Source organism: Neisseria subflava (genome assembly GCF_003044645.1).
In the GTDB taxonomy this organism is placed as follows: domain Bacteria; phylum Pseudomonadota; class Gammaproteobacteria; order Burkholderiales; family Neisseriaceae; genus Neisseria; species Neisseria subflava_B.
Map to the genome: position 1 here is coordinate 115,343 of NZ_POXL01000002.1, position 57,671 is coordinate 173,013.

Annotated in this window: 48 protein-coding genes and 1 tRNA gene (2 of these 49 running past the window's edge); 30 read left to right on the forward strand and 19 right to left on the reverse strand. The window is 48.3% G+C overall.

Annotated elements, in window-relative coordinates; genetic code table 11:
• The 4 genes from DBY97_RS02425 to ubiT all read left to right on the forward strand — a co-directional run.
• A protein-coding gene (locus tag DBY97_RS02425) for a DUF2238 domain-containing protein (RefSeq protein WP_107857463.1) crosses the window boundary here: on the forward strand, window positions 1–208 show its 3' portion. The gene continues 413 nt to the left of window position 1, outside the view; the window shows 208 of its 621 coding nt (coding positions 414–621); its start codon lies beyond the left edge, outside the window; it ends in the stop codon at window positions 206–208.
• Between the two features lie 334 nt (window positions 209–542).
• Window positions 543–1,550: a ubiquinone anaerobic biosynthesis protein UbiU gene (ubiU, locus tag DBY97_RS02430; protein WP_003748766.1), complete on the forward strand. Its 1,008-nt coding sequence runs from the start codon at window positions 543–545 to the stop codon at window positions 1,548–1,550.
• Between the two features lie 10 nt (window positions 1,551–1,560).
• Complete coding sequence (ubiV, locus tag DBY97_RS02435) at window positions 1,561–2,478, forward strand: ubiquinone anaerobic biosynthesis protein UbiV (protein ID WP_107857309.1); 918 nt, start codon at window positions 1,561–1,563, stop codon at window positions 2,476–2,478.
• Window positions 2,465–2,911, forward strand: coding sequence for a ubiquinone anaerobic biosynthesis accessory factor UbiT (ubiT, locus tag DBY97_RS02440; RefSeq protein WP_107857310.1), 447 nt, complete (start codon window positions 2,465–2,467; stop codon window positions 2,909–2,911). Before ubiV ends, ubiT begins: the two co-directional genes overlap by 14 nt.
• Before the next feature lie 151 nt (window positions 2,912–3,062).
• Here the strand turns inward: ubiT and ccoP are convergent, their stop codons facing one another.
• Genes ccoP through ccoN form a run of 4 tightly spaced genes read right to left on the reverse strand, consistent with a single transcriptional unit; the run spans window position 3,063 to window position 6,680 of the window.
• Window positions 3,063–4,409 carry a cytochrome-c oxidase, cbb3-type subunit III gene (ccoP, locus tag DBY97_RS02445; RefSeq protein ID WP_107857311.1) on the reverse strand — a complete coding sequence of 449 codons (1,347 nt, stop codon included), beginning with the start codon at window positions 4,407–4,409 and terminating at the stop codon, window positions 3,063–3,065.
• A complete protein-coding gene (locus DBY97_RS02450; protein ID WP_107857312.1) occupies window positions 4,409–4,606 on the reverse strand; it encodes a cbb3-type cytochrome oxidase subunit 3 in 198 nt (65 codons plus the stop codon). The genes ccoP and DBY97_RS02450 overlap by 1 nt, the downstream gene beginning before the upstream one ends.
• A 4-nt stretch (window positions 4,607–4,610) precedes the next feature.
• Window positions 4,611–5,222 (reverse strand): cytochrome-c oxidase, cbb3-type subunit II, encoded by a 612-nt coding sequence (gene ccoO, locus DBY97_RS02455; protein ID WP_063075589.1) that lies wholly within the window; start codon window positions 5,220–5,222, stop codon window positions 4,611–4,613.
• A 24-nt stretch (window positions 5,223–5,246) separates the two neighbouring features.
• The gene (ccoN, locus tag DBY97_RS02460; RefSeq protein WP_003748780.1) at window positions 5,247–6,680 is read right to left on the reverse strand and encodes a cytochrome-c oxidase, cbb3-type subunit I; all 1,434 of its coding nucleotides are present in this window, start codon (window positions 6,678–6,680) and stop codon (window positions 5,247–5,249) included.
• 332 nt (window positions 6,681–7,012) lie between these two features.
• On the opposite strand from ccoN, the gene DBY97_RS02465 reads away from it, so the two are divergent.
• From DBY97_RS02465 to DBY97_RS02490, 6 genes are all read left to right on the forward strand, one after another.
• The gene (locus DBY97_RS02465) at window positions 7,013–8,764 is read left to right on the forward strand and encodes a M61 family metallopeptidase (RefSeq protein ID WP_107857313.1); all 1,752 of its coding nucleotides are present in this window, start codon (window positions 7,013–7,015) and stop codon (window positions 8,762–8,764) included.
• A 78-nt stretch (window positions 8,765–8,842) separates the two neighbouring features.
• Window positions 8,843–9,283 carry a TIGR01244 family sulfur transferase gene (locus tag DBY97_RS02470; protein ID WP_107857314.1) on the forward strand — a complete coding sequence of 147 codons (441 nt, stop codon included), beginning with the start codon at window positions 8,843–8,845 and terminating at the stop codon, window positions 9,281–9,283.
• 437 nt (window positions 9,284–9,720) lie between these two features.
• Window positions 9,721–10,017 carry a helix-turn-helix domain-containing protein gene (locus tag DBY97_RS02475; protein WP_003680870.1) on the forward strand — a complete coding sequence of 99 codons (297 nt, stop codon included), beginning with the start codon at window positions 9,721–9,723 and terminating at the stop codon, window positions 10,015–10,017.
• 19 nt (window positions 10,018–10,036) lie between these two features.
• Window positions 10,037–12,595, forward strand: a complete 2,559-nt coding sequence (gene glnD / locus DBY97_RS02480) for a [protein-PII] uridylyltransferase (protein ID WP_107857315.1) — start codon at window positions 10,037–10,039, stop codon at window positions 12,593–12,595.
• Between the two features lie 792 nt (window positions 12,596–13,387).
• Complete coding sequence (locus DBY97_RS02485; protein WP_107857316.1) at window positions 13,388–13,837, forward strand: pilin; 450 nt, start codon at window positions 13,388–13,390, stop codon at window positions 13,835–13,837.
• 104 nt (window positions 13,838–13,941) lie between these two features.
• Window positions 13,942–14,400 carry a pilin gene (locus DBY97_RS02490; RefSeq protein ID WP_107857317.1) on the forward strand — a complete coding sequence of 153 codons (459 nt, stop codon included), beginning with the start codon at window positions 13,942–13,944 and terminating at the stop codon, window positions 14,398–14,400.
• 426 nt (window positions 14,401–14,826) lie between these two features.
• Here DBY97_RS02490 and DBY97_RS02495 read toward each other — a convergent pair whose 3' ends face one another.
• The 4 genes from DBY97_RS02495 to DBY97_RS02510 form a co-directional block, all read right to left on the reverse strand.
• A complete protein-coding gene (locus DBY97_RS02495) occupies window positions 14,827–16,353 on the reverse strand; it encodes a DHA2 family efflux MFS transporter permease subunit (RefSeq protein ID WP_107857318.1) in 1,527 nt (508 codons plus the stop codon).
• 101 nt (window positions 16,354–16,454) lie between these two features.
• Window positions 16,455–17,645, reverse strand: coding sequence for an efflux RND transporter periplasmic adaptor subunit (locus DBY97_RS02500; protein ID WP_107857319.1), 1,191 nt, complete (start codon window positions 17,643–17,645; stop codon window positions 16,455–16,457).
• A gap of 223 nt (window positions 17,646–17,868) precedes the next feature.
• Window positions 17,869–19,275 carry an efflux transporter outer membrane subunit gene (locus DBY97_RS02505; protein WP_107857320.1) on the reverse strand — a complete coding sequence of 469 codons (1,407 nt, stop codon included), beginning with the start codon at window positions 19,273–19,275 and terminating at the stop codon, window positions 17,869–17,871.
• A gap of 49 nt (window positions 19,276–19,324) precedes the next feature.
• Entirely contained in the window at window positions 19,325–19,819 is a 495-nt protein-coding gene (locus DBY97_RS02510) for a MarR family transcriptional regulator (protein ID WP_004521040.1), read from the reverse strand.
• Window positions 19,820–20,115: 296 nt separating this feature from the next.
• Between DBY97_RS02510 and DBY97_RS02515 the strand changes: the two genes are divergently transcribed.
• Window positions 20,116–20,997 (forward strand): prephenate dehydrogenase, encoded by an 882-nt coding sequence (locus tag DBY97_RS02515; RefSeq protein WP_070825921.1) that lies wholly within the window; start codon window positions 20,116–20,118, stop codon window positions 20,995–20,997.
• Between the two features lie 107 nt (window positions 20,998–21,104).
• Here the strand turns inward: DBY97_RS02515 and hisD are convergent, their stop codons facing one another.
• The 4 genes from hisD to DBY97_RS02535 all read right to left on the reverse strand — a co-directional run bounded on the left by hisD (window position 21,105) and on the right by DBY97_RS02535 (window position 24,640).
• On the reverse strand, window positions 21,105–22,397 hold the full coding sequence (gene hisD, locus DBY97_RS02520) for a histidinol dehydrogenase (protein WP_070825920.1): 1,293 nt from the start codon (window positions 22,395–22,397) through the stop codon (window positions 21,105–21,107).
• A gap of 71 nt (window positions 22,398–22,468) precedes the next feature.
• Complete coding sequence (gene nfsA / locus DBY97_RS02525) at window positions 22,469–23,194, reverse strand: oxygen-insensitive NADPH nitroreductase (protein WP_107857321.1); 726 nt, start codon at window positions 23,192–23,194, stop codon at window positions 22,469–22,471.
• Between the two features lie 48 nt (window positions 23,195–23,242).
• Window positions 23,243–23,896, reverse strand: a complete 654-nt coding sequence (gene hisG, locus DBY97_RS02530; protein ID WP_101755857.1) for an ATP phosphoribosyltransferase — start codon at window positions 23,894–23,896, stop codon at window positions 23,243–23,245.
• 81 nt (window positions 23,897–23,977) lie between these two features.
• Window positions 23,978–24,640: an SCO family protein gene (locus DBY97_RS02535; protein ID WP_003680035.1), complete on the reverse strand. Its 663-nt coding sequence runs from the start codon at window positions 24,638–24,640 to the stop codon at window positions 23,978–23,980.
• A gap of 284 nt (window positions 24,641–24,924) precedes the next feature.
• Between DBY97_RS02535 and DBY97_RS02540 the strand changes: the two genes are divergently transcribed.
• From DBY97_RS02540 to porB, 6 genes are all read left to right on the forward strand, one after another.
• Window positions 24,925–25,009: transfer RNA gene (locus DBY97_RS02540), tRNA-Leu, on the forward strand.
• Window positions 25,010–25,398: 389 nt separating this feature from the next.
• Window positions 25,399–27,126: a biosynthetic-type acetolactate synthase large subunit gene (ilvB, locus tag DBY97_RS02545; protein WP_107857322.1), complete on the forward strand. Its 1,728-nt coding sequence runs from the start codon at window positions 25,399–25,401 to the stop codon at window positions 27,124–27,126.
• Window positions 27,127–27,136: 10 nt separating this feature from the next.
• Window positions 27,137–27,628, forward strand: coding sequence for an acetolactate synthase small subunit (ilvN, locus tag DBY97_RS02550; RefSeq protein ID WP_003748480.1), 492 nt, complete (start codon window positions 27,137–27,139; stop codon window positions 27,626–27,628).
• Window positions 27,629–27,694: 66 nt separating this feature from the next.
• A complete protein-coding gene (locus DBY97_RS02555) occupies window positions 27,695–27,988 on the forward strand; it encodes a putative quinol monooxygenase (RefSeq protein WP_107857323.1) in 294 nt (97 codons plus the stop codon).
• A gap of 60 nt (window positions 27,989–28,048) precedes the next feature.
• A complete protein-coding gene (ilvC, locus tag DBY97_RS02560) occupies window positions 28,049–29,062 on the forward strand; it encodes a ketol-acid reductoisomerase (protein ID WP_049330739.1) in 1,014 nt (337 codons plus the stop codon).
• Between the two features lie 388 nt (window positions 29,063–29,450).
• Window positions 29,451–30,620: a trimeric porin PorB gene (porB, locus tag DBY97_RS02565; RefSeq protein WP_107857324.1), complete on the forward strand. Its 1,170-nt coding sequence runs from the start codon at window positions 29,451–29,453 to the stop codon at window positions 30,618–30,620.
• Between the two features lie 186 nt (window positions 30,621–30,806).
• Here porB and pepN read toward each other — a convergent pair whose 3' ends face one another.
• The 3 genes from pepN to DBY97_RS02585 form a co-directional block, all read right to left on the reverse strand.
• Window positions 30,807–33,428, reverse strand: a complete 2,622-nt coding sequence (pepN, locus tag DBY97_RS02570; RefSeq protein WP_107857325.1) for an aminopeptidase N — start codon at window positions 33,426–33,428, stop codon at window positions 30,807–30,809.
• Between the two features lie 154 nt (window positions 33,429–33,582).
• Window positions 33,583–41,106 carry a YadA-like family protein gene (locus DBY97_RS02575; RefSeq protein ID WP_107857326.1) on the reverse strand — a complete coding sequence of 2,508 codons (7,524 nt, stop codon included), beginning with the start codon at window positions 41,104–41,106 and terminating at the stop codon, window positions 33,583–33,585.
• Window positions 41,107–41,678: 572 nt separating this feature from the next.
• Window positions 41,679–42,299: an L-threonylcarbamoyladenylate synthase gene (locus DBY97_RS02585; RefSeq protein ID WP_003680049.1), complete on the reverse strand. Its 621-nt coding sequence runs from the start codon at window positions 42,297–42,299 to the stop codon at window positions 41,679–41,681.
• A 217-nt stretch (window positions 42,300–42,516) separates the two neighbouring features.
• On the opposite strand from DBY97_RS02585, the gene dusA reads away from it, so the two are divergent.
• The 13 genes from dusA to nqrM all read left to right on the forward strand — a co-directional run bounded on the left by dusA (window position 42,517) and on the right by nqrM (window position 54,744).
• On the forward strand, window positions 42,517–43,521 hold the full coding sequence (dusA, locus tag DBY97_RS02590) for a tRNA dihydrouridine(20/20a) synthase DusA (protein ID WP_107857328.1): 1,005 nt from the start codon (window positions 42,517–42,519) through the stop codon (window positions 43,519–43,521).
• Between the two features lie 213 nt (window positions 43,522–43,734).
• The gene (locus tag DBY97_RS02595) at window positions 43,735–44,217 is read left to right on the forward strand and encodes an Lrp/AsnC family transcriptional regulator (RefSeq protein ID WP_003684427.1); all 483 of its coding nucleotides are present in this window, start codon (window positions 43,735–43,737) and stop codon (window positions 44,215–44,217) included.
• Between the two features lie 117 nt (window positions 44,218–44,334).
• Entirely contained in the window at window positions 44,335–44,931 is a 597-nt protein-coding gene (locus DBY97_RS02600) for a DUF1415 domain-containing protein (protein WP_107857329.1), read from the forward strand.
• Between the two features lie 14 nt (window positions 44,932–44,945).
• A complete protein-coding gene (locus DBY97_RS02605) occupies window positions 44,946–45,305 on the forward strand; it encodes a YbaN family protein (protein WP_070632654.1) in 360 nt (119 codons plus the stop codon).
• 442 nt (window positions 45,306–45,747) lie between these two features.
• Window positions 45,748–47,166, forward strand: a complete 1,419-nt coding sequence (locus DBY97_RS02610; RefSeq protein WP_070503741.1) for a sodium:proton antiporter — start codon at window positions 45,748–45,750, stop codon at window positions 47,164–47,166.
• 337 nt (window positions 47,167–47,503) lie between these two features.
• Window positions 47,504–48,847: a Na(+)-translocating NADH-quinone reductase subunit A gene (locus DBY97_RS02615; protein WP_107857330.1), complete on the forward strand. Its 1,344-nt coding sequence runs from the start codon at window positions 47,504–47,506 to the stop codon at window positions 48,845–48,847.
• Window positions 48,848–48,849: 2 nt separating this feature from the next.
• Window positions 48,850–50,082, forward strand: a complete 1,233-nt coding sequence (locus DBY97_RS02620; protein ID WP_107857331.1) for an NADH:ubiquinone reductase (Na(+)-transporting) subunit B — start codon at window positions 48,850–48,852, stop codon at window positions 50,080–50,082.
• On the forward strand, window positions 50,075–50,851 hold the full coding sequence (locus DBY97_RS02625; RefSeq protein ID WP_107857332.1) for a Na(+)-translocating NADH-quinone reductase subunit C: 777 nt from the start codon (window positions 50,075–50,077) through the stop codon (window positions 50,849–50,851). The genes DBY97_RS02620 and DBY97_RS02625 overlap by 8 nt, the downstream gene beginning before the upstream one ends.
• A complete protein-coding gene (locus DBY97_RS02630; RefSeq protein WP_003684313.1) occupies window positions 50,851–51,477 on the forward strand; it encodes an NADH:ubiquinone reductase (Na(+)-transporting) subunit D in 627 nt (208 codons plus the stop codon). The genes DBY97_RS02625 and DBY97_RS02630 overlap by 1 nt, the downstream gene beginning before the upstream one ends.
• A gap of 3 nt (window positions 51,478–51,480) precedes the next feature.
• Entirely contained in the window at window positions 51,481–52,074 is a 594-nt protein-coding gene (gene nqrE / locus DBY97_RS02635; RefSeq protein ID WP_003684365.1) for an NADH:ubiquinone reductase (Na(+)-transporting) subunit E, read from the forward strand.
• A 13-nt stretch (window positions 52,075–52,087) separates the two neighbouring features.
• Window positions 52,088–53,305: an NADH:ubiquinone reductase (Na(+)-transporting) subunit F gene (gene nqrF, locus DBY97_RS02640; RefSeq protein ID WP_049333900.1), complete on the forward strand. Its 1,218-nt coding sequence runs from the start codon at window positions 52,088–52,090 to the stop codon at window positions 53,303–53,305.
• Between the two features lie 132 nt (window positions 53,306–53,437).
• A complete protein-coding gene (locus DBY97_RS02645; RefSeq protein WP_107857333.1) occupies window positions 53,438–54,505 on the forward strand; it encodes an FAD:protein FMN transferase in 1,068 nt (355 codons plus the stop codon).
• Between the two features lie 17 nt (window positions 54,506–54,522).
• A complete protein-coding gene (gene nqrM, locus DBY97_RS02650) occupies window positions 54,523–54,744 on the forward strand; it encodes a (Na+)-NQR maturation NqrM (protein WP_003680888.1) in 222 nt (73 codons plus the stop codon).
• 228 nt (window positions 54,745–54,972) lie between these two features.
• Here the strand turns inward: nqrM and rpmG are convergent, their stop codons facing one another.
• The 4 genes from rpmG to DBY97_RS02675 all read right to left on the reverse strand — a co-directional run.
• Window positions 54,973–55,128 (reverse strand): 50S ribosomal protein L33, encoded by a 156-nt coding sequence (gene rpmG / locus DBY97_RS02655; protein ID WP_003684373.1) that lies wholly within the window; start codon window positions 55,126–55,128, stop codon window positions 54,973–54,975.
• Between the two features lie 30 nt (window positions 55,129–55,158).
• On the reverse strand, window positions 55,159–55,392 hold the full coding sequence (rpmB, locus tag DBY97_RS02660) for a 50S ribosomal protein L28 (RefSeq protein ID WP_002216391.1): 234 nt from the start codon (window positions 55,390–55,392) through the stop codon (window positions 55,159–55,161).
• Window positions 55,393–55,642: 250 nt separating this feature from the next.
• Complete coding sequence (gene brnQ, locus DBY97_RS02670; RefSeq protein ID WP_107857335.1) at window positions 55,643–56,971, reverse strand: branched-chain amino acid transport system II carrier protein; 1,329 nt, start codon at window positions 56,969–56,971, stop codon at window positions 55,643–55,645.
• 1 nt (window position 56,972) lies between these two features.
• Window positions 56,973–57,671 carry the 3' portion of a segregation and condensation protein A gene (locus tag DBY97_RS02675; RefSeq protein ID WP_107857336.1) on the reverse strand. The gene runs 198 nt beyond the window's last position, so only the last 699 of its 897 coding nucleotides appear in the window; the start codon falls outside the window, past its right edge; the stop codon is at window positions 56,973–56,975.

A 57,671-nucleotide genomic window follows, 5' to 3' on the forward strand; every position in this document is an offset into this window, starting at 1 on the left:
CTTCATTATGAGCGTGGCTGCCGCCTATGAAATCATCGAATGGCAATATGCTGTCATCGACGGCGGAGAGGTCGGACTGGAATTCTTGGGTTCTCAAGGTGATATTTGGGACGCGCAAAAAGACATGCTTGCCGATACTTTGGGCGCGTTAACTTCCCTGTTTATTTTTGTGTTTACCCGACCTGATAAGCGTTTGGGTCTCTCTTAAATATATCCCTTTAAAGCAAAAGGCCGTCTGAAACCAGATTTTCAGACGGCCTTTTTTCATTTTTCTATCGCCATTATTGTAAAAATTAATAAATACGATAGTTAAAAACATAAGCCGATTTTGAAACAAAATCCGTCATCAAAATTTTTAAGCACATGAAATATATAAAAAACAACGTCTGTTAAGATTTTGTAAACAATATGTCTACGTCAACATGGATTTTTCGATTTGATTTAAGTCAGCATATCTTGTGTCATTAATCCATAAAATATTCGGAATTCTACAAAATATTGATTAACCCGATAGAGGTTATCATCAAGACGAGGAACACAAAATGCAGAAAATTCCAGAATTGGTCTGCCCCGCCGGCAACCTGCCTGCACTGAAAACCGCTGTGGACAACGGTGCGGACACGGTTTACATGGGTTTGAAAGATGCGACCAATGCACGAAACTTTCCGGGACTGAATTTCGATATGAAATCTGCGCGGGAAGGCGTAGCTTACGCCCATGCGCGCGGGCGCAATGTACTGATGGCCATCAATACATTCGCACAAGCCGGCCAAGTGGAGCGTTGGCACGCTGCTGTGGATACGGCGGCGGATTTGGGTGCCGATGCGATTATTGTTGCCGACCCCGCCATCATGGCGTATGCGGCAGACAAACATCCGAATTTACGCCTGCATATGTCGGTACAAGGTTCGGCCACCAATTACGAAGCCATCAATATGATGAAAGAGCTGTTCGGCATCCGTCGTGCCGTTTTGCCGCGCGTGCTGACCATCGATCAGGTCAAACATGTGATTGACAATACTGATGTGGAAATTGAAGTCTTTGGTTTCGGCAGTTTGTGTGTGATGGTGGAAGGCCGTTGCATCTTGTCGAGCTATGCAACAGGCGAATCACCCAATATGCAAGGTGTCTGCTCTCCGGCAAAATCCGTCCGCTGGGAACAACTGCCCGACCGCATGAACGTACGTCTAAACCAGGTATTGATAGACCAATACAAACCCAATGAACCGGCAGGTTATCCAACCTTGTGCAAAGGCCGCTTTGAAGTCAATGATGAAACCTACTATGCTTTGGAAGAACCGACCAGCCTGAATGTTTTGGAAATGTTGCCCGAACTCATCAAAATCGGTGTGTCCGCCATCAAAATCGAGGGACGCCAACGCAGTCCGATGTATACGGCGCAAGTAACCAAATCCCTTCGCCAAGCACTGGATGCAGCCGCAGCCGACCCATCGCATTTCAAAGTCAATCCGTCCTGGAACAATGCCTTGAGCAAAGTTTCGGAAGGTCATCAGACAACTTTGGGCGCATACAACCGCCCATGGAAATAAGGGGAAGAAAATGAATTCATTGAAATTGTCGCTGGGCCCTATTTTATTTTTCTGGCAAAAAGAAGCCCTGCTGGAATTTTATGTTTCCATGCTGGATACGCCGTTGGACACTGTTTATTTGGGTGAGGTAGTCTGCTCACGCCGTCAGAAAATGCGCTTTGCCGACTGGTTCGGACTGGCTGAAGACTTGGCGGAAAGCGGTAAGGAGATTATTCTTTCTTCACAAGTCCTGCTCGAAAGCGAATCCGATCTGAAACGCCTGCGCAAAATCACGGAGCAGGGAAAGTTTAAAGTTGAAGCCAACGACATGGGTGCGGTCAAATTGGCATGCGAACATGGCATCCCGTTTGTTGCCGGTGCAAGCCTGAATATCTACAACGAAACCACTTTGGACGTATTCCGAAAATTAGGGGCATTCCGCTGGATTGCACCGTCCGAGCTGAGCCGCGATAAGGTTGCCGAAATCATCAAAGCTTCAGACGGCATTGAAACCGAACTCTTCGCTTGGGGTAAAATGCCGCTCGCCTATTCATCACGTTGCTTTACCGCCCGCCATTACAATCTGAATAAAGACAGTTGCGAGTTCCGCTGTCTCGACCACGAGCACGGTATGGCCATGAATACGCGAGAAGGCCAGCCGTTTCTCACCATCAACGGCATCCAAACCATGTCTTACGGTTGCCAAAACCTACTGCCCCACCATGAAGACTTAAATAAAATCGGCGTGAATATGCTCAGACTGTCGCCACAAATGCACAGCATGGCTGAAATTATCCAAATTCACCGCGATGTATTGGACGGAAAAGCCACATGGGAAGATGTCCGCCCCGAGTTGGAACGACTGACTACCGGAACACTGGTTGACGGCTATTGGCGCGGTCAGCCCGGTATTGAAACCGTGAAGGAGGCATATTATGGCGCTGCCTGAAATCATATTACCCAAATGGATGGCAAAAATCGGTACCAAACTTCCCGGCAAACCTCCACGCTTTGTTTTGGTCTCCGTATTGAATACCATGCTGAAAAAAGGTTTACTGCCTGCCGATATGGAACTTTTTGCCGGAAGAAAATTCGAAATCGAAGTTTTGGATGCCGGTATCAAAGTGCGGTTTAGTGCCGATACGGAAAAATTCCTGGACGACAACTTCAGGGGCGCCCCCGATCTGAGGCTGGCCGCCAACGGTATAGATTTCATGCGCATGATGATGCGCGAGGAAGATCCCGATACCTTATTTTTCAACCGTAAATTGCAAATCGAAGGCGATACGGAACTGGGGCTAATTACCAAAAACTTACTCGACAGTGTTGAGTGGCCTTTCAGCGAATGGTTCCTGAAACGCAGTACGTCCACTTTGGATTGATTAATTTTGGTTGAACCAAGAACAAAGGCCGTCTGAATGTTTCAGACGGCCTTATATATTTCATCTCTTTGATATGTCTTCTCTTATTGGTTTTATCAAATATAAAAAAGCGTACCTTGTTAGGTACGCTTTTTTTCAATCCGACTCAAAATTAGAATTTTGCACCGGACTCATTTGCCATAAAGTCTACAGCCGCTTTAACCTCATCGTCACTCAAGCTGCTGTTGCCGCCTTTGGCAGGCATTGAATTAAAACCTTCAAGCGCGTGTTTGTGCAAAGTATCTTTACCTTGCTTAATTCGAGGAGCCCAGTCGTCTTTTTTACCGACAACAGGTGCGCCCGGAATCATACCGCCATGACATGTTTTACAGTTGGCTTCAAAAATAGCTTTGCCATCTACCTTAACCGGAGCCGCTTCTGCTTTTTCAGCAGGTTTGGCTTCAGCAGCTGGAGCAGCTTTAGCATCTGAAGCAGCTTTATCGGCAGCAGGAGCCGAAGCGGCCGCCGGAGCAGAAGCATCGGCAGGTTGAGCTGCAGGAGCAGGCTCGGCTTTTTTAGCAGGAGCTTTTTTACCGTCTTTGTTGGACAAACCCCAAACATAAGCGGTCATAATGTGCAGCTTGTCTTTGTCGAGGAAGTGACCCCAAGCAGGCATTTGGCTGCTGCGGCCGTTGGTAATGGTTTCGGTAATCGCTTTTTGAGTACCGCCCCACAACCATACATCGTCAGTCAGGTTCGGACCAAGGCCTTGAATACCTTGACCTTTGTCGCCGTGACAAGTGAAACAGTTGGCAGGTGGGCCGCTAAACAGGACTTTACCGCGTTCTGCACGTTCTTCGTCGTATTGACCTTTAGGTTTAGAAAGAGACATAACATACTGTGTTACGTTTTTCACTCCTTCTTCACCCAAAGCAGGACCCCATGCTGGCATAGAGGCAGTACGGCCTTTTTCAATGGTTTCCTGAATTTTTTCAGGTTCGCCACCCCACAACCAATCGTCGTCGGTCAAATTCGGGAAGCCTTTGGAGCCTTTGGCATCTGAGCCGTGACATTGGATACAGTAGGTATTGAAAAGGTTTTGTGCAATAGCACGGGCTTCAGGGTCTTTAGCCACTTTCTCAATCGGCATATTGGAAAATTTAGCATACACTTTACCGTATTGCTGATTGGCTTTGGCAACTTCTTCTTCATATTGACCATGGCTGCTCCAGCCCCACAGGCCTTTGTAATCGCCGATACCTGGATACATAATCAGGTAGCCGACGCCAAACAGCCATGTGCAGACATAAAGCCAAAACCACCAACGTGGCAGAGGGTTGTTGTACTCCGAAATGCCGTCCCACTCATGACCTGTGGTTTTTACTTCTTCGCCTTTTTTAGGGCGTTTCACAACGTTTTGCGAAAGCAGAAGCCAAGCCAGGCCGATGAAGCTGAGCACGACGATAACGGCAATATATATACTCCAGAAACTACTGGTAAATTGGGATGTTGTGTTCATTATTTTGCTCCGTGATCACGGACTGACTGAGCTTGATCGTCCTTTTCAGACGGCCTTTGTTCGTCATTATCGAAAATACTGCTGGCAGCATCGTCATAGTTTTCCTTATTGCGTCTATTGAATACAATATAGAGAACTAAAATAAAGCTGATAAATACCCAAACAGTAAAGAGCGAGCGAGCCCAGTTAGCGTCCATGATGTTACCTTACGTTTTTCAATGCCAAGCCCAAGCCTTGCAGATAGGCGATAACAGCGTCCAGCTCTGATTTGTTAGCCAGCATTTCAGGTGCTTTGGCAATTTCTTCATCGCTGTAAGGTGTACCCACTTTACGCAGGGCTTTCATATGCGCCACAGTTGCCTCGGCATCGACTTTATTGCGTGCGAGCCATGGGAATGCAGGCATATTGGACTCCGGCACAACGTCGCGCGGGTTCAGCAGGTGGATGCGGTGCCATTCATCGGAATAACGGCCGCCAACACGAGCCAAATCCGGACCGGTACGTTTAGAACCCCATTGGAACGGATGGTCATAAACAGACTCACCGGCAACAGAGTAATGACCGTAACGTTCAGTTTCTGCACGGAATGGACGAATCATTTGAGAGTGGCAGTTGTAGCAGCCTTCGCGTACATAAATATCGCGACCGGCCACTTGCAGGGCGTTATATGGTTTCACGCCGGGTGCAGGTTCGGTAACTGCCTTGGAGAAGAACAGCGGGACAGCCTCGATCAGAAGGCCGACGCTGACTACAAGCAGGGTGAATACAATCAGTACACCGACTTTTTCTTCAGCTAATTGTTGTAATTTCATTTTGGTAGCCTATCTTTCTTATCATTAGTGGTGTTGAGTTTGAGAAACCGCAGGAATCTCAGCATCAACTGCTTTACCACTGATAGCAGTACGGTAAACGTTATATGCCATGATGCACATACCGCTCAGGTACAGAAGACCGCCGGTGAAACGAATCATGTAGTAAGGCATGGTACGTTTTACGGATTCAACGAAGGAATAAGTCAGCGTGCCGTCGTCATTCAAAGAACCCCACATCAGACCTTGCATTACGCCGGCAATCCACATTGCAGCGATATACAGAACCACGCCGATGGTCGCGATCCAGAAATGCGCCTCAACCAATTTGGTGCTGTACATTTCATTTTTACCGAACAAGCGGGGAATCATATAGTAAACGGAACCGATGGTTACAAAGCCCACCCAGCCCAATGCGCCGGCGTGAACGTGTGCAACAGTCCAGTCGGTGTAGTGGCTCAGAGCGTTAACGGTTTTGATAGACATCATCGGGCCTTCGAAGGTAGACATACCGTAGAAAGACAGAGAAACGATCAAGAATTTCAAAATCGGGTCGGTACGCAGTTTGTCCCATGCACCGGACAGAGTCATGATACCGTTGATCATACCGCCCCAAGAAGGCGCAAACAGGATCAAAGACAATACCATACCCAAAGATTGAGTCCAGTCAGGCAATGCGGTGTAGTGCAAGTGGTGAGAACCTGCCCACATATAAGTGAAAATCAAAGCCCAGAAGTGGACGACGGACAAGCGGTAAGAGTAAATCGGACGGCCCGCTTGTTTAGGCACGAAATAGTACATCATACCCAAGAAGCCGGCTGTCAGGAAAAAGCCCACCGCATTGTGGCCATACCACCATTGAACCATCGCATCAATCGCACCTGCGTAAACCGGATAAGATTTCATCAAACCGGCAGGGATGCTGATATTATTGACGATGTGCAACAGCGCAACGGCCAAAATAAAGCCGCCGTAGAACCAGTTGGCAACGTAAATATGTTTGATTTTACGTTTGGCAATCGTACCGAAGAATACGATAGCGTAGGCAACCCACACCAGCGTAATCAAAATGTCGATAGGCCATTCCAACTCGGCGTATTCTTTACCTTGGGTGTAACCCATAGGCAAGCTGATAGCCGCAGCCACAATGACAGCCTGCCAACCCCAGAAGGTAAATGCAGGCAGCCAACCGCCAAACAGACGGGTATTACATGTACGTTGAACAACGTAGTATGATGTACCAATCAAACCGCAACCGCCGAATGCAAAAATAACCGCATTGGTGTGCAGAGGACGCAGGCGGCCGAAGTGGAACCAAGGTCCGATATTGGATAAATCGAGGGCCGGAGCAAAAAGCTGGGCAGCGACGATAACGCCGACCAACATGCCCACAATACCCCAAACTACAGTCATGATGGCGAACTGGCGCACCACTTTGTAGTTATAAGTTTGTGTGTCCATGGAAGTCTCCATAAATTATGGGTATAAAAAATTTTTATCTCACCTCAACCATTACGTTTATGAAAAGCGCAATACGGCTGAGGCTCAAATTTTTCTAAATTTAACATAGACACCACAACATGCCAAGCAAAATTACATTCCATATTGCATAAAACCTTTAGTGAGACATAATCTCATTTCTTTTATAATCAATAAATTATTTAAACATATCCAATAAATCGGGCACAGCATTTTTTCAAGCCCCCTTTTTCATACAGTTTTATTGATATAGATTAAGCCTACCCTTTAAAACCCCTTCCTCTTAATAAACTTTAGCAAATTAACCAATAGCCATGATTAATTACAAAATTACCCCCAACTTTCTGTCTCATGAATGGTACATCACCTTATCATTCACTCAAACCAATGATTCTGAAACAGAAATCAGCCTGCCAAACTGGGTTCCCGGCAGCTATCTCATCCGTGACTTTGCCCGCCACATCACGCACATCAGCGCGCGTTGCAACGGCAAAGCCCAGCCGCTGACACAAACCAGCAAAAACCATTGGCAAACCCCTTCCCTCAGTGGAGCGTGGGAAATTTACTACACTGTTTACGCATTCGACTTATCAGTTCGCGGCTCGTTCCTCAGTACCGAGCGCGGCTTTTTCGACGGCGCATGCCTCTTCTTAAAAGTCCACGGACAAGAATACCGGCCACATCAAATCGAATTTTCCACCTTGCCGCACACATGGCAGATAGCTACCACACTGCCCCAAACCTCGGCGACCACTTTTCAGACGGCCTCATACGCCGAGCTTATCGACCACCCGGTTGAAACAGGCATCATCGAATTTCTCGAATTTGAAGCACAAGGCATCCCCCACCGTATTGCATTAAGCGGTATCTATCCCGATTTTGACCGAGCCCGCTTCCTCGCCGATATTCAAAAAATCTGCGAAACCGAGTTAGCGATGTTCCCCTCCCCTGCCCCGTTTACCGAATACCTTTTCTTACTACATCTGGGCGACAACCTCTACGGTGGGCTGGAACACATCAGCAGCACCGCCCTGCTCGCCGACCGCCACAGTCTGCCATCTTACGATATGGGCAAAGCCGACAAAGCTTATACCGAACTGCTCGGCCTCTTCTCCCATGAATACTTCCACACATGGAACGTTAAATCCATCAAACCGGCCGTCTTCGCACCTTACAATCTCGACCAAGAAAACTACACCGAGCAACTTTGGGCATTTGAAGGCATTACGTCCTACTACGACGACCTCTTTCTAGCCCGAAGCAAAACCATCAGCCCCGAAGCCTACCTTACCCTGCTTGCACAAAGCATTACACGCGTACAGCAGACACAAGGCCGTCTGAAACAAACACTTGCCCAATCCAGTTTCAGCGCATGGGACAAGTTCTACAAACAAGACGAAAACAGCCCCAACGCCATCGTCAGCTATTATCAAAAAGGCGCACTGGCCGCACTTTGCCTCGACCTCATCATCCGTGAGAAAAGCCAAGGCAAATACACCCTCGACAGCGTGATGCAGCAACACTATCTCGATTGGTGCAACACCCATCAAGGCATACCCGAAAAACACTGGCAATCCCGTTGCCAAGAAATGACCGGTTTAGATTTAGAAACCTTCTTTCAGACGGCCTTATACAGTACCGATGATCTTCCGCTCGCAGAATGCCTGCAAAGCGTAGGCATCAAACTCGACTTTATTCCCCTGCCACGCCAACACGGCGGAGCATTTGCCACCGAACTACAATCGGTTGCCCCCGCCAACGATTTGGGTGCACGTTTCAAACAAAACAGCGACCATGCCGTTCTGACTCATGTATTCAATGGTGGTAGTGCAGAAAATGCCGGACTCTGCCCGCAAGACAAAATCATCGCCCTAGGCGGCTATGCCTGCAACGACCTTGCAGCGCAGTGGAGCAAACTGCCTATCGGTACGCGCACCACCATCCATTTCTTCCGCCAAGGCCTGTTGCGCGAAACCAGCATCACAGTCCAAGCAGCAGAAGCCAATACCGCCCTGCTGCATATTACTAATCGCCAAAAACTCGAAAACTGGTTGTACAATCATTAAATAACACTTCAAACGACCTGCCACTTCCTAGGCCGTCTGAAATCTACATATCCATTTAATATAAAGAAAGGAAAAACTATGCCCATCCATAAACTGACCGACTTCCTCTATATCGCCCCCCAACTGACCGAAGCCGATGTCCAAGAAGCCGTACGTCTCGGCATCCAAACCGTTATCTGCAACCGCCCGGACGGCGAAGAAGAAAACCAACCGGCTTTTGCCGAAGTGCAAAACTGGTTTAAAGAGGCAGGCATCAACCAATTCTCACACCAGCCCGTTGTTGCGCCTCAAATCAACGCAGCCGATGTCGCGGCCTTCCAAAATCTGTTGCAACAATCTCCGGCTCCTATTCTTGCCTTCTGCCGCACCGGCACTCGCTGCTCCCTGCTTTGGGGTTATCATCAAGTACAACACGGCGCATCTGTAGCCGAAGTAGTTGCCGCAGCAGAACAGGCTGGCGTCAATCTCAGCAACTTTGAAACCCGCCTGCAAGAAGCCAAAGATAAAGGTTTGGCTTAATACTTAATTTATATATGAGTAGCAGCCTTCAAACCAATCAGGCCGTCTGAAACCAATTCTTTCAGACGGCCTAATGACTTTTATTCACAATCAAACCTTATTTTTAATTTATTTCCACTATCCTAAAAATATATTTTCTAAATCAAACCTGAATTGACCTGTATCAATACCCTAACCCTATTTTCATTTATAATGCCTTTCAATGCTTCAGGGCCAAGCCCGAATCCTCCAGTTTTCCTCTATAAGAGCCAGCTCTCTTATTAAATGATTTTTCTTTCCTCTTGATGTGTGTGTGTTTGGGTGTGGCCGAAAGCCACCCCCTTTTTTTATACCTACCCCCTTTCAGGCCGTCTGAAAACATTCAGACGGCCTTTCCTTTCTCCTCACAAAAATAGTATAAAATCCCCTTATCGTTCAAACCACAAACCCAAAATATCATGGTCAACAAACTCACTCCACCTCCAAGCCTGCCCGATCCGCAAGACCTTCGCGCAGTTATCGCTTACAACATGCGCCTCTATCGCGTCAATCACGGCTGGTCGCAAGAAGAACTGGCACGCCAATGCGGACTTGACCGCACCTACGTTTCCGCCGTCGAGCGCAAACGCTGGAACATCGCCCTTTCCAACATCGAAAAAATTGCATCCGCGCTTAAAATCGCCCCTTACAAACTCCTCCTTCCGCCACAAGAAATGCTCCGCCAAATGACCGAGCCTGCCGACACCCAAGCCTAATTCAAAACCAGATACCATTATGACCGCCGCCAAACAAGCCATCCAAACCTACCAACAGCAAAAAGCCGCAGCAGAAACTGCCTACCGCAAAAACAACCGCCCTACCGCTTACTTCCGCGACCATATCGCCGCTGCCGAAACCCTGCTGCAAACCCTCTGGCAAATCCAATTCCCCGACAGCGACGACATCAGCCTCATTGCCATCGGCGGCTTCGGGCGTTGCGAACTCTATCCCCATTCCGACTGGGATTTAGCGATTATTTCCTCCACTCCTTTTTCAGACGGCCTGCAACAACAAACCGCCCAATTTATCCAAACCCTTTGGGACGCACGCCTCAATCCGGCCATCAAAAGCGGCAGCATAGAAGAAATCCTCCAAAGCACCCAAAACGACATTACCGGCGAAACTGCCTTTCTTGAAGCACGCCATCTCCAAGGCAATGCCAACCTTACCGCCCAACTTCTAAACAAACTCAACACACGCCGCGACACAGCCGCCTTTATCGAAGCCAAACTCCTCGAAATGGAGCAACGCCATACCAAATCCCAAGGCACAGGCGCACAACTCGAACCCAACATCAAAACCTGCCCCGGCGGCCTGCGTGACATCCACACCCTTATCTGGACAGCCAAAGCACAAGGAATAGACAGCAACCCCACCGCCCTCGTTACCGCCGGCGTCCTCACACGCACCGAAGCCGGCATGCTTGCCCATGGCTACCGCCGTCTCGCCAACATCCGCATTCACCTCCACCTTACCGCCGACCGCCCCGAAGACAGACTGCTTTTCGACTACCAGTCCCAAGTTGCCGAAAGCTTAGGCTATACCCAACCCGACATCCGCGGCAGAAGCGAAGCCCTGATGCACACCTTCTACCGTGCCACCAAAGCCATCAAACAACTCAACGGCATCCTCATTCCGGTTCTCAAAAACCATCAAACCTCCAGCCGTCCCCAACATATCCACCCCATCGACAGCCGCTACAAACGCATCGGCCACCAAATCGCCGCCAACGACCTTGCCCTGTTTGAACACAACCCCGAACACATCTTCACCATCATCCAAACCATGCAGGAGCAAAGCATCACCACCATCGAGCCGCAAACCCTGCGCGCATGGTGGGCGGCCACACGGAAAATCAACGCCCGTTTCACCCAAAATCCAGAAAACCGCCGCCGCTTCATCCAATTCTTCAAACACGGCACCGGCCTTACCCAAACCCTCCGTTTTCTCAACCTCTACGGCGTATTGGGCCGCTATCTCCCCGCATGGGAAAAAATCACCGGCCTGCTCCAACACGACCTATTCCATATTTACCCCGTAGACGACCACATCCTGACCGTCGTCCGCAATATGCGCCGTCTCGCCATCGAAACCCACAGCCACGAAATGCCCGAAGCCAGCGCCATCATGCAGGCCTACCCACGACCACACGTCCTCTACACCGCCGCCCTACTGCACGACATCGCCAAAGGCCGTGGCGGCGATCACGCAAAAGAAGGCATCAAAGACGCCCAACAATTCGCCGCCAACCACTACTACACCGAAGAAGAAAGCCATCTCCTCGCATGGCTGGTTGAAAACCACCTGCTCATGTCCACCGTTGCCCAAAAAGAAGACATCCAAGATCCCCATGTCCTCCAAGCCTTTTGCCGCCGTATTCCCACACGCGAATACCTCGACGCACTCTATCTGCTTACCATTGCCGACATCCGCGGCACCAACCCCAAACTTTGGAACACATGGCGCGCCAGTCTGCTCCAAACCCTCTACCACAGCACCGCCGCCGTTTTAAACAGCAAAAACCACGATCCCGAACGCCTCCCCAACCGACGCGAACAGGCCGCGGCCGACCAACTCACGCGCGCAGTCGTTCCCCTCAAAAATCAACAAAAACTCCGCCGTATCCTCGGCAGCGCATACTACGTCCGCCATCAAACGCGGGAAATCCTCTGGCACACCGCAAACCTCGCCTACGACACCCAAAGTCCGGCCGTCCGCAGCCGCATCCTCCCCCAAAGCAACAGCCTTCAAGTCATGGTCTTCATGCCCAATGGCGACCGCCTCTTCGCACGCCTCTGCCGCATTTTCAGCAGCCACCGTTTCGACATCCAAGCAGCCCGCGCCTTCATTACCGAACACGACTACATCCTCGACACCTTTATCCTGCAACTTCCCGACAATCTACCGCCCGAAGAATATCCCGACCGCCAAAGCGCACTTGAAGCCGAACTCAACAGCTTCATCCACGGCAATACCACCGTCCAAAAACAAAGCGGCCGCCCGCACATCAGCCGCCGCATCCGCCACATCCCCATTCCGCCTACCGTAATCATCACCCCCGAAGAAGATTATCCCGGCTGGCACACCATAGACATCACCGCCGTCAACCGCCCCCACCTCCTCGCCGACATCGCCGAGACCTTCTTCGCACACAACATCAGCCTGCGCTACGCCAAAATCACCACCTTGGATCAGCGCATTGAGGACAGCTTCATTACCTACAGCCCATCCCTACAAGACCCGCAAACCCAAAATACCCTAAAACAAGCATTGATCGAAGTCTTGACCCCATAAAGGCCGTCTGAACATCTTAAAAACATAGGGTGAGCATTTTTTGCTCACCCTAATCACATCCAAATTATAAACATCCTGAATATACCCTTCTAAAACACTCAAGAAATCCAAAGCCTTAAAATTCGAAACCAGAACTTTCTCCTGACATAAAACTACATTCTAAAATCATAACCCAAATGAATTTAATTCCAATAACAAAATTTCATTCACCTATTACGCCAAATCCTCTTCAAAAACACTTCTTTCCAAATCTTTTCCTCATCCATATTCAAAAAAAATACGCATTCAAAATAAAAGCCATAAAAAACAAAAAAATAAAATCACAAAATATTAAACCCACCGATTAATCCATAAAATTACCTCCCGTCTAAATCAATTAACATATTATTAAACCAAGCTTAATTTCTGACAAAAAACGTCACACACCCAAACTTGTCTCCCTTCCCTGTCACAAAAAACACAAAACTGACAAAAAACGTCAACCACCCAATTTCCCTAAAATCCTGAAATTTTCAAACAAAACCACACAAAATTTAAAAACTAAAAAATAATCCCAATAAAAACAATAAACAAAAAATAAAAAATAAAATTTTTAACCAGTTTTGCGCACTTGGCACACAGACTGCTTGAAACAACACGTCCGATAAGGCCCAAGCCTCAAAGCAGCAAGCCCGACGGAAGCTGTATATTCCTTCTTACTTTATGGTTTACTCATAATACATAGTGCCAAGCACATTACGGACTTTTTACTTAAACATAATTATTCACACTTTCAAACTGGAGTTTTAATCAATGAAAGCAATCCAAAAAGGTTTCACCCTGATCGAATTGATGATCGTAATCGCGATTATCGGCATCTTGGCAGTTATCGCCCTGCCTGCATACCAAGACTACACTGCACGTGCCCAAGTTTCTGAAGCCATCTCTTTGATGGAAGGTCAAAAGTCCGCTGTTGTTGAATACTATGCAGATAAAGGCAAATGGCCTAAAAATAATACAGAAGCTGGTATTGCAGCACCTACCGATATTAAAGGTAAATACGTTGCTCAAGTTGCTGTAGGCGCAAATGGTGTTCTGACTGCAACAATGAAAAATACCGATGTCAATAATGACATTAAAGGTAAAACAGTTGTGTTGTCACCTGATGTGACTGGTAATGCTGCCTCTTCTAAAGGTTCTTTCACTTGGACTTGTAAGAAAGGTACTGTTGATAGCAAATTCTTGCCTTCTTCTTGCCGTTAATAATTTGTTACCAACAAATTTAAAAACTTAAAGAGTAAATCCCATAATATCGTTATGGGATTTACTTTATAAAATAAAAATAAGAAAACGACATACTCAAAAAAATGAAAAAACTACGCAAAACCCAAACCGGTTTTAGCCTGATTGAGTTGATGATTGTTATCGGCATTATCGGCATTTTGACAGTAGTAGCTCTTCCTGCATACCAAAACTATGTTGCCAGAGCACAAGTAGCCGAAGGCATCATGCTGGCAGGAAGTATGAAAAGCTACGTCGAAGAAGCCTATGCAGATAAAGGCAGCTTGCCGCTTGACCTCAACATCAAGCAACTCGCTTCAGACGACAATAAAGTCGGTAACTATGTAAAGATTGTCCGTATTGAAGATAACGGCACTATTGTTGCCGCCATCGGTAATCAAGCCGCTGTACCTGTGAAGAATACCGAAATTCACCTAATACCAAGCTTTGCGAAAACAGGTAATACCAAAGGCACAACAGTTTGGTCTTGCGGCGGCACCATGGATACATACTTCCTTCCCGTATCCTGCAAACAAAGCTTGTAAGCTTATTTTCCAAAATACAAAAATACATTGCGAAGAAAACACCCCAAACAAAGCCAAATACAAACGCGGAAAACGAACAAAAGCAAAAGAAACCAAACTCTCCAAAACAAGGTCATTAAGAGCCTGAATCATCACATTACGAAAATAAATGCCGTCTGAAATTCATTTTCAGACGGCCTCTTTATATCTAACAATCACTAAAGATAAGAGTATGTAATCTTATAAAAATGTATCAAACAAGTCATTACCCTAAATGCTACCCCTCCTCTTCCCTCTAAAATTCTCAAGACTCCAATTATTGATAGTCTAGGTCTCATAAATGGCTTATTTTAAAGATAAGCCCAAGGCAATCATGACTAGATACACTCTTACTCTTTCCCCGTTAGCAACCTGCTTTATCTCTAACTCAGTCAACACAATTTTTTTCTAATGCCCTCCCCCGCCGGAACCGCTAAACGGAGGTCTTGCCAGCCAAATAATGGGAATCATACTGATGAATATGATACTGCCTGCCAAGAAAATTTCATTTGAGCCAATAATAAAGCCTTGTTGGGAAATAGTACTATTTATCGCAGCCAGGGCTTGCTCTTTGCTCAGGCCATTGACCATCATGCCTTGAATAGATTGGTTACTGATTGAAGACAATGAATTAATATGTTCGGTCAGCTGAGTATGGTGCAGAGCTTCGCGTCGTTCCCACATGGTGCTGACAACAGATACTCCGACACCGCCCATAAAGACACGCAAGAAGTTAGACAAGCTACTGGCCGAAGCAATTTGATTGCCTTTCATATGCGACAAGGTGATACTGGTCAGAGGCAGGAAGAACATGGCTACGCCTAAACCCTGCCAAAACTGCGGCCAAACGACGTTGCTCATATCCATACCGGCATAGAAATCGGTGCGCCAATGGAATGTGTAAGCAAACACCAAGAAGCTGGCACTGACAAACAGGCGCATATCGACGCGATTGCCAAACTTACCAATAATCGGCGATAAAATAATCGGCAAAAAACCCACCGGTGCAGCAGCCAAACCTGCCCAAGTAGCGGTATAGCCGAGATTTGATTGCAACACTAAAGGCAACAGGGTCAATGTGCCCATATAGACCATAAAGCCCAACGATGTGGCAACAACGCCTATCGTGAAGTTTCTATTTTTAAACAATGACAAATCGACAATCGGGTATTTCTCGCCCAGCTCCCAAACAATAAAATATGTCAGGAACACCAAAGCGGTAACGCCCAAAACGATAATCTCTCCCGAGGCAAACCAGTCCAACTCCTTGCCCCTATCAAGCATCATTTGCAATGCGCCGATACCGACAATCATCAACACCAGCCCGACATAATCGATTGGCGCCCTGACGATTTCAGTTTCCCTGTGTCGAAGCTGCTTCCAAGCAATAGTTGCAGACAAAATCCCTATCGGGATATTGATAAAGAAAATCCATCCCCAATGCCAGTTGTCCGAAATCCAACCGCCCAAAATCGGCCCCAATACAGGGGCAACAACGACGGTCATTGCCCATAATGCCAGTGCCAATGTTCGTTTTTCAGGCGGATAAGAAGCCATCAACAGGCTTTGGGACAAAGGAATCAATGGCCCGGCGATAAAGCCTTGCAATACACGGAAAAAAACCAAGGCCTGAAGATTATGTGCCATACCGCACAGCCATGACGTTACGACAAACCCGATCACTGCGGCGATAAAGATTTTAACCTCGCCAAACCGCTTAGCCAAAAAACCTGTCAAGGGAACGGAAATGGCATTGGCTACGGCAAATGAGGTAATCACCCAAGTCCCCTGCGTGGTAGCCGCACCTAAATCTCCTGCAATAACAGGCACGGCAACGTTGGCGATGGTGCTGTCCAAGACTTCCATAAATACGGCCAAGCTGAGCGCCAAAGTTGCCAACACCAGCTTAAACCCTTGTAACGGCGGATAATTCATATTTATAAACTATAAGACAACCGCCAAAGCGGTCGATTGAAGAGAATCAATATTTCAGACGGCCTGAGCCTTCAATAAAAGACTCAGGCCGTCTGAAAAGATTATTTTGCGTATTGCTCGAAGATTTTATCGACTAAAGCATCGGCGGCTTTCCAATCCACACTTTCCGTTTCCGGCAATGCAGTGTTTCGTTCTGCTTCGGCAGTCATGGCTTTACCGCTGCCCTTCTCGGCAATATCGACTTTAACAGTCATCGACAAACCGACACGGAGCGGATTTTGTTGCAATTCTTTAGCATCCAAACTGATACGCACCGGCACACGTTGCACAACTTTAATCCAGTTGCCTGTTGCGTTTTGTGCCGGCAGTAATGAGAACGCGCTGCCCGTACCGGCCGACAAGCCCATTACCTTACCATGGTAAACCACTTTGCTGCCGTACAAATCGGCTGTCATTTCAACAGGCTGGCCGATTTTCATTTTGCGCAGTTGCGACTCTTTAAAGTTGGCATCCACCCACAATTCAGACAGAGGCACAACGGCCATCATCGGCGTACCTTGCACGATACGTTGGCCGACTTGGACATTGCGTTTGGCAATTTGGCCGCCGATCGGCGAACGGATTTGCGTACGTTGTAAATTCAACCAAGCGTCTTTGATGTGGCTGATGGCCGTCTGAACTGCCGGTTGTTGGCGCAGAGGAATATTGCTGCCCAATGCTGCCTGAGCAGAAACTTCTTCCGCCTCAACCGCTTTCAATGCAGCCTGAGCCTGAACCACAGCGGCGCGGGCATGGCTGAGTTCTTCACCGGAAACCGCTTCCGTACCCGCCAAGGATTCACGGCGGCGCAAATCGGCTTGCGCACGGGCCAAATCGGCTTTGCGCAACAACACTTGCGCTTTAGCTTTTGAATTGACCGCAGTTTGCTGTTTGTTTTGACGGATGGCCTGAATCAATTCATTTTGCGCGCGATCGTATGCCAGCTGAAAATCGCTGTCGTCCAAAGCCACCAACACATCGCCTTTTTTCACGACATCCGTATCGTCATACATGACTTTGCGCACCGTGCCGTTTACCTGCGGCGTGATCATCACCAAATGACCGGCCACATAAGCATCTTCTGTTTCTTCTTCATGCTGCCAAAACAGGAAATACGCCAAAGCGACTCCTGCTGCCGCAATAAGGAATAGAAGCGTAACGATAACCAAATTGCGTTTGCGATGCGTTTTAGCGCCGGAAGTGGCCACTTCCGGTGCTTTTTGGACATTATTTTTTTCTGATTGAGTATCCATAAGTCCTAACTTTAATTTTGCACATGTGATGACAATACTATTGTCTTGCTGGGCGCTGACTTATACCATCAGTCCCCAATACGCGCGTTTAACGCGCTAAAGGTTCATATTCTATAGTTACACTCTATTCATTACAATAATTTCTTCCGGTAGCAAATGTAAATAAGGTAAGCAAAAGGCCGTCTGAAATCACTTTCAGACGGCCTACGTTTTAATAAAACGTTTATTTCTTATTTAATTTAAAGCCTCCGCCCAACTGGGCATTGAGGTTACTCCAAGCTGTCAGATATTCTGCATGGTATTGAACCGCCGACATTTTTGTACGCGCAGCCTCGTCTTGTTTTTGCAAGGCGGTCAAGCCGTTATCCAAACCTGCACGAACACGTCCTTTCGCATTTTGCACAGATTTATCGGCAATATTGACCATCTTATTCCAAGTATCTTGTCGACTTTTCAGGCTTTGATAGTCGACTACAGCATCTGCTGCCGAACGCATGGCATTCAAAACAGTTTGGTCATACACGGCAACCTGCTCATTATACTGGGCACGTTTGCCCGCCAATTTAGACTGTAGCGCACCGGAAGTAAACAATGGCAGATTCAAAGCCGGAACGATGCCCAACATACCGGAAGTCCGTCCGCGAATCAGATTGAACGCATCAATGTGCGTCATACCTGCCAAAACTTTCAACTCGATATTTGGGTAAAACTCTGCCTCGGTCGATTTGACGATATGCCATTTCTCTTCAAGCAAGGCTTTTTGTGCCGCGATATCGGGGCGGGCCGCCAACAAGTCCGCTTCAATACGGCTAACCGGCAATGACGGCACAGCCACCATTTTTTCCGGAACCTGTCCATTTAATGCACCCGGCACTCGGCCGGTCAATACAGCCAGGCTGTTGCGGATTTTCTCATTTTTCTGAGTCCATGCCGATTTTTCAAGCTGTAATTGCTGTTGCGCCATTTCCAGAGCGTGCAAGGCATCGGCAGGAGCCAGCTGCGCTTTAACGCGTTGTTGCATCAGTTTCAATGCTTTATCCGCCAGCTCTATGCGCGTATCCAACAAAGCCAGTTGTTCTGTCGCCATCTGCCACGCAAAATATTGGGCGGCAACGGCATGAGCCAACTCGGTGCGGATGTGCTGCGCTTCATACACCGCAGCCCTGCTTTTTCCTAAAACAGCTTGAATCTGCTCTCGGTTTTTACCCCAAAAGTCGAAAACCAAGCTGCCTTGCAAGGCTGCGTTCGCCAAAACCAATGTATGGTCGGTATCAACCATACCTGCTTGAGGTTTGGGTGAAACATAAGCACCCAGACCTGTAACGCCCAAGCCGACTTGCGGTTTGTTTGCGGCTCCCACAACGCCCAGCTGCGCCTGAGCCTGCTCAAACCTTGCCTTGACGACACGCAGATTGGTAGACGTCTGAATGGCGGAAGCAATCAAATTGTTTAATTTTTTATCTTTCAGCTTCATCCACCAGCCGTCTTGGGCAGTAGCGGCAGATTGGCCTTGCGGCAGCGGATAGGCTGTTGTCTCATCCAAAGGCGACTGTTTGCCGAACGGCGCACATGCCGCCAACAGCGAAACAGCGGCAACGCATACGCTTGATTTGACCAAACCTAATTTCATACAGACTCCGTTTATGTGTGCCTACCGCAGACCATCAGGCCGTCTGTTGTCAATTGCCCAAACGGTTCAACAGTTTACCCAACAGGTGTTGCAGCGTATCATAATCCTCTTTCGTGAAATCTTCCCACGCCTGACCGCTCTGACGGGCAATTTGCGGCCATACTTCGTGGATGAAGGTCTCACCCGAAGGGGTCAATTTTAGCACAATCTGACGACGGTCTTTCTGATTGATATAACGCTCTACCCAGCCGCGCTCAACCATGTCGTCCGACAGGCGTGTTGCACTGGTGCGCGTCAAGTCCATCAGGTCGCTCAAGCGTGAAGGCAGGATTTCGCTGTTTGGGCTGACGTAAACCGCCATCAGGGAAAACCACAGGTTTTCATTAATGCCGAACGCTTTCAGGTTTTCGTTCAAATGGCTGCTCAAACGTTCGGTTACGATGCGCAACATGCGGGATACTTGGTTTTGCTGCTCCGGAAACTGCGGCAGACGGGTAGAAAGCAAACGCATTGCGTTGACTAATTCGGTTTGTGAAAAACTCATAAATTCCTTCTTTCTGAGTGAGTTATTTTATTCGATATCAATCAAAATAAAATATGATGTAATAATTTACTTTAAGATACCAATTACTTACTTTAAGACGTTATACTAATTCAGATGATTATTTTAGTGTATGAAAATCTGATAATCGGTTACATGCTCCTACTAAACGGAGTTTTCTATGCCTAAATCATGAAAATTCGACCATAAAAAAGGCCGTCTGAAACCTTGATTCCATCTTTCAGACGGCCTCGATGACAGATTAAAATAAGCTTTTCCACTTGTACCGGATCCAAACCATGAACACTTCCGCCTTTTTCCCCCACATTACCCTTATCGGTGTCGGTTTAATCGGCGGCTCGTTCATGCTCGACCTTAAACGCTTGGGACTGGTGCAAACCGTTACCGGTATCGACACCAATGCCGACAACCTCAATTACGCACTCGAATGCGGCATCATCGATCATGCCTATCCGAATATTTGCGCCGAAAGCATTAGCAATGCCGATTTGGTTTTGATTGCCACGCCTGTCTCCGTCCTACCTGACGTATGCCGCGACATCAAGCCCTTCTTAAAAGACACCGCCTGCGTTTCCGATGTCGGCAGCACCAAACAATCGGCACTCAATGCCTTCCGCACCCACTTATCCGACCGCCTGCCGCAATGTTTTGCCGCCCACCCGATTGCCGGCTCCGATCAAAGCGGGGCAAAATCCGCGCGTTGCGGTTTGTTTCAAAACAGCCGCCTGATTATTACGCTACATGGCCAAGAGGCTTCAGATGGCCTGAGACGGCTGAAAAGCCTGTGGCAGGCGGTTGGTTCGCAAATTTCGACCATGAGTGCCGAAGAACACGACAATATTTTTGCCGCCGTTTCACACTTGCCGCACTTGACCGCCTTTGCCTATGTCCACGCTTTGGTTGACCATCCGCACGGCAAAAACTACCTCCCCTATGCCGCCACAGGCTTTCGCGACTTTACCCGCATTGCCTCCAGCCATCCTGCCGTCTGGACAGACATCTGCCTGGCCAACCGCCCCGCCCTGCTCAAGCTGACCAGCGACTTGAAAGAACAATTATCCAAATTGGAACATCTCCTTTCAGACGGCAACAAAACCGAGCTTTACCGCTATTTTGAAGAAGCCGCACAAATGCGTAATGACTGGCTGAAAAACCGTTAAACCTGTTTTCAGACGGCCTAATACCTTCTCAGCTAAAATCTTCATCACAATAAAAAGGGCATCTGTTTAGATGCCCTTTTAGATTTCTTACGACTTCAACGTTTCACTCAGTCTTTCAAACGGAACTCAGCCGCTCTGGCGTGCGCGGTCAAGCTTTCGCCATGCGCCAACACGCTGGCGGTTTTACCCAACTTCTGCGCGCCTTGTTCTGAAACCTGAATCAGACTGGAGCGTTTTTGGAAATCATATGTTCCCAAAGGAGAAGAGAAACGCGCCGTGCGGCTGGTCGGCAAAACGTGGTTGGGGCCTGCGCAATAGTCGCCAAGACTTTCACTGGTATAGCGTCCCATGAAAATAGCGCCGGCGTGGCGGATTTTTTTCGCCCACTCTTGCGGATTTTCGACCGACAGTTCCAAGTGTTCGGGAGAAATATAGTTGGCGATTTCACAGGCTTCGTCCAAATCTTTGGCCAAAATCATTGCACCGCGGTTGCCCAATGAAGCTTCAATAATCGCACGGCGCGGCATGGTTTCGATCAAGCGGTTCATGGCCGTCTGAACTTCGTCCAAATACGCTTGAGAAGTACCGATCAAAATCGCTTGTGCAATTTCATCGTGTTCCGCCTGACTGAACAAATCCATCGCCACCCAATCAGCAGGCGTCGTACCATCGGCAATCACCAAAATTTCAGACGGCCCTGCCACCATATCGATACCGACCACGCCGAACACGCGGCGTTTGGCCGCAGCGACAAAGGCATTGCCCGGGCCGGTAATCTTATCGACTTGAGGCACAGATTCCGTACCATAGGCCAAAGCCGCAACCGCCTGCGCGCCTCCGACCGTAAACACTTTAGTCACACCGGCCACAAAAGCAGCCGCCAACACAATATCGTTGCGCTCGCCTTTCGGAGTGGGAACGACCATGATGATTTCTTTCACGCCGGCAACGTGGGCAGGCATGGCGTTCATGATGACGGAACTTGGATAAGCGGCTTTACCGCCCGGAACATAAATACCGACACGGTCAAGCGGCGTAATTTGTTGACCCAAAAGCGTGCCATCTTCGTCTTCGTAAGTCCACGACTCCATTTTTTGGTGTTTATGGTAGCTTTCCACCCGTCTCGCGGCCGTTTTCAAGGCCGTCTGAATGTTTTCAGGCAAACGCTCAAAGGCAGACTGCAAATCGTCTTGCGTCAGAATTAAATCGTCGATGGTTTGAGCGGATGTGCCGTCAAAGCGGTTGGTGTATTCAATCAGCGCCGCATCGCCGCGTTTTTGAACATCGGCGCAGATGTCGGCAACAATACGGTCGATTTCAGGGTTTTGTGCGGTTTCAAAAGCGAGTAACGCTTTGAGTTCGGCTTGAAAATCAGGGGATTGGGTGTCGAGTTTCTTCATGGTTTGCTCTCTTCCTTGTTTCGTTCCTATTGTTTTCAGACGGCCTCAGCCACACATAGGCCGTCTGAGCATTATCTTTTCAAAAAACCTTTTTTCTGCAAAAACGCCAACATATGCGGCCGCACAGGATTGCCCAAGGTTTTGGCCAGCGATTCTTTCCAAGGTATCGGGCTACCCTTGCGTAACTCATAATAATCCGCTACTGCCTGATTATAGGCTTCAACCGCCTCGGCATTCAGGCTCGGACAAGCGTTTTCGGCATAGACCATTTCCTTAGGTAAGCGCGGCTTGAGCGGCGGATCTTGATCAGGATAACCGAGACACAGCCCCACCAAAGGCACGCAATAATCCGGTAGGCTCAATACGTCCGACACTTTTTGTGCATCATTTCGCAACGCACCGATATACACCCCGCCCAGCCCAAGCGATTCGGCGGCAAGCAATACGTTTTGCGCCATAATGCCTGCATCGACCGCACCAATCAGGGTAACTTCCGCCCAATCAATTTGTGCATCGGGAAACATTGCCTTGTGTTTGGAGAAATCGATGCAAAACAATAAAAATTCCGCACAATGGACAATATAAGGTGCGCTTCCAGCCGCTTCATGTATCCCTTGCCTCAGCGCAAGATCCGATACGCGAATAATGGAAACGCATTGCAGGTTGTTGGAAGTCGAAGCCTGCTGTCCGGCGCGAACCAGCGTATCGAGGATTTCATCGGCAATCGGTTCGGAAGTAAACCTGCGGATGGAACGATGGGAAAGAATCGGATCGAGTGTCGGTTTGCTTTGCATCATAACGGGGCTTTCAAACTGGGTTGGCAAACAGGTTTTACCAAAAACTTTTCAGACGGCCTTAGCGGCATTTTCAAATGCCTGAATAATCGGATTCAACAACGCATATTTGGTTTTCAAGGCAGCTTTGTTGACCACCAAGCGGCTGGAAATATCAGCCACATGTTCCACAGCTTCCAAACCATTGGCCTTCAATGTATTGCCGCTGGAAACCAAATCGACAATCGCGTCGCTCAAACCGACCAAAGGCGCAAGCTCCATCGATCCGTACAGTTTGATGATGTCCACATGCACACCCTTGCCGGCAAAATGTTCGGCGGCGATGTCGGGATATTTGGTGGCAATCCGCAAGCGGCTGCCGGGTTTGGACGCAGCGGCGTAATCAAAACCTTTTTTAACCGCAACCATCATGCGGCATGAGGCGATGTGCAAATCCAAAGGTTGATATAGGCCATCTCCGCCATGCTCGATCAGCACATCCTTACCGGCAATACCAAAATCCGCCGCACCATATTGCACATAAGTCGGCACATCGGTTGCGCGTACAATTACCAAACGGATATTGTCATGATTGGTACCAATAATCAGCTTGCGCGATTTTTCTGGCTCTTCCGCAGGCACAATACCTGCAGCAGCCAACAGCGGCAGGGTTTCCTCAAAAATCCGTCCTTTGGATAAAGCAATCGTTAAAAGTGTGTCGGTCATTTTTTCTTTTCCTTTGCCGTATCAAAAGCAAAAAGGCCGTCTGAAATCCACAACCCATTTCAGACGGCCTTAACTACGGTTTTACAATAAAGTTTTCACATCAGCCGCAATCGTTTCCGGCTCGCTGCCATAAGGCGAGAAAATCGCCACTTCGCCGTTTTTATCAATCAAATATGCACCTGAAGAGTGGTCGACCAAATAGTTTTCGCTGTCTTCTTTTTGGTTGACTTTAGCCGATACCACACGGTATTGCTGTTTGATGACAGGCAGGCTTTGATCGCCGGTAGCCGTCAGGCCGATAAAATCAGGGTTGAACTGTTTGGCGTATTTGCCGATTACTTCAGGCGTGTCGCGCTCAGGGTCGATGCTGACAAATACTACTTTCACGTCTTTAGCCTGATCGCCCAATTGTTTTAAAGTGTCGCTGTAAGTCAGCAACTCGGTTGGGCATACGTCAGGACAGTGGGTATAACCGAAAGACAGGATAACCACTTTGCCTTTCAAATCACTCAGGCTGAAAGGTTTGCCGTCGCCATCGGTCAATGTGAAATCGCCGCCAATATCTTCTTTGCGCATATCAGTACCACGCGCTTGCACTTTGGGTGCAGACTCACCGGAAGCAGCCGGTGCGGCAGAAGCGGCAGGTGTCGAAGAAGCCTCCTTGGCCTCCTCTTTAGGCTGACAAGCAGCCAGAGCAGCCAACGCAAAAGCACTGAGTAAGAAAGTTCGTGTAACGGAAAGCATAAATTTTCTCCAAAACCGTTTCAAATAAATAAGGCCAAACAACCACCCGGCCAGTATAAAAACAAAACATCTTCATATTAACGCGTTTGACACATTAAAAGTAGCCCTTTTTGAAGATAAATCCCGCTTTTTTTGTTTTAAAAATCTGCCTTCCATTTAGATAACCATCAAACGTAAAAAGTTTAATTCATTAAAAATCAAACAAATATAAAAATAATCCGATTTTTTTTCAATTACTGCTTTACAAGATTCGAGAACTCGCTATAATGACGACTTCTTCGCTAGCCCAGGTGGCGAAATTGGTAGACGCAGGGGACTCAAAATCCCCCGCCGCAAGGTGTGTCGGTTCGAGTCCGACCCTGGGCACCAAATTTAAAAAACCTCTTGATTTAGTCAAGAGGTTTTTTGCTATTCTTCATTTGCAAAAACCTTCTCCTTACTCAAACTGTCAACAATCCATCCACACCAAGATCAATAAAACTGCTTTTTTATTTCTTTAAAATCAACCTTCAATCTATTTTACCGTTTCAAATGTTAAAAGATGAAAGATTTTATCTTGATTGAACAGTCGGTTTGCGTTATCTTTTCTACTCTTTTTCACAAACTCTGTGTTCCTTTCCAATTGTTTGGACAGTCTGACTGTCGCCGTATTCCCTCAATGCGCGTACCCTAAATCGCTGCTTGGCGGAATTGCATTACAGGTGCTGTGGTGAGGCGGATTGTTCCTATTGGTTAGAAACCGCATAAAAGAGGTCAATATGCAATTATCAGGCGCACAAATCGTTGTGCAAAGTCTCAAAGCCGAAGGTGTTGAATACGTATTCGGCTATCCCGGTGGTGCGGTTATCGAAATCTACGATGCCATTTTCCAACTCAACAAATTCAAGCACATTCTGACCCGCCATGAGCAGGCAGCCGTACATGCGGCAGATGCCTATGCCCGCGTCAGCGGCAAAGTCGGCGTGGCCTTGGTAACTTCCGGCCCGGGCGTAACCAACGCATTGACCGGCATTGCTACCGCGTACAGTGATTCCATCCCCCTGGTCATCATCAGCGGCCAAGTGGGCAATTCCCTCATCGGTACAGATGCGTTCCAAGAAGTGGATACGGTCGGCATTACCCGCCCTTGTGTCAAACACAACTTCCTGGTTACCAATATTGGCGAGCTGGCTGATACGATTAAAAAAGCCTTCCAAATTGCCGCCAGCGGCCGTCCGGGCCCCGTTGTTGTCGATATTCCTAAAGATGTTACTCAAGCGATGGCCAAATTCAGCTATCCGCAAGAAGACATCTTCATCCGCTCTTACCAACCGGTTGTACAAGGTCACATCGGCCAAATCAAAAAAGCCGTACAAATGCTGGCTTCTGCCAAACGCCCCATCGTTTACTTCGGCGGCGGCGTGGTATTGGGCAATGCCTCCGAGGAAATGACCCAATTTATCCGCATGACCGGCGTACCCTGTACCGGCACATTAATGGGTTTGGGTGCCTATCCTTCCAGCGACCGCCAATTCTTGGGCATGTTGGGCATGCATGGCACTTACGAGGCCAATTTGGCGATGCAAAATGCAGACGTCGTTTTGGCAATCGGTGCGCGCTTTGACGACCGCGTTGTTTCTGTACCGTCAAAATTCTTGGACAAACCAAAAAAAATCATCCATATCGACATCGACCCGTCCAGCATTGCCAAACGCGTTAAAGTGGACATTCCGATTGTCGGCGATGTCAAAAACGTATTGACCGAAATAATTCATCTGTGGGGCAAACAAGAAACTTCGCCTTCAGCCGACTCATTGGACAAATGGTGGAAAAACATCGAAGAATGGCGTTCGCACAACTGCCTGTGGTTTGAAAATGACAGCGAAATCATCAAACCGCAATACGTTGTTCAAAAACTGGCAGAAATTACCAAAAACTCAGCCATTATTACTTCCGACGTTGGCCAACACCAAATGTTTGCCGCTCAATATTATCCATTCGAGCGTCCTCGCCAATGGCTCAATTCCGGCGGTCTGGGTACGATGGGTGTAGGCCTGCCTTACGCCCTCGGTGCCAAACTGGCGGCTCCGGAACAAGACGTCTTCTGTATCACAGGCGAGGGCTCTATTCAAATGAATATCCAAGAGCTGTCCACCTGCTTCCAATATAATGTCCCCATCAATGTCGTTACATTAAACAATGGCTATTTGGGTATGGTTCGCCAATGGCAGGAGCTGTATTATGGCAACCGCGAATCGGAAACCTATTTCGATTCATTGCCCGACTTTGTCAAACTGGCCGAATCCTACGGCCATATCGGCATCCGTGTGGACAAAAAATCCGACGTCGAAGGCGCCTTGTTGGAAGCATTAAACCAAAAAGACCGTTTGGTATTCCTCGACTTTTTGACAGACAAGAAACAAAACGTACTGCCTATGGTCGGCAACGGCAAAGGTTTGGATGAAATGGTTCTGCCGCCGCATATGCGCGATATTGCAAAAGCGTAAGGAGAAAGAAATGCGACATATCTTATCTATTCTGATGGAAAACGAATCAGGTGCGATGAGCCGTGTGGTAGGTTTGTTCTCCGCACGCGATTACAACATCGACTCCCTGGCCGTAGCCCCAACCGAAGACAAAACCTTGTCCCGTATGACCATTGTTACCCACGGCGATGAGCACGTCATCGAGCAAATCACCAAACAACTCAACAAACTGATTGAAGTTGTCAAAGTGGTTGACTTGAACGAAAGCCGTTTTGTCGAACGCGAGCTGATGTTGGTAAAAGTCCGCGCCGTCGGCAAAGACCGCGACGAATTCCTGCGATTGACCGAAATCTACCGCGGCAGCGTCATTGATGTAACAGACCGCAGCTACACCATCGAAATCACAGGTTCTACCGAAAAACTCGACTCTTTCCTCGAAACAGTCGGTCGCGCTCAAATTTTGGAAACCGTACGCACAGGCGCAGCCGGTATCGGTCGTGGCGAGCGTATTTTGAAAATTTAACGCTGTATCGTTCAGACGGCTTGTTACTTTCAACCAAGGCCGTCTGAAAAACAGCAGGAGACAAACATGTCAAGCATCCAAATCGTTGCATTAGTTACCGTCAAACCCGAATACACCGAGGCTCTGGCTGCCCAGTTTAAAGAATTGGTCAAAGCCAGCCGTGCAGAAGAAGGCAACATCAGCTACGACCTGCACCAAGAAATCGGAAAACCCAACCGTTTCGTATTCGTAGAAAATTGGAAATCCCAAGCAGCTATTGACGAACACAATGCCAGCGAACATTTCCAAAACTTCGTCAAATCCATCGAAGGAAAAACCGAAGCATTGGAAATCGTCTTGATGAACCAAGTCCCCGCTTAACCTCTATTACTTTTAACTCAACCCGGATTATCCGGAACCCTCTTACACTAAGGAAATAAAATGCAAGTTTATTACGATAAAGACGCTGACCTTTCTCTGATCAAAGGCAAAACCGTTGCCATCATCGGTTACGGTTCACAAGGTCACGCACACGCAGCAAACCTGAAAGATTCCGGCGTAAATGTCGTAATCGGTCTGCGCCAAGGCGGCTCTTGGAAAAAAGCCGAAGCAGCTGGCCACGACGTGCGCACCGTTGCTGAAGCAACCAAAGCAGCCGACGTTGTAATGATTCTGTTGCCTGACGAAAACCAACCTATCGTATACAAAAACGAAATTGAGCCTAACTTGAAAGAAGGCGCAGTATTGGCGTTTGCTCACGGCTTCAACGTTCACTACAACCAAATCGTACCTCGTGCCGACCTCGACGTTATCATGATCGCCCCTAAAGGCCCAGGTCACACTGTACGCAGCGAATTCCTGAAAGGCGGCGGCGTACCTTCCCTGATCGCCGTTTACCAAGATAAAAGCGGCAAAGCACGCGACATCGCCCTATCTTACGCCGCAGCCAACGGCGGTACCAAAGGCGGCGTGATTGAAACCAACTTCCGCGAAGAAACCGAAACCGACCTCTTCGGCGAACAAGCTGTATTGTGCGGTGGCGTGGTCGAATTGATCAAAACCGGCTTCGAAACCCTAACCGAAGCAGGCTACGCCCCAGAAATGGCCTACTTCGAATGCCTGCACGAAATGAAGCTCATTGTTGACCTGATTTACGAAGGCGGCATCGCCAACATGAACTACTCCATTTCCAACAATGCAGAGTACGGCGAATACGTAACCGGCGTCGAAGTCATCAACGACAAATCCCGCGAAGCCATGCGCAATGCCCTCAAACGCATCCAAACCGGCGAATACGCTAAAATGTTCATCCAAGAAGGTGCCGTCAACTATGCCAGCATGACAGCCCGTCGCCGTCTGACCGCCGACCACCAAATTGAAAAAGTCGGCGCTCAACTGCGTTCTATGATGCCTTGGATCGCTAAAAACAAACTGGTTGACCAAGACAAAAACTAATCTGCCTGTCAAACAAATGAAACCTGCCTGATCACTCAGGCAGGTTTTTTTATAATTTGAAAACCCAATACACTATAAATCTCACTCAACAAGGCCGTCTGAAAACAATATAAACGACATTTACTCCCCACCCTCAATAAGCCGTCTTTTATGGTTCGCCTAAAATTTCCTTTTAGAAAAACATATTACGAAACAAACAACCATTTCCCATACCAACTCTGTCTGCAAAAAACAACGTTTCCCAACAAAATACGCCTAAAACAAGAGGAAAATTTGTTTTCTTAAGCCATAACCTTTATATTATGGTCATGGAATCGTTGAAACAGAACGATATCGTAATAAGAAGAACGAATGCTCGCTTCTTCACACTTAAAAAAGGAAAACAGCAATGAAAAAATCCCTGATTGCCCTGACTCTGGCGGCTCTGCCTGTTGCAGCTATGGCTGACGTAACTCTGTACGGTCAAATTAAAGCTGGCGTTGAAGTATCCAAAGTAAAATTGGGTGAAAAAACTACCGAAGGATTAGTTGCCCAAGGAGTAAAGGCAACACGCAGCTCTAAAACTGCTACTGAAATCGCTGACTTCGGTTCACGCATCGGTTTCAAAGGCCATGAACATTTGGGTAACAATCTGAATGCTATCTGGCAAGTTGAACAAAAAACCTCTATCGCTGGTAGTGACTCTGGTTTTGCTAATCGCGAATCTTTCATCGGTTTGGAAGGCGGCTTCGGTAAAGTACGTGCCGGTAACTTGGACTCTACTGTTAAAAATACCAGCGACAATGTTGACCAATGGGAAAGCAGCAACGGTGCTTTGAACCTGTCTGTATTCACTCGTGTTGACGACAGTAAACGTGCAGTGTCTGTACGCTACGACAGCCCTGTATTTGCAGGCTTCAGCGCAAGCGTACAATATACTCCACGCGACAACGCCAACCCTGCTGACAAATATGACCACAACAAACCTTCTCGTGACACTTACTACGCTGGTTTGAACTACGAAAATTCTGGTTTCTTTGGTCAATACGCTGGTGGTTTCCGTAAAAATTCTGTAGACACTAAAGATGGTAACGTACAACGTTTGGTAGCTGGTTACGATGCCAACAACCTGTTCGTGTCTGTAGCCGGTCAATACGCTAAAAACTGGGAAACTTTGGGTGACTACGCCAAAGCCCAATCTAACGGCGTAGTAGATGCTGCTCATATGGCATATACTTCTGTAACTCCTTCAGGTAAAACAAAACAACTGAATACCGTATTTGGTACTGATGCTGCTTTAAATGACAAAGGTGTTGAAACTGTTGAAGTTGCTGCTACTGCCGCTTACCGCGCTGGTAACGTAACTCCTCGCGTTTCTTACGCTCATGGCTTCAAAGCTAAAGTTGACGGTAAAAAACTGAAAGGCACTCAATACGACCAAGTTATCGTTGGTGCTGACTACGACTTCTCTAAACGCACTACTGCTCTGGTTTCTGCCGGCTGGTTGCGTGGTGCTGAGTCTGGCCCTCACAAAGTTGAAACTATTTCTGGTTTGGTTGGCCTGCGTCACAAATTCTAATCTTCGGATTAGTATGAAAAAGAGCCTGTTTTATGCAGGCTCTTTTTTTATTCATATTCCCTACCCTCAACGAAAATTAATTTAAGTGTTGATATATAAAAAGGCCGTCTGAAACCAATCGGTTTCAGACGGCCTTTAGTCTATCTACCCCTATTGCCAAATGACAATAAGGTCAACAGACAAGCTTTATTTTTCATTTAAAATCTTACCGACAATCTCGCCCACATCTTTGGACAAACCTTCTTGTGCATGGATGCGTTGCAACTCTTTAGTCATAACGGCTTTGCGGTTGGCTTCCAATTTGTTGCAGATGTTGAAAGCCTGCACCAGTCGAGCGGCAACTTGCGGATTAAAGCGGTCAATTTCCATCACTTTATCTGCTACAAAGCGGTAGCCGCTGCCGTCTTCTGCATGGAAGTGCGGAATATTACGACTGAAGCTCATCAATAAAGAACGGGCTTTATTTGGGTTTTCAATACTGAACTTAGGATGATTCAAGGCCGTCTGAACTTGCTGTAAAGTATCTTTACGGCGACTTGAGGCAATCAGGGCAAAGTATTTGTCCATTACCAAAGCATCATCGGCGAATTTATCGGCAAATTGTGTCAACAAACGATCGCGGATTTCACTTTCATTGCTGTTGATTGCAGATAAGATACCCCATTCGTGGGTCATGTTTTGCGCCATTGCTTCGTAATTCTCCGCAACGTGCTCGATATGCGCAGCGTCAGCACGAAGGATAAATGCCCTGCAAGCATTACGCAAAGTGCGCCAGCCGGCCAATTCCGGGCTGTATTCATAACGAACAGCGGCATCGGCTTGGTTTTCTTGCTCGGCAGCCTGACGGTTCAACTCGCGCCATTGAGGCAGGAACTTGACGGCAACGGAATTGAGCAAGGCTTCACGCGCTTGATGAACCTGAATCGGGTCAATATTTTCTTCTTCCGCCCATACATCGGTTTCAGACGGCATTTGCAGCAAAATGGCACGGAATGCCGGATCAAAGTCACCGGAAACCACCAAAGCCAAAGCATCCATCAATGCTTTATGTTCCGGCAAAGGACGACCTTCCGCCAATGCCTGACGGTTGGCGTTAATGGCGCGATGATACAGGGTTTGAGCGGCCTCCCAACGGGCAAACTCATTTTCATCTGCTGCCAGCAAAGTGGCCAATTCTTGCTCGCTGTACGGATAGTTCAAGGTAACCGGTGCAGAGAAATCACGCAGCAGAGACGGGATAACCGGCTCATTGACGCCACCCAATACAAAAGTCTGCTCGGCTTCAGTCAATACCAAAACCGCCTCTTTCACCCGTTTGCCTTGATATTCAAACTCAACCGCTTCGCCTTTTTCGTTCAGCAAACCGGTTTTGACCGGAATCATCATCGGCTGCTTGTCCGTCATATCGGGCGTGGCCGGAATAGTTTGTTTGATGGTCAATTCAAATGCACCATCTTTCAGACGGCCTTGGGCATCTAAAACCGGTGTACCGGCTTGGCTGTACCACAAGGCGAACTGATCAAGATTGATACCGTTTGCGTCTGCCATTGCTGCACGGAAATCATCACAAGTCACAGCCTGACCGTCATGGCGTTGGAAATACAGCTTCATGCCTTTTTGGAAGCCCTCTTCCCCGAGCAAGGTGTGATACATGCGCACTACTTCCGCACCTTTTTCATAGACGGTCATGGTGTAGAAGTTGTTCATCTCCTCATAGCTGGCCGGGCGAACAGGATGCGCAGTCGGGCCTGCATCTTCAGGGAATTGGAACAAGCGTAGCATACGGACATTGTCGATACGGCGTACCACGCGGCTGGCCCGGTCGCCGGAAAACTCTTGATCGCGGAATACAGTCAAACCTTCTTTCAGCGACAATTGGAACCAATCGCGGCAGGTCACGCGGTTGCCCGTCCAGTTGTGGAAATATTCGTGTCCGACAACAGATTCAATGCCTTCAAAGTCGGTATCGGTCGCGGTACGGCTGTTGGCCAGCACAAACTTGGTGTTGAAAATATTCAAACCTTTGTTTTCCATCGCGCCCATATTGAAATCGCCCACGGCAACGACCATGAAAATATCCAAGTCGTATTCCAAACCGAAACGTGTTTCGTCCCATTTCATCGCATTTTTCAACGATTCCACGGCAAAACCGACTTTAGGTTTGTCTGTCTCAGTGGTGTAGAACTCGATTTTGACCTTACGGCCGCTCATGGTCGTAAAATAATCTTCCGTTACCGCCAAATCGCCTGCTACCAAAGCAAAGAGATAGCTCGGTTTGGCAAACGGATCTTCCCATTTCACCCAATGACGGCCGTCTGAAAACTCGCCGCCATCGATTTTATTGCCGTTAGACAACAACACCGGATAGCGTTTTTTGTCTGCAACGATGGTGGTGGTAAATTTAGACATGACATCCGGACGGTCAATATAGAACGTAATTTTGCGGAAACCTTCCGGTTCGCATTGGGTAAACAGGTTGCCGCCGGAAGCATACAGACCCATCAGAGATTTGTTCTCAGCCGGCAAAATTTCGGTTTCTACTTCCAGCGTGAAGTTTTCAGACGGCACGCCTGCAATCGTCAGTTTTTCGTCTTCCAACACATAATCTACGGCCTGGCCGTTTACTTTCACAGACAGCAGTTTTGCCGAACCATCCAATACCAACGGCTCCCCTGCTCTTTCAGGTTGAACGGTCAGACTGGATTTGACGATAGTTTGCGGTTCTAAAATATCGAAATGCAGGTCGGTTTTCAGAATACGGTACGCTGGCGCGGCGTAGTCTTTCAAATAATGGATGGTTTTGCTCATTTGTTCTCTTTCAGAGTCATGCGGTAAATAGATGAAGCATATCGTTTCATCTAGCCTAAATTCAAGTGTTTTCAGAAAAAAAGCCGTCTGAAACCTAAAATTTCAGACGGCCTCCCTATTCAGGCAGCAAATCTAGTTGCCTGTCATTGCCAACTTACCATTGATACAGCGCACCGGCACCGACACCGACATGACCGTCGGTATTGGCCGAGAAGTTGCCTTTGACAATCCAGTTGCCTCCGTCGCTCATCGCAGACACGCCGATGGCCATGGCAGACTGGCCGCCATAGTAGCCGCTGCCGACACCGATACCGGTCGCACCCGGACGGGTTACTTGAGGAATCGAGCCTTGGGCAATCGCACCGGCCACACCTGCGTAGGCTTTCTTACCTACTTGGTTGATATTGTTCTGCAACTCGGTACCCAAACCAATCAACTGGTTCACGTTTGCCGCGTCTGTACCGTCTTTACCCGGAGCTACATTGGTAATGCGTTGGCCGCCGTTGTTCAGACCGACAGGAGACAATTTGACTTGGTTGTTTGGATTGTTTTCAGTCGGTGCAGCGATGGTTACGCCATCGTTGTTGACCACGGTATTGCCTGCGGTCAGACCGTCTTTGTTCAACGCAACTTTATCGCCGACTTTCACGCCATCGTTATTCATCACAGTATCGCCTGCTTTGAATGTATCGGCATTCACTGTCTTCACGCTAATCTCGTCAGCCAACTTCAGTTGAGCGCCACCGGCAACGGTTTCGCTGATGATGTTACTGTCGCCTTTGACGTTGATGGTAGAACCCAACGCGTAGTTGTTGCTGCCGGTCGTGCCGCCGAAGTTAATGCCTTTGGCGATATTGGCTGCGTTGTTGGTTACGTTTTGGTTGGTTGCGTACAACTGGCTGCCGTTGACGGCATCTTTGCTGTTGGCATTGATGTCACCATCCGCTACGTTGGTTACTTTGTTGCCCGCATTGTCCAAGCCGTCTTTAGTCAGGTTTACCTTGCCTGCTTTCAAGCCGTCTTTGTTCAATGCAACATCGTCACCCACTTTCACACCGTCAGTGTTCACTGCGGTATCGCCGGCTTTCACGCTGTCAACATCCAAGTCTTTATCGGTTGCCACCTCGTAAACAGTTTGACCCTTGTCGCCTGTTTTCTGAGTGACAACAATGTTCTTACCTTGAACGACTTCAGTCTTAGATGCAGCGGCAGCTTGTTTTAGTTGGGAAACATTGACTGCATCGGTGTCATCCGTACCGGCCGCAACGTTGGTAATCTTATTGCCGCCGTTGTTCAAGCCAGCTTTGGTCAAGTTGACATCGCCTGCTTTCAAGCCGTCTTTGTTCAATGCAACATCATCGCCGACTTTCACACCGTCATTATTCATCACGGTATCGCCTGCGGTAACGCTGTCGACTTTCAGGTTTTTATCGGTAGCCACTTTGTAAATGGTTTGGCCATTGGCACCGACATCCTGAGTAACAACAATGTTATCGCCTTGAACGACTTCAGTCTTAGCCGCAGCCGCAGCTTTGTTCAACTGAGCAACATTGACCGCATCAGTATCATCAGTACCGGCTGCAACGTTGGTAATCTTGTTGCCGCCGTTGTTCAAGCCGGCTTTAGTCAGGTTGACATCACCAACTTTCACGCCATCAGTATTGACTGTGGTATCACCGGCTTTCACGCTGTCAACTGCCAAGTCTTTAGCCAATTTGACTTCCAACTTATCAGAGCCATTCGCTACAACGCCGATATTGCCGTCTGAAAGTTTGGCTGGATCGGTTTGACCACCAACAATATTCAGCTTCGTACCCGGTTTGCGTTCAACGTCTTTGCCGCTGTCGCCACCGAAAGTCAAAGGCAGATTGGCAGTTGCATTAACGGCTTTGATTGCATCGTGGATATTGTTCTCACCAGTACCGCCAATATCAGTCATGCTGATGTTGCCGCCATTATTGGCCGCATTGCCACCCAATACATTCACCAACTGATCTTGGGCCGCATTCAGCTGCTCTTCAGTCGCCGCACGTTTGCCTTTGGCAAAGTCGCTGCCGCCCAAAGTCGTATTGCTCAAGCCGCTGACTTCGCCTTTATCGCCATCGATTTTCACCGGAGCCGCTTGACCGACATTCAACACATCGGCCAGTTTCAGCTGTGCACCACCGGCTACGGTTTCGCTGATGATGTTGCTGTCGCCTTTGACATTGATGGTGTCGCCCAATGCGTAGTTGTTGCTGCCGGCGGTACCGCCGAAGTTGATGCCTTTGGCGATATTGGCGGCGTTGGTCGCTACGTTTTGGTTGGTCGCAAACAGTTGGCTGCCGTTGACGGCGTCTTTGCTGTTGGCGTTGAGGTCGCCGTCGGCTACGTTGGTCACTTTGTTGCCGGCGTTGTTCAAACCGTCTTTGGTCAGTTTGACATCGCCTGCTTTAACGCCGTCTTGGGTCAATGCGACATCGTCGCCTACTTTCACACCGTCGTTGTTAACGGTGGTGTCGCCGGCTTTGACGCTGTTCACTACCAGGTCTTTTTTCAGCTTAACGGTCACTTTATCGTCTCGGGCTTCGGTGGTGATGTTGTCGTCGCCGGCAACGGTCACGGTGGAGCCGAGTTTTTCGATATTGGTGCTGCCGCTGTCGCCGCTGAAGGTCAGGCCTTTAGTGTCAACGGTGGTTTTGGCATCCACACCTTTTTGGATGTCGTCTTTGGTGCCATCAGCCAAATCGATGCTGTAGTCGGTCACGTTGTTCGCGTCTGCGGCGGCGGCGGTAACGGTCAATTTGCTCGAACCGGCGCTCGCAGTCGTGCCTTTGGCGTTGACGGTGTAAACGTCTTGGCCGTTGGCGCCGGTCGTTTTCACCACGTCTTTGATGTTGGTACCGGCTGCGACCTCGGTACGGGCGGCGGCGCTTTGCTGTTTCAGCTGGCTGTAGTTGACGGCGTCGGTGTCATCGGTACCGGCGGCTACGTTGGTTACTTTGTTGCCGGCGGCATTGATGCCTGACTTGGTCACACTCGGACCGCCGGTAATGGTGAGGCCGTCTGTATTCAGTTTGCTGTCGCCTGCGGTGACGCTGTCAACGGTGATGTCTTTGGCCAGTTTCAGCTGTGCGCCACCGGCTACGGTTTCGCTGATGATGTTGCTGTCGCCTTTGACATTGATGGTGTCGCCCAATGCGTAGTTGTTGCTGCCGGTGGTACCGCCGAAGTTGATGCCTTTGGCGATATTGGCGGCGTTGGTCGCTACGTTTTGGTTGGTCGCAAACAGTTGGCTGCCGTTGACGGCATCTTTGCTGTTGGCATTGAGGTCGCCGTCGGCTACGTTGGTCACTTTGTTGCCGGCGTTGTTCAAACCGTCTTTGGTCAGGTTTACCTTGCCTGCTTTAACGCCGTCTTGGGTCAATGCGACATCGTCGCCTACTTTCACACCGTCGTTGTTAACGGTGGTGTCACCGGCTTTGACGCTGTTCACTACCAGGTCTTTTTTCAGCTTAACGGTCACTTTATCGTCTTGGGCTTCGGTGGTGATGTTGTCGTCGCCGGCAACGGTCACGGTAGAGCCGAGTTTTTCGATATTGGTGCTGCCGCTGTCGCCGTTGAAGGTCAGACCTTTGGTGTCAACGGTGGTTTTGGCATCCACACCTTTTTGGATGTCGTCTTTGGTGCCATCAGCCAAATCGATGCTGTAGTCGGTCACGTTGTTCGCGTCTGCGGCGGCGGCGGTAACGGTCAATTTGCTCGAACCGGCGCTCGCAGTCGTGCCTTTGGCGTTGACGGTGTAAACGTCTTGGCCGTTGGCGCCGGTCGTTTTCACCACGTCTTTGATGTTGGTACCGGCTGCGACCTCGGTACGGGCGGCGGCGCTTTGCTGTTTCAGCTGGCTGTAGTTGACGGCGTCGGTGTCATCGGTACCGGCGGCTACGTTGGTTACTTTGTTGCCGGCGGCATTGATGCCTGACTTGGTCACACTCGGACCGCCGGTAATGGTGAGGCCGTCTGTATTCAGTTTGCTGTCGCCTGCGGTGACGCTGTCAACGGTGATGTCTTTGGCCAGTTTCAGCTGTGCGCCACCGGCTACGGTTTCGCTGATGATGTTGCTGTCGCCTTTGACATTGATGGTGTCGCCCAATGCGTAGTTGTTGCTGCCGGTGGTACCGCCGAAGTTGATGCCTTTGGCGATATTGGCGGCGTTGGTCGCTACGTTTTGGTTGGTCGCAAACAGTTGGCTGCCGTTGACGGCATCTTTGCTGTTGGCATTGAGGTCGCCGTCGGCTACGTTGGTCACTTTGTTGCCGGCGTTGTTCAAACCGTCTTTGGTCAGGTTTACCTTGCCTGCTTTAACGCCGTCTTGGGTCAATGCGACATCGTCGCCTACTTTCACACCGTCGTTGTTAACGGTGGTGTCACCGGCTTTGACGCTGTTCACTACCAGGTCTTTTTTCAGCTTAACGGTCACTTTATCGTCTTGGGCTTCGGTGGTGATGTTGTCGTCGCCGGCAACGGTCACGGTAGAGCCGAGTTTTTCGATATTGGTGCTGCCGCTGTCGCCGTTGAAGGTCAGACCTTTGGTGTCAACGGTGGTTTTGGCATCTACGCCTTTTTGGATGTTATCTTTAGTGCTTTGAGCGAGATCGATACTGTAATCAGTTGTGACTGCGCCATCGGATGCAGTTGTGGTATTAGAGTTCAATTTCAAAGCATTGGAAACTTGTACCGTTGCTTTATCTGCGCTGACGGTATAAGTGGTTTCTTTGCCTGAAGTTGTTTTATTAACGTGCGCGTTACTACCTGCCTCCACCTTGGTTGTGGTTTTGGCATTATTGATGGCATTGGCTACATCGCCGGCAGTCGCCACACCGGCAGTCGGTGCGGACACTGTGCCATTATTATCGACAGACAATGTGCCTTGAGTGACATTGATTTGAACTTTTGACGCATTCTCGCCATCAGTGACCGCAACGGTCGTCAAGTTGCCATCGGCGTAGTTGACTGTACCGTTGTTGTTGATACGGGATTTGTCTGTACCGTTTTGTTGGATATTGTGTCCAACATTGTTCATAACGGTGTACAGCTGGCTACCATTAACTGCATCGGTTGAAGTGGCGGAAATACGGCCTGCGGCAACATTCTGGATTTGGCGTTCATTGCCTGCACTGCCTACAGAAACCGCGCCTGTTTTAGCAGATGAAGAAGCTGCATAGCTGACATTAGTCGTCGTACCGCTATCGTTTTTGAATGTTGCATTTTTAGCTGTTGCATCAAAATTATTGGCAGTGCCAACAGCACCATTACCCAATGCAACAGAGCTACCGATCGTAGTTGTCGCGCCACTACCCAAAGCAACTGAATCGCTTCCAGTCGCTTTTGCATTATTACCGCCGGCAAAACTATTCTGCCCGGCAGCTTGGGCTGAGGAACCAATAGCGGTGGAATAAAGGCCTGAACTGTTTGCCTGTTTACCAATGGCAATAGAATAAGCTTGCGTTGTCTGCGCCTGATGACCGATTGCAACAGAATCATCACCGACTGCATTTGACAAATAGCCCATTGCCGTACCGTTATTTTGTGCTGCTGCCCTTGCACCGACAACAGTTGCATTTTCGTAGTTGGCTCTACTGTGTGCACCGACAACTATAGAGTAATTGCGATCATTCTCTGTATTCAAACCTATGGCGATAGAACCTGTACCGCGGGAATTGGCATTAGAGCCTAAGGCAACAGCGCCAACAGTTCCAGAAGTTACCGTTGCATTTGGACCAACAGCAACAGAAGACGAACCAAGTACGTTGGCATTATGACCCAAGGAAACACTACCCGTCGCACCAGTGCTTGTTGCCGCATTCGGTCCGATGGCAATCGAATTGGTTGCTTTTGCTCCGTCATTGTTCCAGTTTTTCGTACCGTCAGCTTTGCCTTCTTCTGACTTAACAGAGAAATAACGAATGCGTTCGAGCGCATTCAATACACCATAAAGTTGAGAGCCGTTGATCGCATCAGTGGAAGTAGCGGAAATATCGCCGGGGGATACATTGATGATTTGGCGTTCGTAACCTTTGGAACCGACAGACACAACATCACCGGCATCGGTAGTTTGACCGCCTGCCCAAGTGTAGGTTTCGCCCATGATTTCGCGTTGAACGTATGCCTTACCTTCTTTATCGGTTTTAGAAGCCGTACCCAAAGCTACAGAGTTCAGCAAAGTAGCCTTCGCACCTGTACCCAAAGCTACACCGCCAAAGGCAGTGGCCTGAGATTTGGTACCGATAGCCAGAGACAAATCGGCAGATGAATTAGACTGCACACCTAATGCAACAGAACCTTGACCGGCAATAGTATTACCATAAGAACCGCTATCCATCGTATCGCCGGTCATTTCTTTATAGATATCGCGTAGATCTTTACCACTTAGCGCATATTCACCAACTTTCGCACCTTGGGCATTGTATTTGATAAATTTGTCCGTTGCTTGACCAGCATATTTTGCGTTACCAACTTCATCTAAATCATCACCACCAATCGCAACAGATGAATTACCATTAGCCAAGACATTGCCGCCAACCGCAATAGATTGGTCTCCCTTTGCCCACGCGCCCTCAGGTCTACCCTGCTTATCAACACGGTTACCTGAACCAATAGCAATAGACTGAGTTATCTTAGAATTACTTGGATCGCCGACTCGAGCCGTATTACCAATAGCAATATTATTGTGCGTTACATTCACATTCATAATATTTTGCGAAAGAACCCCAGATGCACGTCCAATAGCAATCGTACCAAGTCCGGTTGCATTCGCGTCTGCACCAAGTGCAATAGCACTTGATGCTGCATTACCCGACCTTGGAGAATTTGCCACTGCATCTTTACCGATGGCAATGGTATTTCCAGTTTGAGCTCGGGTTGAATTACCTATAGCGATAGACTCACTTTCATAACCCACTGCATTGGTACCGATTGCAATGGCATTTTGCGCATTGGCTGCAGCCTGACTGCCGCTGCCAATTGCAATGCCGTTTTGACCTCTTGATGTGCTGGATTGGCCCAAAGCCATTGAGCCTATACCAAATGCTTGCGCCGAATTGCCTAATGCCGTTGTGTTCGTATTATTGGCAAGAGCATTCTTACCTACCGCTGTCGCTTGCGTACCATTTGCTTTGGAATCTGCACCCAATGCTGTTGAATCTACAGAAACAGCATTAGCACTTTTACCTATCGCTGTTGCATTTGAACTACTTGCACTTGTATCTGCACCCATCGCAACAGCATGATTTTGAGTAGCCTTGGCATTTGTACCAACAGCAAGGCTGTTATTATGTGTTGCATTTGCACTCGTACCTACCGCAACTGCACCATTAGCCGTAGCATTGGCTGATGCTCCTACTGACAGAGCACCAATACCGGTCGCTGTTGCACCACTAACCGCAGTCGCACTGGTTACAGCATCAAATTCAATTTTTCCTCGTGCTGCAGTTGCCGCATACGAATTACCCGCACCTAAAAGAGCTGCCGAAATCACTGTCAATCTGAAAACTGTCGCGATACCATTTTTACCGGATTCAGCAGATACATCTGTACTGTTTTGTTCTGCAGACGATTTCACTCGGCCTTTGGCCAATTCGGACGTTACAACGAAAGATTGAATCGTACGGTTCCAAACGACTTTAAATATCTTATTCATTAGTGTGTCTTTCTCTTTTTATGATGGATAAAAGCGTAGGCGTGAGCATGACGCTACTTTAAAAAATCATTGCGGAGGATTTCCCTGCAAAATGCTTGCTTCGAGCTGACGTTTATTGTCACTTTAAGACAAAATTTAGGTCTTTTACTATCTCGAAATGAAATAGTATTTCATACTTACTAAATATCCGCTAGTCAGAAATATCGACCGATTATCTTTAATTTCTAAATAAAATCACGGCTTTCTACCCAAAAAACCAATCATCAAAAGGGTTCCAGCCATGTTTCTATTAATAAGCGGTGTGTTGTATTCCATTGACAAGTCACAAGTAAACACAGTAATCATGCAACCCATATGCCAATTATTTGGAATATTATTTAAAATGAATTATTTATTAAAAAACGAAAGAGAAAGGCCGTCTGAAATATTTCAGACGGCCTTTAATGAAATGATATTGAATATCTACTTACTTGAATAATTTGTTTTTTAAGCTATCAATAAAATCGGCAATATGCTTTTAATACGTCATAGAAAGAATACGCATATCCCTACTTATACAAACGCAGATGGTTTTACAAACCGAATACGGCAATATCACCCTTGCCTTGACGAATCAGCTCGGTGCCATCGGTCATATCGATGACCGTCGTCGGCTCAGTACCGCACCAGCCGCCATCAATAACCAAATCAACGGCATGCTCAAGACGGTCTCGGATTTCGTATGGATCGGTCAATGGCTCGTCGTCTTCGGGCAGCATGAGGGTGCAACTTAAAATAGGTTCGCCCAATTCTTGCAAAAGTGCCAAGGCAGTGGCGTTATCGGGAACACGCAGGCCGATGGTTTTGCGCTTGGGGTGAAGCGTGCGATTGGGTACTTCTTTGGTTGCCTGCAGAATAAAGGTGTAGCTGCCGGGCGTAGCTGCTTTGAGCTGGCGGAATTGGGCATTATCCACTTTGGCGTAAGTACCCAATTCGCTCAAATCGGCACACATCAGGGTCAAATGGTGTTTTTGATCGATTTTGCGAATCGTGAGAATGCGCTCCATTGCGTTTTTGTCGCCTAGTTTGCAACCCAACGCATAGCAGGAGTCCGTAGGGTAAACGATGACGCCGCCACTGCGGACAATATCGGCGGCTTGTTTGATGAGGCGGTCTTGGGGATTATCGGGATGGATGGCGAAAAATTGTGCCATGATTTTTTCCTTATCATTCTAATGGTTTGTTGTTTGACATTTTAAAACTTATTTGGCCGTCTGAATATTGGATTTCCAACACTATGAATGGATTTAGCCTCAGCTACAACATGGCTGCACCCAGTGATACCTTATAGATAATTTTGATTTACCGGCCGATATCGAAAGTCAATTTAATACACTATATAATGCGTTATTTTGTTTGAAAGTCATCTCAATGTCTGCTTCTTCCCTACCTTCCCGCCGCTTGTCTGTCGCACCCATGCTCGATTGGACAGACAGACACTATCGTTTTATGGCGCGACAAATTACACACAATGCTTGGCTTTATAGCGAAATGGTCAATTCAGGCGCAGTGGTTTACGGAGATAAAGACCGCTTTTTGAGTTTCAACGAAGGCGAGCAACCGGTAGCTTTACAGCTTGGAGGCTCAGATCCGCATGACTTGGCAATCGCTGCCAAAGCGGCTGTGGCGTATGGCTATAATGAAGTCAACCTTAATTGCGGCTGCCCCAGCCCACGCGTTCAAAAAGGCGCTTTCGGCGCTTGCCTGATGAATGATGTAGATTTGGTGGCAGATTGTTTGAACGCGATGCAGGATGTAGTTGAAATTCCGGTGACGGTCAAACACCGCATCGGCGTAGACAGACAGACAGAATATCAAGTCGTGGCAGATTTTGTGGGAACATTACACAAAAAAACATCCTGCCGCACATTTATCGTCCATGCGCGCAATGCTTGGCTGGACGGTTTATCCCCGAAAGAAAACCGCGAAGTCCCACCTCTCAAATATGAATACGTGTACCGTTTGAAACAAGAATTTCCAGACTTAGAAATTTTGATTAACGGCGGTATTACCACCAACGAAGAAATCGCCGAACATCTGAAATTTGTCGACGGCGTCATGATCGGACGCGAAGCTTATCACAATCCAATGCTGATGCGCGATTGGGATGCGCTGTTTTACAACGACGCACACGCACCAATCCAATACGCAGATTTAGCAGCTTGGCTATACGCATACAGCCGCGAACAAATCGCCTCAGGGCGCGGCACCATCCTGCGCCATATCGTCCGCCACGCACTAGGCTTGATGCACGGCCTAAAAAATGCCCGCACTTGGCGCCGTATGCTCTCAGATGTCGCCTTGCTGAAAGACAACGACGGCAGCCTGATTCTAGACGCATGGAAAGAAGTCGAACGCGCAAATATTTGGGACTAATGCCATATCGTGCGAATAAATGAAAGGCCGTCTGAAACATCCATTTTCAGACGGCCTTCATCTTTTCACAACTACATAAAACAAATTCGCAACACTCCTTATAAGACAATTTGTCGCCTATCTGAACTCAATATATAATTTAACCATACAAGTCTTTATTTTTAAGCATTTTTCATTTTCAAAACATACATTGCCTACATTGGGAGAAACATCATGCCTCATCTGAATTTAGATAAAACGGATTTAAAGATTCTGCAGGTTTTGCAGGAAAACGGGCGGTTGAGCAATGTTGAGCTTTCTGAAAAGGTAGCGCTCTCCCCTTCTCCCTGCCTGCGCCGTCTCAAGCAGCTTGAAGATGCGGGCATTATTCAAAAATACGCCGCCCAGCTTTCCCCTGTCTCTTTGGGCCTGGGTTTGCAGGCTTTTATCCGTGTATCGATTAGCAAGGCAAAAGATGCGCGCGAGGATTTTTCCGAATCTGTCCGCGCTTGGCCAGAAGTATTGAGCTGCTTTGCGTTAACGGGTGAAACCGACTACCTGCTCCATGCCTTTTTTACCGATATGAACGCGTTTTCCCATTTTGTTTTGGACACGCTGCTTTCGCACCATGGCGTGCAAGATGCGCAATCGAGTTTTGTGTTGAAAGAAATTAAAAATACGACCGCTCTGCCTTTGGTTCATTTGGTTCAGGATTGATGACTCAAAACTGATAAAGGCCGTCTGTTGTTCAGACGGCCTTTTAAATTCCAATGGTTTGCTTTCACGTCCATACACTTGTATACTTTTTAAGAATAATTCACATAAGCTTTTACCATGACTGACACAGCCCATCTCGATACCGATATTGTTTCAGAACATACCAAACAATGGCTGGAAAAAGCCGTTATCGGGCTAAATCTCTGCCCGTTTGCCAAAGCGCCGCACGTTAAAAACCTGGTTCGCATCGTTGTCAGCAAAGCCCGTCATTTGGACGGTTTCCTTGAAGACTTGGATCGTGAATTGCAGCTTCTGGGCAATACACCCGCTTCGGAATTGGAAACCACTTTACTGGTTCATCCGACGCTGTTCCCTGATTTTGAAACCTTCAACCAAATGCTGGAAATTACTGACGATGCCGTTGTAGAAAACGAATTGGAAGGGATTGTCCAAATTGCGCCGTTCCATCCTGATTTTCAATTTGAAGGCACAGAAGCCGACGACATCAGCAACTACACCAACCGTTCGCCCTACCCGACCTTGCACCTGATTCGTGAAGACAGTATTGCCAAAGCGGCTGAAGCATTTCCCGATGCCTCGGCAATTTTTGACCGCAATATCGCGCTGCTGGAAAAAATGGGGCATGAGGGCTGGGATAAATTAGACATTCCGCGTTGTCCATTTCCGCATCACAAGCCATCTGAAAACAAATAATTGGTGATGGGAAGATGGTTCGCTATTTATTGATTTTTTGCGGCGCATTGTCACTCGTCTTGGGCATTATCGGCATTTTCCTGCCATTACTGCCGACTACGCCTTTCATTTTATTAACCGCCGCCTGCTGGGCAAAAGCCTCGCCGCGCTTTCACAATTGGCTGTATCATCACCGCCATTTCGGTCCGATCATACAAAACTGGGAAAACAACGGCGCCGTGCCACGCAAGGCAAAGTTCTTCGCTATCGGCATGATGGCTCTTTCTTGCCTGTTTATGTTTTGGCAATTTCCAGAACGCTGGTGGATTGGTGCCGTATCATCAGTCTTCTGTAGCTGCGTAGCAGTGTGGATGTGGTTACGGCCGGAGGCATAAAATAAAACAGGTGGGCATTTTCGCTCACCCGTTTTTTGTTTTCATACCTAATTTATCCATCAAAACAATCAGTAAGAACCAAAACACCCTATTCGACCCTCATTTTTCAGACGGCCTCCATTTATTCAATTAAATGTAAATTTTAGCTAAAATTAATCTAAAGCGTTTTTTTGATAGGATTATTATTAACAATTCAAACCCCTGTTTCAAAAACACTTTTCTACTACTTTCGACCACTCCCCTCCCTTTTATTCCTTTATTTGTATCAACATTTCTTTTGATTCCAATATTCTAAACCATCCCTTAACACTTGCTTTGCGTTATACTTTCCCCTGACACAACCGCGCAGTTCGTCTGGATATTTCCAGACGGCCTGAATATTTCACCGCCGTGCTTTCTCAATGAAGTTCCTAACGGCGCAACAGAATAAAAAGGAAATACTATGCGCTCTCTCTCATTTTTACTGCTTCTTGCCGCCTTTCCTGCTGCGGCATCCGATTTTGACGGCTCATCCGCAAGCCTGCTTTGGGGTCTGCCGTTTGCACTGATTCTCTTGTCCATTGCACTCGGACCTCTGTTTTTCTCCCATATTTGGCACCACCACTTCGGCAAAATTACAGCGTTTTGGACGCTGCTGTTTTTAACGCCGTTTATCATCACCTTTGGTTTCGGAGCCGGCGTACATACCGTTGCCCATGCGTTGGTTGAAGAATATATCCCCTTTATCCTGCTGCTTTTAGCGCTCTATACCATTTCAGGCGGTATTTTTGTCAGCGGCGATTTGCACGGCTCACCTAAATTGAATACAACCCTGTTGGCAGTCGGCACGGCTTTGTCTTCCATCATGGGGACAACAGGCGCGGCGATGTTGATGATTCGTCCGCTTTTGAAAGCCAACCATAAACGCCACTACCGCGTTCACATCGTGATTTTCTTCATTTTCTTGGTAGCAAATATCGGCGGCGGTCTGACTCCTTTAGGCGATCCTCCGCTGTTCTTAGGATTCCTGAAAGGCGTAGATTTCATGTGGACGGTCAAACACATGCTGATGCCTGTATTAATCAGTTCTGTGATTTTGCTAGCCGTTTTCTACATCATCGACAGCCAACACTTCAACCGTGAACAAAGCGAGCACCTTGCTCCCGCTCCTTCCGATAAAGAAGAAAAAATCAAAATTTACGGCAAATGGAATTTCCTGTTACTGGCCGGTGTTGTCGGCGCGGTTTTATTGTCCGGCTTGTGGAAACCAAATCATCCGGGCTTTGAAATCTTGGGCAGCCATTACGCTTTGCAAAACCTGATGCGCGATGGCATTTTGCTGGCTTTGACCGCCGTATCTTGGATTATCACGCCCAAACAGGTACGCGCAGGCAATGAGTTCAACTTCGAGCCGATTGCCGAAGTGGGCAAACTGTTTTTGGGTATTTTCATTACCATTTCGCCTGTTTTGGCGATTTTGAAAGCCGGCGAAACAGGCGCATTGGCTTCCGTTGTTTCTTTGGTTCACGACGCGGCAGGCAATCCGATTAATGTGATGTATTTCTGGATGAGCGGCATTTTGTCGGCATTCTTGGATAACGCGCCGACTTATTTGGTGTTCTTCAATATGGCCGGTGGCGATGCCCAAGCCTTGATGACAGGCCACCTGTTCCATTCATTGCTGGCAGTATCCATGGGTTCCGTATTTATGGGCGCGCTCACTTATATCGGTAATGCGCCGAACTTCATGGTAAAAGCCATTGCCGAACAACGCGGCGTACCGATGCCTTCCTTCTTCGGCTATATGGCATGGTCGGTAATTGTATTGGTACCGCTGTTTGCCCTGCATACGATGATTTTCTTCGTTTGGCAGCTCTTTTAAACTTAGAGGCCGTCTGAAATTCAGACGGCCTTTTATTTTCAGCTACATCATCAAACATAGCGTTTAAATATCAATCAGTTAAAAATTATTTCTCTTAACACTCGATTACATATTCCTACTTTTTTCCCACTTTTCCCGTAAAAATAAGCGTAAAACTGACATAAAACAGCCTATACCTGATAAAATCTAAAGCTTTGTTGTTTGCGTTTATTCGTTGTTTTTATAGCAAACCTCTGCTTTTTTCAGACGGCCCATCCTTTGTTTCAAAGCATTACATGCCGTCTGAAAAAACAATCCGACATCCGAATCTCAACCCACCAAAAAGTAACGCATCCTTATGATTAAGATAAAAAAAGGCTTAGACCTGCCTATCGCGGGCAGACCGGAGCAAGTCATTTATGACGGCCCGGCCATTACCGAAGTCGCGTTGCTTGGCGAAGAATATGTCGGCATGCGCCCCTCGATGAAAATCAAGGAAGGCGAAGCCGTCAAAAAAGGCCAAGTGCTGTTTGAAGACAAAAAGAATCCGGGCGTAGTATTTACTGCTCCGGCTTCAGGCAAAATCGCCGCGATTCACCGTGGTGAAAAGCGCGTACTTCAGTCAGTCGTGATTGCCGTTGAAGGCAACGACGAAATCGAGTTCGAACGCTACGCACCTGAAGCGCTGGCAAAATTGAGCAGCGAAGAAGTGCGCCGCAACCTGATTCAATCCGGTTTATGGACTGCGCTGCGCACCCGTCCGTTCAGCAAAATCCCTGCCGTCGATGCCGAGCCGTTCGCCATCTTCGTCAATGCGATGGACACCAATCCGCTGGCTGCCGACCCTACGGTCATTATCAAAGAAGCCGCCGAGGACTTCAAACGCGGCCTGTTGGTATTAAGCCGCCTGACCGAGCGTAAAATCCATGTGTGTAAAGCAGCCGGCGCAGATGTGCCGTCTGAAAACGCTGCCAACATCGAAACACATGAATTTGGCGGTCCGCACCCTGCCGGTTTGAGTGGCACGCACATTCATTTCATCGAGCCAGTCGGTGCGAACAAAACCGTTTGGACCATCAATTATCAAGATGTGATTGCCATTGGCCGTTTGTTTGCAACAGGCCGTCTGAACACCGAGCACGTGATTGCCTTGGGTGGCTCTCAAGTCAACAAACCGCGCCTCTTGCGTACCGTTTTGGGTGCGAAAGTATCGCAAATTACTGCGGGCGAATTGGTTGAAGCAGACAACCGCGTGATTTCCGGCTCAGTATTGGACGGCGCGATTGCACAAGGCGCGCACGATTACCTCGGCCGCTACCACAATCAGATTTCCGTTATCGAAGAAGGCCGCAGCAAAGAGCTGTTCGGCTGGGTTGCGCCACAACCGGACAAATACTCCATCACGCGCACAACCCTCGGCCATTTCCTGAAAAACAAACTCTTCAAGTTCAACACAGCCGTCAACGGCGGCGACCGCGCCATGGTACCGATCGGCACTTACGAGCGCGTGATGCCCTTGGATATCCTGCCTACCCTGCTCTTGCGCGATTTAATTGTCGGCGATACCGACAGCGCTCAGGCACTGGGTTGCTTGGAATTGGACGAAGAAGACCTCGCTTTGTGCAGCTTCGTCTGCCCGGGTAAATACGAATACGGCCCGCTGTTGCGCAAGGTGCTGGAAACCATTGAGAAGGAAGGCTGATTATGGGCTTGAAACATTTTCTGGAAAAAATCGAACCGCACTTCCTGCCGGGCGGCAAACATGAAAAATGGTATGCCCTCTACGAAGCTGCGGCGACGATTTTCTATACATCCGGCGCGGTAACGCGCAAAGCGGCCCACGTCCGCGATGCGCTCGACTCCAAGCGCATGATGATTTTGGTGTGGCTGGCTTTATTCCCGGCCATGTTCTACGGTATGTACAACGTCGGCGTACAGGCATTCGGTGCATTGACGCCTGATTTGCTGCAACAAAATATCGCCAACGACTGGCATTACGCCCTTGCCAACGCTTTGGGCATCAATATGTCGTCTGAAGCGGGCGTATTGGGCAAAATGCTGTTTGGCGCGATTTTCTTCCTGCCGATTTACGCGACTGTATTTATTGTGGGCGGCTTCTGGGAAGTCTTGTTCGCCACTGTACGCAAACATGAAATCAACGAAGGTTTCTTCGTGACTTCGATTCTGTTTGCTTTGATTGTTCCCCCTACCCTGCCTTTGTGGCAAGCGGCTTTGGGTATTTCTTTCGGCGTTGTGGTTGCGAAAGAAGTATTCGGCGGTACAGGTAAAAACTTCATGAACCCTGCTCTTGCAGGCCGTGCGTTCCTGTTCTTCGCCTACCCAGCCAACATTACCGGCGATACCATCTGGACTGCAGTTGACGGCTATTCCGGTGCCACTGCTTTGGCGCAATGGGCGGCACACGGTGCAGACGGCCTGAAAAACGCTGTAACCGGTCAAAACATCTCTTGGATGGATGCGTTTATCGGTAATGTGCCCGGCTCAATCGGCGAAGTATCCACTTTGGCGCTCTTAATCGGCGGCGCGTTTATCGTGTTCACCCGCATTGCCTCATGGCGCATTATTGCCGGCGTGATGATCGGTATGATTGCCATGTCTTCGCTGTTTAACTTCATCGGTTCGGACACCAACGCCATGTTCTCCATGCCTTGGTACTGGCACTTGGTAGTCGGCGGCTTCGCCATCGGTATGCTGTTTATGGCGACCGACCCTGTTTCCGCTTCCTTTACCAATGTCGGCAAATGGTGGTACGGCGCGCTTATCGGTGTAATGTGCGTATTGATCCGCGTGGTCAACCCTGCTTACCCCGAAGGCATGATGTTGGCGATTCTGTTTGCCAACCTGTTTGCCCCGATTTTCGACTATTTCGTCGCACAAGCGAACATCAAACGCAGAAAGGCGCGCAGCAATGGCTAAGAAATTCGATAAAGACAGCTTCAGCGGCACGCTGATTGTGGTATTGGTTGTCAGCCTGATTTGTTCCATCATCGTTGCTGGTGCGGTCGTTGGCTTGAAACCCATCCAAGAGAAACAAAAACTCCAAGATAAACAAGGCTATATCTTGAGCGTAGCCGGTTTGATGGATAAAAATACCGACATCAGCAAAACCTTTGCCGAGCGTATCGAGCAACGTGTCGTGGACTTGGCTACCGGCGAATACGTCGCCGATGCGCCTAAAGACTTCAGCGCACGCGTTGCCAGCAAAGACCCTGCCCAAAGTATTCAAATCAAACCTGAAGACGATTTGGCAGGCATCAAAAGCCGTGCCAAATACACTGAGGTTTACTTGGTAAAAGGCGAAGACGGTAAAGTCAGCCAAATCATCCTGCCTATGCACGGCAACGGTTTGTGGTCTGTCATGTACGGTTTTGTCGCCATTCAACCTGACGGCAACACCATCAACGGCATCACCTACTACGACCAAGGCGAAACCCCGGGCTTGGGCGGCGAAATCGGCAATCCGTTGTGGCAACAAAAATTCGTCGGCAAAAAACTGTTTGACGAACAAGGCAAACTCGCCCTGCATGTTGGCAAAGGCGCAAGTTCGGACAAAGAACACGGCGTAGATGCCCTCTCCGGCGCGTCGCTGACGTCTAAAGGCGTGCAAGGTTCATTCGCCTACTGGTTCGGCGAAAACGGCTATATCCCCTACCTGAACAAATTGAAATCAGCAGGAGTACAATAATGGCTGACATGAAACGCTTGAAATATTTGATGTTTTCACCCTTTATCGACAACAACCCGATTGCCTTGCAGGTTTTGGGGATTTGTTCGGCTTTGGCGGTTACCACCAAACTTCAGACGGCCATCGTAATGGGTATTTCCGTAGCTTTGGTAACCGGTTTTTCCAGCTTCTTCATTTCTTTGGTACGCAACTACATCCCCAACAGCATCCGTATTATCGTGCAAATGGCGATTGTTGCTTCTTTGGTAACGCTGGTTGACCAACTGCTCCAAGCTTTTGCCTATGAGCTGTCCAAACAGCTCTCCGTATTCGTCGGCCTGATTATTACCAACTGTATCGTGATGGGCCGTGCCGAAGCATTCGCCATGAAAGAGCCACCGCTGGAAAGCTTGGTTGACGGTATCGGCAACGGCGCAGGTTACGGCATGATGTTGATCATCATCGCAACCATCCGCGAACTGATCGGCTCTGGTAAGCTCTTTGGCTACACCATTTTCCAAACCGTACAAGATGGCGGCTGGTATCAAACCAACGGCTTGTTCCTGCTCGCTCCCAGCGCGTTCTTCATCATCGGTTTCTTGGTATGGGGTCTGCGCACTTGGAAACCTGAACAGGCGGAGAAATAACACATGGAACATTACTTAAGCCTCTTTGTAAAATCCGTCTTTCTGGAAAACATGGCATTGTCCTTCTTCTTGGGGATGTGTACGTTTTTGGCGGTATCTAAAAAAGTATCCACCGCATTCGGTTTGGGCGTTGCCGTAACTTTCGTACTCGGCCTGTCCGTCCCAGCCAACCAACTCGTTTACTCGCTGTTGAAAGACGGCGCGCTGGTTGAAGGCGTGGACCTGACCTTCCTGAAATTCATCACCTTCATCGGCGTGATTGCCGCTTTGGTACAGATTTTGGAAATGTTCTTGGACAAATTCGTCCCTGCCCTCTACAACGCATTGGGTATCTACCTGCCTCTGATTACCGTAAACTGCGCGATTTTCGGTGCCGTATCGTTTATGGCGCAACGCGAATACAACTTCGGCGAGTCCGTTGTATACGGTTTCGGTGCAGGTTTGGGCTGGCTTTTGGCTATTGTCGCTTTGGCGGGCATTACCGAAAAAATGAAATATTCGGATGTCCCTAAAGGCCTCAAAGGCTTGGGCATTACCTTTATCGCTGCTGGCCTGATGGCAATGGCGTTTATGTCGTTCTCCGGCATCCAGTTATAAGAAAGGAATCGGCATGGAGATTATTTTAGGTATCGTGATGTTTACCCTCATCGTCTTGGTGTTGGCACTGATGATTCTGTTTGCCAAATCCAAGTTGGTGAGCGAAGGCGACATCACCATCAAAGTCAATAACGAAAAAGAGCTGACGATGCCTGCCGGCGGCAAACTGCTGGGTGCGCTTGCCAGCCAAGGCATCTTCGTTCCTTCCGCCTGTGGTGGCGGCGGCTCATGCGGTCAGTGCCGCGTTGTCGTGAAAAGCGGCGGCGGCGACATTCTGCCGACTGAGTTGTCCCACATCAGCAAACGCGAAGCGCGCGAAGGCTGCCGTCTGTCTTGTCAGGTTAACGTTAAAACCGACATGGACATCGAAGTACCGGAAGAAGTGTTCGGCGTGAAAAAATGGGAATGCACCGTCATTTCCAATGACAACAAAGCCACGTTCATTAAAGAACTCAAGCTTGCCATTCCTGAAGGCGAAGAAGTTCCCTTCCGCGCCGGTGGCTACATTCAAATCGAAGCCCCGCCGCACACCGTTGCCTACAAAGACTTCGACATTCCCAAGGAATACCACGAAGACTGGGACAAATACAATCTGTGGCAATATGTTTCCAAAGTGGACGAGCCGATTTTGCGTGCCTACTCCATGGCTTCATACCCTGAAGAAAAAGGCATCATCATGCTGAACGTGCGTATCGCTACGCCTCCTCCTCGCGTACCTGATGCACCTCCGGGACAAATGTCTTCTTACATCTGGTCGCTTAAAGCCGGTGACAAAGTAACGATTTCCGGTCCGTTCGGTGAGTTCTTTGCCAAAGATACCGATGCCGAAATGGTATTCATCGGCGGTGGTGCGGGCATGGCTCCGATGCGTTCCCACATTTTCGACCAGCTGAAACGTTTGAACTCCAAACGTAAAATTACTTTCTGGTATGGTGCACGTTCCAAACGCGAGATGTTCTATGTCGAAGACTTCGACCAACTCGCAGCAGAATTCCCGAACTTCACATGGCACGTCGCCCTGTCCGACCCATTGCCTGAAGACAACTGGGACGGTTACACAGGCTTCATTCACAACGTGGTTTACGAAAACCACCTGAAAAACCATGAAGCACCTGAAGACTGCGAATTCTACATGTGCGGCCCTCCGATCATGAACCAGTCCGTGATCAAAATGCTCAAAGACTTGGGCGTGGAAGACGAAAACATCCTTTTGGACGATTTCGGCGGCTAACAGACAAAAAGGAAGAAACTTCGGTTTCTTCCTTTTTTATTGCTAGGCCGTCTGAAAACCATACTTTCAGACGGCCTGAACCTTTCTTTTACGATACAATAAAGGCTTCAAAAAATAATCCGCAAATCCCCTATGCCGTTTCTTTCCAATTCGTTTTACCGTCCGATAATCGGTTGCACCGTTGCCATCGTTTCCGCACTCACACTCTCTGCCTGCCAACCTGAAAAACAACAAACCATTACCCTGCAAGGCGAGACCATGGGCACAACCTATACCGTCAAATATCTTTCAGACGACCAAGACAAACTCCCCTCCCCTGCCGAAATACAAAAACGCATTGATGATGCGCTTAAAGAAGTCAACCGGCAAATGTCTACCTACCAGACCGATTCCGAAATCAGCCAATTCAACCAGCTGCGCACCGTCAATCAGGCCATGCCCATTTCCCAAGACTTTGCCTATGTAACCGGCGAAGCCTTGCGTTTAAACAAATTGACGCACGGCGCACTGGACGTAACCGTCGGCCCTTTGGTCAACCTTTGGGGATTCGGACCGCAAAAAGAAATCACGCACGAACCGACTGCACAAGAAATCCAACATGCTTCAGAAATGGTCGGTACGGACAAACTCAAACTTTCCCAAGATGGTCAGCAGCCTACACTCGCCAAAACCCATCCCGAAGTCTATTTAGACCTATCCTCCATCGCCAAAGGTTTTGGCGTGGATAAAACCGCCGCCGAACTTGAAAAACTCAATATCGGCAATTATTTAGTAGAAATCGGAGGCGAGTTGCATGGCAAAGGCCACAATGCGCAAGGCAACCCTTGGCGTATCGGCATCGAGCAACCCAATATCGTTCAAGGCGGTGCCACCCAAATCACCATTCCATTGGACAATAAATCACTGGCCACGTCCGGTGACTACCGCATTTTCCATGTTGATAAGTCAGGCCGCCGCCTTTCCCATATCATCAACCCTAAAACCAAACAACCCATCAGCCACAACCTTGCTTCCATCAGCGTAGTAGCTGAAAACGCCACACTTGCAGACGGCCTTTCAACCGGATTATTCGTCCTCGGAGAAACCGAAGCACTTAAACTTGCCGAGCAAGAAAATCTCGCCGTTTTCCTTATCATCCGAACTCCGCAAGGCGGCTACCATACTGAAATGTCCAGCGCATTCAAGAAATTATTAAACTAACCTTCAGGAATACACACATGAAAACCCTCCTTCTGACTTTCGGCATCTTTATCATTGTCATCCTCGGCATGGCAGTCGGCTATATCTTCTCCAAACGCACCATCAAAGGCAGCTGCGGCGGCATTTCCTCTCTCGGCATGAAGAAAATGTGCGATTGCGACACGCCATGCGATACCTTGCAAAAAGAGCTGGATAAAAAACAACATTCCGACAATCAAGGCATCAAAGTCGATCATTAAGTCGTTGTTGAATGTTTATTCATGATTCAAGGCTGCTGCTCCCCCCATCAGGCCGTCTGAAAAATAAAAGAGCGTGACTCAAATGGATACACGCTCTTTTATTTTGCCTCTTATAAAGCAATCCAAAAATATCTTGCATACACATTTAAAACAAGCCCCCAAAAACCAATCAGAAAATAAAAAGAAAAGCTCCTGCAAAACAGGAGCTTTTTCTTGGAAGAAACTGGATTATTTCAATTTAGTTTCTTTGTAAATAACGTGTTTACGGGCTACTGGGTCAAATTTTTTGATTTCCAGTTTGCCAGGCATAGTACGTTTGTTTTTAGTAGTTGTGTAGAAGTGACCAGTACCAGCACTGGACTCCAGTTTGATTTTATCGCGCATTGCAGTAATCCTTAATTAATGGTGTTTAAATTAAGCTTCGCCGCGAGCACGCAAATCAGCCAATACGACATCAATGCCTACTTTATCGATGGTGCGCAATGCAGCGTTAGAAACGCGCAGGCGAACCCAGCGGTTTTCACTTTCTACCCAGAAACGACGTGATTGCAAGTTAGGCAAAAAACGACGTTTGGTTTTGTTGTTGGCGTGTGATACGTTATTGCCAGACATCGGGCGCTTACCGGTCACTTTGCAAACTCGTGCCATGGTTAGTCTCCAAACTTCTAAAATAGTAAAACGCGATTTATACCACGAAATCCGCCTTCAGTTCAAGTCGTTTACTGAAAAAACGGGATTTGTGGAAATAAATCTTCTCAATATGTTGCATCTGCGAAACGGTATTTCGCAAAGCCTTAACTTTTCAATTATAACGGATTTCTTTAAAAAAATCATCTGTCGTTTGCGTGGTCGGTGAAATAAACAGGCCGTCTGAACATTTCAGACGACCTGTTTATCGTCATGCTTTTTTCTTCAAAGCCGCATTCAAAATGCAGCCGAGTATAAAGCAGGCTAAAGAGGGAACAACCCACCCTAAACCGATATTGTAAAACGGCAATGCACGCTCGATAGCAGCCGCGGTTTCGGTATCAAATCCAAACGCGGCCTTATAGGCATCGAGTAAACCGACCATAAGGGCCGCCATCATGGTACAGAAATAAACAATACGGCCGCCGCCAAATAATTTATCCGTCAAGGCCAGCAGAATGATGACGATGGTCAGCGGATACAACAGCATCAACATAGGGATGGAAAACTGCAAAATCGCTGACAGGCCTTTGTTGGCCAACAGGATAGATACCACCGTATTCAGTATCACAAAGATTTTATAAGAAATACCCGGGCAAAGACGGTTGAAATATTCGGCGCATGAAGTAATCAAGCCAACCGCCGTACTCAGACAGGCAAGCAGCACCATGACGCCAAGCAACACAATACCGGCCGTACCGAAATAGTGCTGTGCGGTTTTAGATAAAACCGACGCTCCGTTTTCCTGCAAGCCGATACCTGCCACACCTGTCGCGCCCATATAGCCGATAAACAGGTAAACCACTGCCAAACAAGAAGCCGCCAACACACCGGAAATCGTCGTTGTCTTCAGCAAGTCCGCGCGGTTGTCCACGCCCATGGCGCGAACGGCATCAATGACTATAATGGCAAACACCAGCGAAGCCAGCGCGTCCATGGTGCCATAGCCTTCCAAAATGCCTTTAACCAACGGATGAGTGGCAAAATCGCCTTGCGCCGCCTGCGGCACGCCCATCGGGTTAATGGCGGCATAGCCGACCAATATCGCAATTGACAACAACAAAACAGGCGTGAGGATTTTACCGATACGGTCAACCAGCTTACCCGGAGAAATCGACAGCCAATAAGTCATGCCGAAAAACACCAGGCTGAATACAGCCAATGCGATATTTTTCCAAGATTCATCAATGAAAGGAGAAATTGCAGTTTCAAAAGATACCGTTGCTGTACGCGGCATGGCAAACAAGGGGCCGATTGCCAGATAAAGCGCGGCGGCAAAAGTCACGCCGTACCAAGGCGCAACACGGGAAGCCAGCGCTTCCACATCGCGCGAGCCGGAATAGCCGACGGCAATCACGCCCAGCAATGGCAACCCCGCCCCGGTCAACAAAAAGCCGAACATTGCCGAAAGCCAGTTTTCGCCGGCCTGCTGTCCCAAAAAAGCAGGAAAAATCAGGTTTCCCGCCCCAAAAAACAGGGCAAACAGCATTAAGCCCACCGCCCATAAAGAAGCTTTGTTATGACTTGTCGTCGAATTCATTTTAGTTCTCTTTTTTCAAATTTTCGTTATCAGTTTCATCGGCTTCAAGGCCGTCTGAAAGCATTTCGGCTTCGTTTGTTTCCAAACCGTCTTTCAGGCTGATTTCGATTTCGCCATAATTTTCCGGCTGCACGATACGCACCAAGCCTTCTTTAGCCAATTCCAGCAATGCAATAAAATTGACCACCACATATGTCGCGCCCTGCTCCGGCTTAAACAAATCGCTGAATTTGCTGATACCGCTTTCGTTCAAACGGCGCAAAATCGCCGTCATCTGTGCGCGCACGGAAATGGTTTCCCGCACCACTTCATGACTGCGCGTATGCTTGGCACGCGACAAAATACCCAACCAAGCCTGCGTCAAATCGGCAACGTACACTTCCGGCAATTTCTCTTCGACCGCAATTTCCAGTGGCAAATACGCCCAAACAAAATCACGTCCGGCACGCGGCAATGCGTCCAAACCCTGAGCCGCCAGTTTCATCTGTTCGTAAGCCAACAGACGGCGCACCAACTCGGCACGCGGATCTGCCTCTTCATCCTCAACTTCTTCAGGACGCGGCAACAGTAGGCGCGATTTAATTTCAATCAACATCGCCGCCATCAGCAGGTATTCCGCCGCCAAATCAAACTGATACGCTTCCATTTGGGCAATATAGTGCAGATACTGCTCGGTAATCTTCACCATCGGAATATCGAG

Bases quoted from the DNA above. Each gene is read 5' to 3' on its own strand.
- pepN (WP_107857325.1), bottom strand. From the start codon at position 33,428: ATGAGCAAAACCATCCATTATTTGAAAGACTACGCCGCGCCAGCGTAC.
- DBY97_RS02555 (WP_107857323.1), top strand. From the start codon at position 27,695: ATGTCAAGCATCCAAATCGTTGCATTAGTTACCGTCAAACCCGAATAC.
- nqrM (WP_003680888.1), top strand. From the start codon at position 54,523: ATGAAAACCCTCCTTCTGACTTTCGGCATCTTTATCATTGTCATCCTC.
- DBY97_RS02620 (WP_107857331.1), top strand. From the start codon at position 48,850: ATGGGCTTGAAACATTTTCTGGAAAAAATCGAACCGCACTTCCTGCCG.
- ilvN (WP_003748480.1), top strand. From the start codon at position 27,137: ATGCGACATATCTTATCTATTCTGATGGAAAACGAATCAGGTGCGATG.
- DBY97_RS02450 (WP_107857312.1), bottom strand. From the start codon at position 4,606: ATGGACGCTAACTGGGCTCGCTCGCTCTTTACTGTTTGGGTATTTATC.
- DBY97_RS02625 (WP_107857332.1), top strand. From the start codon at position 50,075: ATGGCTAAGAAATTCGATAAAGACAGCTTCAGCGGCACGCTGATTGTG.
- hisD (WP_070825920.1), bottom strand. From the start codon at position 22,397: ATGAAGAAACTCGACACCCAATCCCCTGATTTTCAAGCCGAACTCAAA.
- DBY97_RS02610 (WP_070503741.1), top strand. From the start codon at position 45,748: ATGCGCTCTCTCTCATTTTTACTGCTTCTTGCCGCCTTTCCTGCTGCG.
- rpmB (WP_002216391.1), bottom strand. From the start codon at position 55,392: ATGGCACGAGTTTGCAAAGTGACCGGTAAGCGCCCGATGTCTGGCAAT.
- DBY97_RS02490 (WP_107857317.1), top strand. From the start codon at position 13,942: ATGAAAAAACTACGCAAAACCCAAACCGGTTTTAGCCTGATTGAGTTG.
- brnQ (WP_107857335.1), bottom strand. From the start codon at position 56,971: ATGAATTCGACGACAAGTCATAACAAAGCTTCTTTATGGGCGGTGGGC.
- DBY97_RS02485 (WP_107857316.1), top strand. From the start codon at position 13,388: ATGAAAGCAATCCAAAAAGGTTTCACCCTGATCGAATTGATGATCGTA.
- rpmG (WP_003684373.1), bottom strand. From the start codon at position 55,128: ATGCGCGATAAAATCAAACTGGAGTCCAGTGCTGGTACTGGTCACTTC.
- DBY97_RS02535 (WP_003680035.1), bottom strand. From the start codon at position 24,640: ATGCTTTCCGTTACACGAACTTTCTTACTCAGTGCTTTTGCGTTGGCT.
- DBY97_RS02615 (WP_107857330.1), top strand. From the start codon at position 47,504: ATGATTAAGATAAAAAAAGGCTTAGACCTGCCTATCGCGGGCAGACCG.
- DBY97_RS02470 (WP_107857314.1), top strand. From the start codon at position 8,843: ATGCCCATCCATAAACTGACCGACTTCCTCTATATCGCCCCCCAACTG.
- ubiV (WP_107857309.1), top strand. From the start codon at position 1,561: ATGAATTCATTGAAATTGTCGCTGGGCCCTATTTTATTTTTCTGGCAA.
- nqrF (WP_049333900.1), top strand. From the start codon at position 52,088: ATGGAGATTATTTTAGGTATCGTGATGTTTACCCTCATCGTCTTGGTG.
- DBY97_RS02575 (WP_107857326.1), bottom strand. From the start codon at position 41,106: ATGAATAAGATATTTAAAGTCGTTTGGAACCGTACGATTCAATCTTTC.
- porB (WP_107857324.1), top strand. From the start codon at position 29,451: ATGAAAAAATCCCTGATTGCCCTGACTCTGGCGGCTCTGCCTGTTGCA.
- DBY97_RS02495 (WP_107857318.1), bottom strand. From the start codon at position 16,353: ATGAATTATCCGCCGTTACAAGGGTTTAAGCTGGTGTTGGCAACTTTG.
- ubiT (WP_107857310.1), top strand. From the start codon at position 2,465: ATGGCGCTGCCTGAAATCATATTACCCAAATGGATGGCAAAAATCGGT.
- DBY97_RS02515 (WP_070825921.1), top strand. From the start codon at position 20,116: ATGAACACTTCCGCCTTTTTCCCCCACATTACCCTTATCGGTGTCGGT.
- DBY97_RS02605 (WP_070632654.1), top strand. From the start codon at position 44,946: ATGGTTCGCTATTTATTGATTTTTTGCGGCGCATTGTCACTCGTCTTG.
- nfsA (WP_107857321.1), bottom strand. From the start codon at position 23,194: ATGATGCAAAGCAAACCGACACTCGATCCGATTCTTTCCCATCGTTCC.
- hisG (WP_101755857.1), bottom strand. From the start codon at position 23,896: ATGACCGACACACTTTTAACGATTGCTTTATCCAAAGGACGGATTTTT.
- ilvC (WP_049330739.1), top strand. From the start codon at position 28,049: ATGCAAGTTTATTACGATAAAGACGCTGACCTTTCTCTGATCAAAGGC.
- DBY97_RS02500 (WP_107857319.1), bottom strand. From the start codon at position 17,645: ATGGATACTCAATCAGAAAAAAATAATGTCCAAAAAGCACCGGAAGTG.
- DBY97_RS02645 (WP_107857333.1), top strand. From the start codon at position 53,438: ATGCCGTTTCTTTCCAATTCGTTTTACCGTCCGATAATCGGTTGCACC.
- ubiU (WP_003748766.1), top strand. From the start codon at position 543: ATGCAGAAAATTCCAGAATTGGTCTGCCCCGCCGGCAACCTGCCTGCA.
- dusA (WP_107857328.1), top strand. From the start codon at position 42,517: ATGTCTGCTTCTTCCCTACCTTCCCGCCGCTTGTCTGTCGCACCCATG.
- DBY97_RS02510 (WP_004521040.1), bottom strand. From the start codon at position 19,819: ATGAGTTTTTCACAAACCGAATTAGTCAACGCAATGCGTTTGCTTTCT.
- DBY97_RS02600 (WP_107857329.1), top strand. From the start codon at position 44,335: ATGACTGACACAGCCCATCTCGATACCGATATTGTTTCAGAACATACC.
- DBY97_RS02595 (WP_003684427.1), top strand. From the start codon at position 43,735: ATGCCTCATCTGAATTTAGATAAAACGGATTTAAAGATTCTGCAGGTT.
- DBY97_RS02505 (WP_107857320.1), bottom strand. From the start codon at position 19,275: ATGAAATTAGGTTTGGTCAAATCAAGCGTATGCGTTGCCGCTGTTTCG.
- ilvB (WP_107857322.1), top strand. From the start codon at position 25,399: ATGCAATTATCAGGCGCACAAATCGTTGTGCAAAGTCTCAAAGCCGAA.
- nqrE (WP_003684365.1), top strand. From the start codon at position 51,481: ATGGAACATTACTTAAGCCTCTTTGTAAAATCCGTCTTTCTGGAAAAC.
- ccoN (WP_003748780.1), bottom strand. From the start codon at position 6,680: ATGGACACACAAACTTATAACTACAAAGTGGTGCGCCAGTTCGCCATC.
- DBY97_RS02585 (WP_003680049.1), bottom strand. From the start codon at position 42,299: ATGGCACAATTTTTCGCCATCCATCCCGATAATCCCCAAGACCGCCTC.
- ccoO (WP_063075589.1), bottom strand. From the start codon at position 5,222: ATGAAATTACAACAATTAGCTGAAGAAAAAGTCGGTGTACTGATTGTA.
- DBY97_RS02465 (WP_107857313.1), top strand. From the start codon at position 7,013: ATGATTAATTACAAAATTACCCCCAACTTTCTGTCTCATGAATGGTAC.
- DBY97_RS02630 (WP_003684313.1), top strand. From the start codon at position 50,851: ATGGCTGACATGAAACGCTTGAAATATTTGATGTTTTCACCCTTTATC.
- DBY97_RS02475 (WP_003680870.1), top strand. From the start codon at position 9,721: ATGGTCAACAAACTCACTCCACCTCCAAGCCTGCCCGATCCGCAAGAC.
- ccoP (WP_107857311.1), bottom strand. From the start codon at position 4,409: ATGAACACAACATCCCAATTTACCAGTAGTTTCTGGAGTATATATATT.
- glnD (WP_107857315.1), top strand. From the start codon at position 10,037: ATGACCGCCGCCAAACAAGCCATCCAAACCTACCAACAGCAAAAAGCC.